General features: G+C 45.3%; 41 protein-coding genes and 2 pseudogenes (1 of these 43 cut by a window edge). 21 read left to right on the plus strand and 22 right to left on the minus strand.

From position 1 onward, the window contains the following. Together MiSe_RS00800 and MiSe_RS00805 are read left to right on the plus strand one after the other, a co-directional pair. On the plus strand, window positions 1-23 hold the end of the coding sequence (locus MiSe_RS00800; RefSeq protein ID WP_226572826.1) for a hypothetical protein. 166 nt of this gene lie to the left of the window's left edge; only the last 23 of its 189 coding nucleotides appear in the window; its start codon lies beyond the left edge, outside the window; it ends in the stop codon at window positions 21-23. A gap of 153 nt (window positions 24-176) precedes the next feature. Next, window positions 177-419: a DUF8620 family protein gene (locus tag MiSe_RS00805; protein ID WP_226572830.1), complete on the plus strand. Its 243-nt coding sequence runs from the start codon at window positions 177-179 to the stop codon at window positions 417-419. A gap of 145 nt (window positions 420-564) precedes the next feature. Here MiSe_RS00805 and tnpA read toward each other — a convergent pair whose 3' ends face one another. Further along, a complete protein-coding gene (tnpA, locus tag MiSe_RS00810) occupies window positions 565-972 on the minus strand; it encodes an IS200/IS605 family transposase (protein WP_226572832.1) in 408 nt (135 codons plus the stop codon). 53 nt (window positions 973-1,025) lie between these two features. Between tnpA and MiSe_RS00815 the strand changes: the two genes are divergently transcribed. After that, a complete protein-coding gene (locus tag MiSe_RS00815; protein ID WP_226572834.1) occupies window positions 1,026-2,282 on the plus strand; it encodes an RNA-guided endonuclease InsQ/TnpB family protein in 1,257 nt (418 codons plus the stop codon). A 70-nt stretch (window positions 2,283-2,352) separates the two neighbouring features. On the opposite strand, the gene thyD is transcribed toward MiSe_RS00815, so the two are convergent. The 6 genes from thyD to MiSe_RS00845 form a co-directional block, all read right to left on the minus strand. Beyond that, on the minus strand, window positions 2,353-3,279 hold the full coding sequence (gene thyD / locus MiSe_RS00820; RefSeq protein ID WP_226572836.1) for a thylakoid membrane protein ThyD: 927 nt from the start codon (window positions 3,277-3,279) through the stop codon (window positions 2,353-2,355). A 153-nt stretch (window positions 3,280-3,432) separates the two neighbouring features. Continuing rightward, complete coding sequence (gene psb28, locus MiSe_RS00825) at window positions 3,433-3,816, minus strand: photosystem II reaction center protein Psb28 (RefSeq protein ID WP_226572844.1); 384 nt, start codon at window positions 3,814-3,816, stop codon at window positions 3,433-3,435. Between the two features lie 91 nt (window positions 3,817-3,907). After that, window positions 3,908-4,144, minus strand: a complete 237-nt coding sequence (locus MiSe_RS00830; RefSeq protein ID WP_226572846.1) for a hypothetical protein — start codon at window positions 4,142-4,144, stop codon at window positions 3,908-3,910. Continuing rightward, complete coding sequence (locus MiSe_RS00835; protein ID WP_226572848.1) at window positions 4,137-6,731, minus strand: CHASE2 domain-containing protein; 2,595 nt, start codon at window positions 6,729-6,731, stop codon at window positions 4,137-4,139. The genes MiSe_RS00830 and MiSe_RS00835 overlap by 8 nt, the downstream gene beginning before the upstream one ends. Window positions 6,732-6,797: 66 nt before the next feature. After that, entirely contained in the window at window positions 6,798-6,941 is a 144-nt protein-coding gene (locus MiSe_RS00840) for a hypothetical protein (RefSeq protein ID WP_226572850.1), read from the minus strand. A gap of 27 nt (window positions 6,942-6,968) precedes the next feature. Further along, window positions 6,969-7,739 carry a DUF928 domain-containing protein gene (locus MiSe_RS00845; RefSeq protein WP_226572852.1) on the minus strand — a complete coding sequence of 257 codons (771 nt, stop codon included), beginning with the start codon at window positions 7,737-7,739 and terminating at the stop codon, window positions 6,969-6,971. Between the two features lie 278 nt (window positions 7,740-8,017). On the opposite strand from MiSe_RS00845, the gene MiSe_RS00850 reads away from it, so the two are divergent. Further along, window positions 8,018-8,269, plus strand: a complete 252-nt coding sequence (locus MiSe_RS00850) for a hypothetical protein (protein ID WP_226572854.1) — start codon at window positions 8,018-8,020, stop codon at window positions 8,267-8,269. On the opposite strand, the gene MiSe_RS00855 is transcribed toward MiSe_RS00850, so the two are convergent. From MiSe_RS00855 to MiSe_RS00865, 3 genes are all read right to left on the minus strand, one after another. Further along, entirely contained in the window at window positions 8,249-10,894 is a 2,646-nt protein-coding gene (locus MiSe_RS00855) for a CHAT domain-containing protein (RefSeq protein WP_226572856.1), read from the minus strand. The two genes, MiSe_RS00850 and MiSe_RS00855, sit on opposite strands and share 21 nt — an antisense overlap. Before the next feature lie 70 nt (window positions 10,895-10,964). After that, window positions 10,965-11,876, minus strand: a complete 912-nt coding sequence (locus tag MiSe_RS00860) for an RRXRR domain-containing protein (protein WP_226572858.1) — start codon at window positions 11,874-11,876, stop codon at window positions 10,965-10,967. 443 nt (window positions 11,877-12,319) lie between these two features. Then, on the minus strand, window positions 12,320-14,824 hold the full coding sequence (locus tag MiSe_RS00865; RefSeq protein WP_226572861.1) for a two-partner secretion domain-containing protein: 2,505 nt from the start codon (window positions 14,822-14,824) through the stop codon (window positions 12,320-12,322). A 301-nt stretch (window positions 14,825-15,125) separates the two neighbouring features. Between MiSe_RS00865 and dxs the strand changes: the two genes are divergently transcribed. From dxs to MiSe_RS00900, 7 genes are all read left to right on the plus strand, one after another. After that, on the plus strand, window positions 15,126-17,033 hold the full coding sequence (dxs, locus tag MiSe_RS00870) for a 1-deoxy-D-xylulose-5-phosphate synthase (RefSeq protein ID WP_226572862.1): 1,908 nt from the start codon (window positions 15,126-15,128) through the stop codon (window positions 17,031-17,033). 202 nt (window positions 17,034-17,235) lie between these two features. Further along, window positions 17,236-17,802: an AAA family ATPase gene (locus MiSe_RS00875; protein WP_226572864.1), complete on the plus strand. Its 567-nt coding sequence runs from the start codon at window positions 17,236-17,238 to the stop codon at window positions 17,800-17,802. 66 nt (window positions 17,803-17,868) lie between these two features. Next, entirely contained in the window at window positions 17,869-18,309 is a 441-nt protein-coding gene (locus MiSe_RS00880) for an AAA family ATPase (protein ID WP_226572865.1), read from the plus strand. A gap of 63 nt (window positions 18,310-18,372) precedes the next feature. Then, complete coding sequence (locus MiSe_RS00885) at window positions 18,373-18,522, plus strand: hypothetical protein (protein WP_226572867.1); 150 nt, start codon at window positions 18,373-18,375, stop codon at window positions 18,520-18,522. A 6-nt stretch (window positions 18,523-18,528) separates the two neighbouring features. Continuing rightward, the gene (locus MiSe_RS00890) at window positions 18,529-19,266 is read left to right on the plus strand and encodes a hypothetical protein (RefSeq protein ID WP_226572869.1); all 738 of its coding nucleotides are present in this window, start codon (window positions 18,529-18,531) and stop codon (window positions 19,264-19,266) included. Window positions 19,267-19,374: 108 nt separating this feature from the next. Then, window positions 19,375-20,433, plus strand: a complete 1,059-nt coding sequence (gene mtnA, locus MiSe_RS00895; protein ID WP_226572875.1) for an S-methyl-5-thioribose-1-phosphate isomerase — start codon at window positions 19,375-19,377, stop codon at window positions 20,431-20,433. A gap of 214 nt (window positions 20,434-20,647) precedes the next feature. Beyond that, window positions 20,648-21,802 (plus strand): retropepsin-like aspartic protease, encoded by a 1,155-nt coding sequence (locus tag MiSe_RS00900; RefSeq protein ID WP_226572877.1) that lies wholly within the window; start codon window positions 20,648-20,650, stop codon window positions 21,800-21,802. A gap of 26 nt (window positions 21,803-21,828) precedes the next feature. On the opposite strand, the gene MiSe_RS00905 is transcribed toward MiSe_RS00900, so the two are convergent. Together MiSe_RS00905 and MiSe_RS00910 are read right to left on the minus strand one after the other, a co-directional pair. Continuing rightward, window positions 21,829-22,113 carry a TOBE domain-containing protein gene (locus tag MiSe_RS00905; RefSeq protein ID WP_226572879.1) on the minus strand — a complete coding sequence of 95 codons (285 nt, stop codon included), beginning with the start codon at window positions 22,111-22,113 and terminating at the stop codon, window positions 21,829-21,831. Window positions 22,114-22,162: 49 nt separating this feature from the next. Next, entirely contained in the window at window positions 22,163-22,735 is a 573-nt protein-coding gene (locus tag MiSe_RS00910; protein WP_444980445.1) for an HD domain-containing protein, read from the minus strand. Window positions 22,736-22,834: 99 nt separating this feature from the next. On the opposite strand from MiSe_RS00910, the gene MiSe_RS00915 reads away from it, so the two are divergent. From MiSe_RS00915 to MiSe_RS51885, 4 genes and pseudogenes are all read left to right on the plus strand, one after another. Then, the gene (locus tag MiSe_RS00915) at window positions 22,835-23,674 is read left to right on the plus strand and encodes a dual specificity protein phosphatase family protein (protein WP_226572883.1); all 840 of its coding nucleotides are present in this window, start codon (window positions 22,835-22,837) and stop codon (window positions 23,672-23,674) included. A 457-nt stretch (window positions 23,675-24,131) separates the two neighbouring features. Further along, window positions 24,132-25,229, plus strand: coding sequence for a PspA/IM30 family protein (locus MiSe_RS00920; protein WP_226572885.1), 1,098 nt, complete (start codon window positions 24,132-24,134; stop codon window positions 25,227-25,229). 86 nt (window positions 25,230-25,315) lie between these two features. Continuing rightward, window positions 25,316-25,780 (plus strand): annotated as a pseudogene (locus MiSe_RS53580) (calcium-binding protein); the annotation flags it as partial. Between the two features lie 219 nt (window positions 25,781-25,999). Further along, the gene (locus MiSe_RS51885; RefSeq protein ID WP_444980446.1) at window positions 26,000-27,289 is read left to right on the plus strand and encodes a PQQ-dependent sugar dehydrogenase; all 1,290 of its coding nucleotides are present in this window, start codon (window positions 26,000-26,002) and stop codon (window positions 27,287-27,289) included. Between the two features lie 267 nt (window positions 27,290-27,556). Here the strand turns inward: MiSe_RS51885 and MiSe_RS53585 are convergent. From MiSe_RS53585 to MiSe_RS00950, 4 genes and pseudogenes are all read right to left on the minus strand, one after another. Next, window positions 27,557-29,669 (minus strand): annotated as a pseudogene (locus MiSe_RS53585) (AAA family ATPase). Window positions 29,670-30,172: 503 nt separating this feature from the next. Further along, window positions 30,173-30,412: a hypothetical protein gene (locus MiSe_RS00940; protein WP_226572887.1), complete on the minus strand. Its 240-nt coding sequence runs from the start codon at window positions 30,410-30,412 to the stop codon at window positions 30,173-30,175. Between the two features lie 18 nt (window positions 30,413-30,430). Next, window positions 30,431-31,219: an AAA family ATPase gene (locus MiSe_RS52505; RefSeq protein ID WP_373872734.1), complete on the minus strand. Its 789-nt coding sequence runs from the start codon at window positions 31,217-31,219 to the stop codon at window positions 30,431-30,433. Between the two features lie 7 nt (window positions 31,220-31,226). Beyond that, window positions 31,227-31,415 (minus strand): helix-turn-helix domain-containing protein, encoded by a 189-nt coding sequence (locus MiSe_RS00950; protein ID WP_226572891.1) that lies wholly within the window; start codon window positions 31,413-31,415, stop codon window positions 31,227-31,229. Window positions 31,416-31,455: 40 nt separating this feature from the next. Between MiSe_RS00950 and MiSe_RS00955 the strand changes: the two genes are divergently transcribed. The 4 genes from MiSe_RS00955 (at window position 31,456) to MiSe_RS00970 (ending at window position 32,858) form a co-directional block, all read left to right on the plus strand. Continuing rightward, window positions 31,456-31,656: a hypothetical protein gene (locus tag MiSe_RS00955; protein ID WP_226572892.1), complete on the plus strand. Its 201-nt coding sequence runs from the start codon at window positions 31,456-31,458 to the stop codon at window positions 31,654-31,656. A gap of 164 nt (window positions 31,657-31,820) precedes the next feature. Continuing rightward, window positions 31,821-32,126 carry a hypothetical protein gene (locus MiSe_RS00960; protein ID WP_226572894.1) on the plus strand — a complete coding sequence of 102 codons (306 nt, stop codon included), beginning with the start codon at window positions 31,821-31,823 and terminating at the stop codon, window positions 32,124-32,126. Further along, entirely contained in the window at window positions 32,127-32,558 is a 432-nt protein-coding gene (locus tag MiSe_RS51905; protein WP_307731099.1) for a hypothetical protein, read from the plus strand. Window positions 32,559-32,645: 87 nt separating this feature from the next. After that, the gene (locus MiSe_RS00970) at window positions 32,646-32,858 is read left to right on the plus strand and encodes a helix-turn-helix domain-containing protein (protein WP_226572898.1); all 213 of its coding nucleotides are present in this window, start codon (window positions 32,646-32,648) and stop codon (window positions 32,856-32,858) included. 29 nt (window positions 32,859-32,887) lie between these two features. On the opposite strand, the gene MiSe_RS00975 is transcribed toward MiSe_RS00970, so the two are convergent. The 3 genes from MiSe_RS00975 to MiSe_RS00985 form a co-directional block, all read right to left on the minus strand. Next, window positions 32,888-33,061, minus strand: a complete 174-nt coding sequence (locus tag MiSe_RS00975; RefSeq protein ID WP_226572900.1) for a hypothetical protein — start codon at window positions 33,059-33,061, stop codon at window positions 32,888-32,890. Between the two features lie 139 nt (window positions 33,062-33,200). Further along, entirely contained in the window at window positions 33,201-33,638 is a 438-nt protein-coding gene (locus MiSe_RS00980) for a tellurite resistance TerB family protein (RefSeq protein ID WP_226572904.1), read from the minus strand. A gap of 51 nt (window positions 33,639-33,689) precedes the next feature. After that, a complete protein-coding gene (locus tag MiSe_RS00985; protein ID WP_226572906.1) occupies window positions 33,690-34,613 on the minus strand; it encodes a histone deacetylase family protein in 924 nt (307 codons plus the stop codon). A 205-nt stretch (window positions 34,614-34,818) separates the two neighbouring features. On the opposite strand from MiSe_RS00985, the gene gyrA reads away from it, so the two are divergent. Beyond that, complete coding sequence (gene gyrA / locus MiSe_RS00990) at window positions 34,819-37,368, plus strand: DNA gyrase subunit A (protein ID WP_226572908.1); 2,550 nt, start codon at window positions 34,819-34,821, stop codon at window positions 37,366-37,368. A 50-nt stretch (window positions 37,369-37,418) separates the two neighbouring features. On the opposite strand, the gene MiSe_RS00995 is transcribed toward gyrA, so the two are convergent. Next, the gene (locus MiSe_RS00995) at window positions 37,419-39,281 is read right to left on the minus strand and encodes a putative glycosyltransferase family protein (protein ID WP_226572910.1); all 1,863 of its coding nucleotides are present in this window, start codon (window positions 39,279-39,281) and stop codon (window positions 37,419-37,421) included. 287 nt (window positions 39,282-39,568) lie between these two features. Between MiSe_RS00995 and lnt the strand changes: the two genes are divergently transcribed. Further along, complete coding sequence (gene lnt / locus MiSe_RS01000; protein ID WP_226572911.1) at window positions 39,569-41,185, plus strand: apolipoprotein N-acyltransferase; 1,617 nt, start codon at window positions 39,569-39,571, stop codon at window positions 41,183-41,185. Window positions 41,186-41,355: 170 nt separating this feature from the next. Here lnt and tsaB read toward each other — a convergent pair whose 3' ends face one another. Both tsaB and MiSe_RS01010 read right to left on the minus strand, forming a co-directional pair. Then, window positions 41,356-42,063, minus strand: a complete 708-nt coding sequence (tsaB, locus tag MiSe_RS01005) for a tRNA (adenosine(37)-N6)-threonylcarbamoyltransferase complex dimerization subunit type 1 TsaB (RefSeq protein WP_226572913.1) — start codon at window positions 42,061-42,063, stop codon at window positions 41,356-41,358. 307 nt (window positions 42,064-42,370) lie between these two features. Continuing rightward, a complete protein-coding gene (locus tag MiSe_RS01010) occupies window positions 42,371-42,583 on the minus strand; it encodes a formylglycine-generating enzyme family protein (protein WP_307731102.1) in 213 nt (70 codons plus the stop codon). Window positions 42,584-42,694: the final 111 nt, after the last annotated feature.

The raw sequence follows: 42,694 nt of genomic DNA on the forward strand, positions 1-42,694 counted from the left end.
TTTCTGGTATTGCCCTCGATTAATCCAACTTCATAGATTGTATCATACTTAATCGACCAGGCTGTCCTGATTTCAGGTACAGCCAGATTTGTTTAGATTGACTTTAAATCTGAAATCTGCAATCAAAAATCTGCCATTACCCATTACCAATTACCAATTCCCAATTACCAATCACTATGAAAGATAAAATCCTTGGCTGGTTAAACTCGTTTTTGGTGTTCGATACGTTCCTGGTTTTACTTAGTTTTGCATGGCTAGCGATCGCTGTCGCTGGTAAAGCAGCTAACATTCCTTTGGGACTCGATCTGTGGTACAAACTCTGGGAACCCGTATTTACCCCAGCTATCGGTATTTTAATGGCTGGAGCGATGACGAGCGGCCTAATTAGTTGGATCTCGAAACGACTCAATCGGGTATAGCGCGGGTGTGCAGGTGTGCAGAGGGGCAAAAGGGGCAAAAGGGGCAAAAGGGGAATTTGAACAAAACGCGGCAGTCCCCACCTTCTTACAAGGTGGGGAAGGTGTGCTGTAAAAACAGGGGGTTCGATACCCCCTGTTTTTACAATCACTCTTGCGGGGAATCCTGAGATTTGATATAAGCTTTAACTTTTTCAATAGGCGCACCTCCTGTAGAGGCAACATAGTAGGAACTAGACCACAAAACAGCATTTCTATAAAACTTGTTTAAATGCTCTCCAAATTCATTCCTGATAATTCGAATAGATGCACTTTTGAGGCTGCCTGTAAATGCCGAAATGTTGTTGTCCGGGTGAAAGTCAACCAGCAAGTGTACGTGGTCTGACTCACCATTGAACTCAACTAAGCGACACTTAGTTTTAAGGCAAACGTGAGCAAATATTTCTCGCATACGGTCTAACATTTGAGCCGTTAGCACTTTGCGTCTGTATTTGGTGACAAAGACAAAATGCAGGTGAACACTAAAAACAGAGTGAGATCCTTTTCTGACAGACATTGACAATACCTACATCTGATGCTAGGTTAAATATATCAAAGGAGGTGAGTTTTGTGGCTGTTAGACGAGTGACTTTTCGGTTGTATCCCAAGCCAGCAGCAGTTAAGAAGCTGTTGTGGGCAAGACGGATGCACGCATTACTTTATAATGCGGCGATTGCTAACCGTAAAACTCAATACGAGAAGTTTGGTCACTGTGTCGATTACTACGAACAACAAAACTCGCTTCCTGCTTTTAAGCAAGTCTGGCCTGAGTACAAAGAACTTGGTTCTCATACTTTGCAGGCAACTTTAAAACGGGTTGACTTAGCCTACCAATCCTTTTTTAAAGGACTCAGAGGCAAGCCTAAGTTTAAGTCAATTAGACACTATAGTGGATGGACATATCCTGATAAAGCTAGCTGGAAGGTTCACACAATTGGCAATCATGGTTGCTTGGAGTTAACCGACCTAAAATTATCTATTCAGATGAGGGGTAAAGCCAGAACTTGGGGGACGCCTACTACTTGCACGATTGTTTATCGCAATGGCATGTGGTACGCATCAATCACAGTTGATTGCATCCCAGTTAGGGAAACAGGTTCCGGCGCAGTTGGCTTGGATTTTGGCACGGCTCACGCTGTTGCGATGAGTGATGGAACGTTGGTAAAAAATCCCAGGTTTCTAGCCAAAAGTCAAGAAAAAGTCAGGCAAGCATCTAAGCAAAAACGTCGAAAAAGATCGCCCAATTTCAAGAAAAAAGTCAAGGGGTCAAAGCGATGGAGAAAGGCGACTAAACGGATATCTAAATTACAGCGTAAGGTAGCCAATCAAAGAGAAGATTGGACTCATAAAGTGGCGGCGCAAATTGTTAGCAGTAATAGCATGGTCGCTACTGAGGAACTCAATCTTAAGGGGATGACCCGCCAAGCGAAAAAGGGTAGCAAAAGTCAGGCTCAAAAAACTGGACTTAATCGTTCAATGCTGGATGTGGGCATCGGAAACCTAACTAAAGCCATTGAGTATAAATTACAAGAGGCTGGTGGTTTTTTGGTTAAGGTTCCAACGTCAAAAGTCAAGCCTTCTCAAACCTGTCCAAATTGCGGTCATCAACGCAAAAAAGAGTTATCCTTTCGCGTTCACATCTGCTCGGAATGCGGCGCAACTTATGACAGGGATGTCGCCGCAGCTAAAGTAATGCTGTCATGGGCGCTTGGAACGAACGCCCTCAATCGTGGATCTCAAACCTCTACCTCTGCTCCCCAGGCGACTGGAGGATGGCGGCAAGTTTGGGAGATGAAGCGACAGAAACCCACACCTCAACGTCAGTAGGTGTGGGTAGTTCATTCTACATTCTCGTGAAGCTCCCCATCTCCTTTTGCTCACCTGCTCAAGAGCTCCCTCACGCTTGGGTCAAAATCGATTGTAGAGCTTGTTTCAAATAGGGATATTGAAATTGAAACCCAGATGCTAACGTGCGTTTGGGTAAAACCTGCTGACCTTCCAAAACCACCTTGGCGCCGTCGCCCAACAGCAATTCTAAAGCGAAATCGGGTACAGGCAACCAAGAAGGACGATTGAGAACTTGTCCCAAAGTTTGGCAAAATTCTGTCATGCGGACGGGATTGGGCGCAGTACCGTTGAAAACGCCTTCCATTTCTTCGCGAGTCAAAGCTTGTAGAATTAGGTTGACTAAATCTTCCCGGTGAATCCAGGAAAACCACTGACGTCCGGTACCAATTGGGCCACCGGCAAATAGTTGAAATGGTGGTAGCATTTTTGCCAGCGCACCGCCCATCCCTAAAACAATCCCAGTTCGGATAATTACCAAACGGACGCCCGCATCTTTAACTTTTTGGGCTTCTGCTTCCCAAACTTGACACACTTGTGCTAGAAAATCGCTGCCAGGGGGACTTGTTTCTTCAAAGGTGGCAGTTTCGCTAGTGCCGTAATATCCAATAGCAGAGGCATTTACCAATACTGAAGGTTTGGGGTTAGCTTTTGCTATTGCTTCGACTAACCTCTGGGTGCCGAGCTTACGACTATCGATAATCGCCTGTTTTCGCTCTGGTGTCCAGCGACCCTCTGCGATTGATTCTCCTGCTAAATTGACTGCGCGATCGCAACCGGATAAACTTTGTTCCCAAGCACCGTATTCTGTTGGCGCATAGGTAACTATTTCCACATTGGGAAACGCACTGTTGGGAAAAACGCGCCTCGCTCGCTCCGAGTTGCGAGTTAAAATTAACACTTGATTTCCTTGGGCGTGCAGTCTTTGCACCAAGCGACTACCGACAAAACCCGTTGCACCCGTGACAGCTACTTTCATTTTCTCCTCTCTTGCCTACCCGTTACTACTAACTCAAGTTGCTATTTATCTCATGCATAGCAGCTAATCGCTAATGGGTCATGGCTAATGTCAGTAAAAATCCTATATTAGCAATTAGCAATTAGCAATTAGCAACACGCTTGTTTATAACTATCAACTTGCGTTACTAGGATTTTCGCCGTACTCCATACCATTCGCTTCAGCGTAGCGCTTCATAAACCGCATGAATCGTTCCCAATGGTCTTCCCTATCAAGTTCAAATTTGCATTCTACCCGCTCTAGTTCATCTCCTTCTGGTCCGCCGAAGATTAATTTTATCGAACTTGGCTCAACGCTTATGACTCCTTCAGTATCAATTAACCGCATTGAGTTAGAAGATCTTTTTGTAAAGCTGTTAAATTTTTCGGTGGCTTTCAATTGCTTGAATGTCATCATGACTGACCGAACTCCCGAAGAGCGATTCCGCCGCAGACTGACATCGCTTAGTTCTTCTGGAATTCCTTCAAAAAATTCTATCTTAGGGATTGGGGAGGTCATGTTATAAAAAAATGAAACTTAAATTCTCATTATAAGGCATTGGGTGCGTTTGAGCGCGAATTCTGTTCTACGTCCCCGTTTTTATAGCGGTTTATTCAACAAGGGGGTAGGGACTAAGGCTAAAGTAAGTTTTGTCCCATCCGGGAAACTTTTTTGAATGCCGTGTCCCTACATTGCCATTTTTTTTCGCATCAACAAGGGGGTAGGGACTAAGGCTAAAGTAAGTTTTGTCCCATCCGGGAAACTTTTTTGAATGCCGTGTCCCTACAATGTTGTGTTGCACCCAATTGAAAACCTCTGGAACTGGGTAATTTTCGCTTTCATCCATTGGTTTTCAAGGCTTCTACGGTTTCTTGTTGCTGACAGCGTTCCAGGTAAATTTTTGCCACTTTATCCCCGGGGTTAAGGTGTAGGCAATGGGAAAATAGTTGTGCTGCTTCTGATAAATTTCCTGAATTATAGAGGACGATTGCTTGTTTAAATACTGCCGCGTTGAAAAGTTTACCTTCTTTGACTTCCGGCAAATCGGCATCAAAGACTTCATAAACAATTACTTGTTCGGATTTTCCTTTAACTTTTACTCGATCGATCCGGCGGATGGCATAATCGGCAGGATTATTTAAGGCTAAAAAAGTTTTCTCAGAAATTAACAGCGCCACGCCATAATTTTTAGTTAAGCCTTCAAGCCGAGAAGCTAAATTAACGGCATCGCTAATTGCTGTACCATCCATGCGCGAGTGTCCCCCGACTGTACCCAGCATCATCGAACCTGTATTGATGCCAATGCCAATTTTGATGTGAGGACGACCCAGTCTGCCCCTGTTTGTGTTAAATTCGGCTAGTCTTTGCAGCATGGCAATTCCCGCTTTGACGGCATCATCTGCGCTGCCGCTAAAGAGTGCCATAATCGCATCGCCGATGTATTTATCTATAAACCCATTATTTTCCAGAATCGCCGGTTCCATGCGACTGAGATAGGCATTAATAAATTTGAAGTTTTCTGCCGGGGTCATCGTTTCCGAGAGAGTTGTGAAGTCGCGAATATCGGAAAATAGCACCGACATGTCTTGCTGTACTTGGTCGCCTAATTGAACATCAATAATGCTTTCCTTGTTTAAAAGTTGGAGAAATTGTCGCGGGACAAAGCGCGAGTAGGCTACGTTGAGTTGAATTAGTTCGGTGGTTAATTTGATCCGGTCTGCTTCGGCTTTTTTGCGTTCGGTAATATCTCGAAAAACGATGATGGCATAGTTAACTTTGCCATCTCGATCGTAGATGGGAGTGCCCCAAACTTCTATGGGAATAATCTTATGTTCTTGGTGGATTTCTATATCTTCCACGGCAGAAATTTCGCCCCTCAATGCCCGTACTATTGGCAACTTCTCGACCGGGTATAGTTGATTGGTTCCGGCAATATAGGTTTGGTAAACTTCTGCTATTTGCTCTGCGGTGGCATCGGGTACGACTCCTTTGCCCAAAAGCTGCTGTGCGGCGTGGTTAAAGTAATAAAGTTTACCGCTGGCATCGGCGACGACTACTCCTACAGGCACCGCTTCTAGGAATTGAGCCAGCTTGCGTTCGCTTTCGCGAATTGCTTCTTCGGCTTTATGTTCTAAATCGGTAGCAAGGGCATCTGCGTGTTCGGTTGTCGTTTCCAGCAAAATTTCTAGGTCGGCTTTTTCCTGCTGTAATTCTAGGCTGTTATAACCGGCGATCGCTATCCCAGATCCGGTGAATGCTACCAACGGGGCAATAACCGGAAACCACCAGCTTGCCAGAAAAGCGACATAGCTGCCACCGACTAGCATCACCCCGCCAAGCAACAAGCTAATCAAAAAAACCGTAGCTTTGAGGGCAAGACTATCGGCAAACCGTTTGGTGTCGAGTACGATCCAACTAGCGCCAGCACCCGCAAACGACCAAAGCAAAATCCACAGCCATTCTATCGGTTCGTCCCAAACTCGGATAAAGGGACGCCCTTCAATCGCAGCACTTAAAATTTGGCTGGTGATGTTGGCATGAATGACAACACCGGGAGTTCGCTGAGGGCTGCCGTTCTCTTTGCTACTGTAGGGTGTAAAGAAAAGGTCGTTGAGGCTAGCCCCCGTGGCACCGATTAAAATAATCTGATCGCGTAAACTATTTGGCGGTATCCTGTTCTCCAGAACATCCTTCATCGATAGATGCTGAAAATTTTCTAGCTTTCCCCGATAGTTCAATAAAATTTGGTAACCACCCGTATTGGCACGTACGTAGCCGCCTTCATTTCCCATCAGCGGCATAAATACAGCTTTACCCAACCCCAAGTACTTCTTCTTGGCATCGAGCATTTTCAGCGTCATTCCCTCGGCTTCCAAATACATTAAAGCCAGGGTTGTTCCCAAACCTAATTTTGTTTGACCTTCCCCTGTTCTGATAGATATCAAACCCCGACGCACCTTGCCATCGGCATCCAATACTAAATCTGCCAATCCTACGCGATCGAGTTGCTTTAAAATCGGCGGTGGGGGAACCGCATTGCCTACTGCTTTCTCGACGCCGATTAAGTTGGGTGTATTCTTGAATAATTTAACTAATGCTTGATGACCCGGTTCTACGGGTAAATCTCGATACAAATCCAAGCCAATCGCTTTGGGGTTGTGCTTTCGCAAATTTTCGATTAATTTAGCTAAAACGGCATCGGGAACTGGCCATTGTCCGACATGGGTGATGTCTGACTCGTCAATGGTGACAATGGTAATGCGGGGATCGACGGGTTCCCGGGGACGCCAGCGAAAAAATTGATCGAAAGTCGCCCACTCCATGAGTTGGAATAATCCCAGGGAACTGGCAGTTATGACCAATCCTGCTACGCTGGGGGCAATTGTCAATATCCCCCGGTACTCCCAAATAGTTTGTCTGAGTTTTGACCACATCGATCTTGTATACCCAGCGATATGATGAGAATCTGGGTAGTCTGCCCCATTTTATTCGCTCCGAACTTAGGCAAAGAAACCGGGTTTGTCGGAAAAATCCTTGGGAAACGGAACGAGCGATCGCAGCAACAAACCCGGTTTCTTGTCGCTATCACCAAAAACCCGGTTTCTGCCAGAAACCGGGTTGCAAGGGCGGAGTTGGTAAATCAAGTTAGTTCCTAGCTCCTATGCCATTTTTTACAGTAACGGCTCTTTGGCGATCGCATCCAAACCCACCGATTTCAGCAGGTCTTGCCAATTAGCGACTAACGTGGTATCGTTTGGCTGCTCGCTTCTTGCTTGGGCTAGGGTTGCCAGTGTATCGAACCAAATGCCGTTTTTTCCATACAACTCTGCCCTTTCCAGCGGTTTCCCCTGGGCTATTTCGCTCTTGAGTTCTTGGTTTAGTTCAACTCGCCTTACTTCCCCGCGTACTCCCGGACTATCGGGTCTTAGTCCTTGGTCGCCCACCATAATAAACGCCCACTGATAAGTCTTGCCAACTTCTAGCGCCGGGGCGTTATCTGGCAGTTTGACGCTGACAATCCCCGTTTGACCGTTGATGGGGATTTTGGCCTGATAAACAGCATTGTCGCTGTCATCTCTCAGGCTAAAAAATAGCTCTTTTGCCGCGCTGTCGGCAACGTATACAAAGAACGTCGGACGTTCCGTTGTGGTTAACCCGTCTTTCGTTGCTGGCATCAACGGTACGATACATCCGCCGCTATTTGTCACCGCTTGCAAGCATCCACCGTTCCGGGATGCTCCCCCTGCGGTGTCGTCCGGTTTTCCGTCTCCGGGGGGTTCGAAGGTGATGCGAGCGATCGTACTAATCCGTTGGGTTTGGGCGCTGTTCGGCGACGCAGTTTGAGCTTGTACTTTTGTTAACAAGCTTGGTGCGACAACGAGTTCTAAAAACAGGGCGGTGGACAGCAGCCCCAGAAATTGAATAGATTTTTGCTTAGCCATTCGCTTGTAACCTCTGAACTTTTGCTTTCTTTGTCTGACGAACTTACACCCTTTTGATTCTCCACCCGACTTACTTGCTTTGATGGTGGTATGGGATGGGATGTAAAAAAATTATAATCTTCATTATATCTTCATATAATTCCTTGCTCCTTCATCATATCTTCATCTTATCGTTCCCCCCTTCTCCGTTACAATTCCTAAATCTATATTAATACGGATACGTGAAAATTTCATGAATTATTTGTGACTTTTTACGATTTAATTTTTGCTTTGAGAATATGGCGTCTCCGATCGATTCAGTCCTTACAGTCAACACTTCACGCCAAGATCCTCTGTCTGGCTCGCTGCTGGGAACGCTGATTTTTCATGGCATCTTTCCTGATACAAACGTGAGAAAAGTCGGAAAAGTCGGAAAAGTCGGAAAAGTCGGAAAAGTAGGTGACGCCAAGAAATTGATTTCCCACATTTTCCGCTTCTGGCTCACCTTCATGGCATTTGAACCGACGCCTTCACAGCCAATTTCCCACTAAAACAAAGGGTGCCCAGTAAAACGGATGCTGGTACTTAGTTTGCTTGAGCAGGTTCAGCTGTGCGGTGCGAAGCGCTTCGGCTTTGCGGACTCCTTTGGATAGTTCCTGGTAAAATTCCGACATCAGTTGGGCGGTGGATTGGTCTTTCACCGACCACAGGGTTGCCAGGGTACTGCGGGCACCAGAGCGCACCGCCACGCCTGCCAATCCCAATGCAGCTCGCTTGTCGCCAGCGGCGGTTTGACAGGCACTGAGAACGAGCAATTCAATCGGATTGGCATTGCCTTGTTCTCTAAACCGCAATAAATCTTCAAATTCTTTGACTTTAATTTTTTCATCCCAAGTGAGAATAAAGGTTTGTTCTGGATTGGAACTAAACTGACCGTGAGTGGCTAGGTGAATTATAGGAAAAGAAGTCGCTTGGATTTGTTTTTGCAAATTTTTTTCCGTAAATTCCCGATCTAGGAAGGTTCTAGCGGGCAACTCAGCAGCAATTTGTTCGACTTCCAGTTTGACTCCTGGCAGTGCTGCAAAGCCTTGACGGGCTTCGGTGAGTCCGGCTGTTAAGACTTTGAGCTGTGCTTGAGCCAGCGCGCGCGCCTCCAACAACTGCAAACCCGGTGTCACTGCGATATTATATTTTTCTACTAGATAATACTGACCGTTGTGCAGCGCCGCCATCGGTAAATTACGCAGGGAACCATCTAAAATAAATACCAGTGTTTTTACCAGACTCCCAGCTAGTTCGGCTTCAATTGGTCGGATCAGCCAGTCATAAATTTTCTGGGAAACGCGCAAGCGATCGCGAGAAGAGAAAAATGGGTTGAGGGATTCTAGCAACTCATCGATGGCCTTTTCTACTTCGCTTTGGGGTAGTTCGCTCGTGTAGCGGCGCAAAGATTCTCCTGGTAGGGAGACGATAACTTCTAAGCGGTCTTTTAAAATAATTGGATAGAAGACGGCTGCGGTGGGATCGATTTGCTCAATTTGCTGCGGTTTGGCTCTCAAACAAGCTTCCCGGAAAAAATTCTCCAATTCGGCTAGTTGCAGCGCTTCCAGGAGTTGACGAGCTTGCTGGATGTTTTCTTGGGAGGGATTAAACTGCAATAGCAATCCGACTAACTCGCGGTAAACGGGTTCTACGCTATCGCGAAACGAGAATTGTACGTCGGAATTGACCGCTACTAAGTCGCTGCGGAGGGATTGGAAGGTTTTAACGGCTTCGGTGTAGGATGCGATCGCACGCTCCCAATCTCCCCGCTGTTTAAAAATCTGCCCTAGTTGCGCCTGAGTGCGCCCGACAATATCATCGGCTCTAATTTTTTGAGCAATTAGTAACGCTTGCTGCGTTAAGTTTTCCGCCTCTACCCACTGCTGGGAAAGTTCGTACAACTTTCCTAGCTCAATCAGTGCGTAAGATTCGGCTTTGGGATCGTTAAGCGAGATCGCCTGTTGCACTGCAACGGCTAAAATTTTGGCAATTTCTTGGGAATTGGGAGTTGGTAATTGATTGTCTTTCTCTAGTTCGATCAGGCTTTGGGCATAGTTTACTTGAGCGTAAACCGCATCTCTACTGGGAGATAGTTTGGCTAATTCCGCTTGTATATTAGGTAACGATGCTCTCGCTGTTGCTTGCTGTTTAGTTTGTACTAGCAGGCTTAATTGGTTGAGTAAGGCTTCCAGTTTAGCGATCGCGTTCTTTGCATTTTCTGCGGCTTTCTGGTATAATTCCAAGGCTAATTTAGGATCGGGTGAGATTCTAGCGGTATTGCCCAAGGCGAAATAGGCGGCACTTATATCGGCGGCAGAGTTAAGCTTAGATGCGATCGCCAAACTTTGCTGGAGAACTGCTTGACTGCGCTCCAAGTCTCCCGTAACTTGCAAAGCGATCCCCAAACTCCGCAATCCGGTAGCTTTTAGCAGCGAATCGGGTGAGGCAAGCAGCTTTTGATTGACTTGTTCTAAAATAGCCTGAGCGCGTCGGTACAGTCCCAAAATTTGCAGCGCTTGAGCTTGGTTAATTTGACTGCCGAGTATGCCAGTTTCATCTTTTGCTTGAGTATAAGCTTTTTCTGCTAATTGCCAGGTATTGAGGGCAGCTTCAGTTTGTCCGAGTGCGAGTTGGAGACTCGCTTGGGTATTGAGTGCTTGCGCCAAAATTAGGGTTGGGATTCCAGTTCTATCCCCCGATTGGATCAAGTTCAAACTTTTGGCAATTGTTTCACTTGCTTGTTCCCACTGTCCCAACTCTTGATAGACGTTAGATAGGTAAGTGAGGGTAACAGCGAGATGGAAGCGATCGCCTTGTGCTGCCAATTCTTTAACAGCTTGTTGCCAAACAGCTGCCGCATCAGAAAACCGTCCCGCCTCGTAAAGCGTTCTGCCTTGTTCTAAAACAGTTAAAGTATGATTCTGGATTTTGCTCGTTCCCAGGTTGCTGCCTGGGAAAGCATATTTTGGATTAAAAGAGTGAGTAGTAAGCGATTGGTTATATTTTTGACTATGACCCAATTTAAAATCAAAGCTGGCTGCGGGAAATACAGTTATAACAAAAAACAGGGTCAGCAAAGCTAACCAAACGCTGGAATGAAGGGATTTTAAAGGCGAAAAAATTTTTGTTATCACCTAGACCTCCGTGAGAGTGTGGAAGCCCTGTGTCAAAATACCAGGGAGGAAACACGACTGGGGGAATATGTTAAAAGCCATAGGAGTAGCCATCCTTTTGATCAATTGGTGTACAAAATCTGTGACTAACGCCAGCAACGCGACCTCTGGACGTGGCAATATCAAAGCTTCCAGTTTTACGACAGAGTAAACGTCCAACATACTCGCCTACTTTTTTTCCGGAAAGTACAACAGCTTTGACAATATCGCCAGTTCTGAAACCAAAATGAACCTGCTGGCGTTGGCGGTGACGAGTAGGAAAGCCGTAGCGGTCAGTGCCGCACATTTTGCGAGTTCCCCACCCAGTACACTTAATTCGCAATCGTTGCCGAGTTAGTAACTTTATGCTGTCAATGTTGGAGAGCTTGGGTAGTTCAAATCTTGTTCGGTTGTACTTAGTTTGTCCTCCCGTTCCTGTCCTTGTGGGCAAGATGCCTTCCCATGTATGGAACAATGCCCACCGAGTAGAGTTAACAGCAGTCGCATCCTTCAATGAGGCTGTTGCTTGACGTTTAATCTTCTCCAACCTAGCGCTGTCGGTTTTCCAGAACTCGTCAACCAACTTAGTTGCTTTTTTTAAGTTGCACTTTTCACAACTGAGGGGTTGACGATACCGAGTGTTACGGTTACGACGACTACGACGTAATGACCGCCTAGATGCCAAAGAGTCTTTTATTTGCCATCCTCGATGCTCTAACTCGGCCGCCCAGATAACTTTATTATCATCACGGATTGCCATTCCAGTAAATCTGCTACCAGCGTCTAGTTTGATGGTTAATGGCTTTGGTGTTGGGGTCAAAACTGCGTGTTTCGCAATGATTGTAAAAGGATACATTCTGAAAACAGCGGCTTTTTGTTTTGTCAACAATTCCCTCGCTCGTGCTGGAGGGACTGGGTTGAGAGGTTGAAAGTTTTGGTCAACAACGAATAGGTAATTTTGCATTGCTGCATCCTTTTTACAGGTAAAGTTTGCGCGCGCCTTTGTTTAGGGTCGGTACTATTCAAACGACACTGGTTTAAACCATAAGCCTGTTTAATCGTGAGGTTCTAGAATTCAGGACTAGCAAGCATCCGTCGATTGGGTCTTTAACTCTTGCCCTAAACGGATAGTCTGGTCAGCTAGGGCTATAAGGATTGCGCCTCTTGCCCCGTCTATGGGAGAGCGGGGTTGCTGACTTGCTCAATTACCGCTATTAGAGCTGTACCAAGAAGGGGAAGAGGTTTTTATGAGAACGAAATTGAGAACTTACGCAAACACCAAAGTTTCTCTGAAAAATCCTTGAGCAAGAAAACTAGAGATATAGTAAGAAACTTTGGTGATGGCAAGGTCTGGCGTAAGTCCTGATAAATTTACTTTCTTCCCTCTCCCTCTGCCTTGACGAGGCTTTATTTATCGGTACAATTAACTGTTCTATACCAGGAATCTTGAGGTGCATTCGCTACAAGTTCTACTTGACCATTTCGATTAATTACCCATCCCGTTGCCTCAATAATTGGTTGGTTATCAGTTGTCGGTTGTCCTGTCTGGGTTGTACTGGAACGACCGACAGAGGACACCGGACGAATATCCCGCCAAACAGCGCGACCTCTGAGAGTTTGAGAGGGGTCTGAAGGTAACCCGCCGCGTCCGGTAACTACAAAACGATTACCCCGATCTGCGGCACATCCAGCGACAATTTGATTGCTGGGGTCGACGAAATTTTCCGGCAGCTGGACTATGGTAGCAGCGGGATCGAGATTGGGGGTGTTGATTTGTATAGTGCCGCTTAAAGCAGGAGTTCCCCCAGTAGCGGTAATGTCGCTTTGGGGGGTGATTCGTTGCTGGACTTGAGCGCCGAAAATACCTTGGGCAGTAATATTCACATTTCCCCCAAGACTAGCTACAGAATTAGCGGTGATGTCGCTATTTTCTAAAGCAGCTAGGGCATCTGTATTGATAGTAATATTGCCGCCGTTTCCCTTTCCGCCTAAATCGCCAGCAGTAGCGGAGATAAAGCTGTGGCGGCGCATGACAAGCGAGCGCGAGCGCACGGTAAAATTCCCTCCTACACCCGTTTCTGATGTTCCCTCCAAACCCCCTTCATTGTCCATCAAAATGGCATTAGCCACGACTTCTAAATTTCCTGCATCCCCCGTTCCCTGAGCGCGAATGCTCACTCTTCCTTTATCTCGCAGAATTAACCGATCTGTATATATCCTCAAGTTTCCCCCATTACCCGTAGATCCCAGTTCCGTCACCGAAGTGATGGCGCTAAAACGCCGACCATTGGGGGTAGTTCCCACCAATTCCACCGACTCGCTGGCGTTAATAGTAATATCCCCACCCTCTCCTCCACCAAACGAACTCGCTGCTAAAGCTGCACCGCTGCCCAAAATTAACCGCCTGGTATTTACGCGCAATTCTCCCGCATCTCCAGTCCCTAAACCGCTAGTAAAAACAGCACCAAAAGCATTGGCAACGGGGGAAATTGCTGCTAGAGAAATCGGATTGCCGCTGTATACTTCCACCGACTCAGAAGCGTTAATAGTAATATCTCCACCGCGTCCATTGCCAAAACTGCTTGTTGTCAGAATTCCGTTATCTCGCGCTATAAGTCTTCTCGTATTAACTATCAAGTTTCCAGAATTTCTGGCGTTTCCCCCTGCCGTACCCGCAGCGATAAAAGCGGCGATCATTTCCACAGAATTGGCAGCATTGATTGTGACATCTCCCCCCTTGATATTTGCATTTTCCCCGGCATCACCAAAGGTGCTAGCGGCAATATAAGCGCCATTTTGCAGCCTAAAATTAGGGGTATTAACTGTAATAGCACCTGCAAAACCAGAGCCAAAGTTGAGGGTAAAAAAGCCGTTTATGAGGTCGGTGGGAGTGATGGTTCCAATCGCAAATCGCAAGACAGTTTCTTCATATCCGCCAGTGCCGATAATTTCTACTGACTCGGATGCATTAACTGTAATATTTTCTCCAACGAGGCCACCCAAGGTAAAAGATGACAGGCGCGCACCTTCGCTTAAACGCAAAGATCGCGCTTGGACTTGAATTGCACCGCCACCCGTCCCGCTGGTATCAACCCTTGCCCCACCTAACAGTTGAATATTCCCAAATTCGGTCGGTAATTGCCCATTTTCAATTGTCAGTTTGCCATTCTTATTAACTGACAAATCACCATTAATAACCGACCAAAGTTCAATCCGTCCCCCTGGGGTTGTTGGCACAATATTTCCATTAACAATGGCTAGGGGAATTCCGCCAGCCGTTAACCCCGAATACAACGGATTATTGCTGCCATAAATCGTTATATTCCCTCCCAACAGTGCTAAAGTTTGTCCAGTTTCTACGGCAAGATTAGACCCTTGCACTTGAATTGCAGCGTTTGGATTTGAGCCAAATTGCAAGCCAATGGGTACATTAATTGTTAGCAGAGGTGGGGCGGTGGGATTGGTCGCAGAAAAACTACTACCATCGGCAAATCTAATGCTGTTGGCGGTACTGCCGATAAACGAACCACCGATATTTAACCTGGCATTGGGGCCAAAAATAATGCCGTTGGGATTAAGCAGAAATAAATTAGCGGTTCCCTTAGCGCTAATTAATCCATCAATATTAGAAATGTTTCCCCCCGTGACGCGGCTAAAGATATTTTCGATCCCCGAACCATTGTTAAAAAATGCCGCACCGCCTGTAGGGACAGAAAATTCGCCAAAACTGTGAAACAAGCTTTTGCCAGTTTGAGTACCGCCTTCAATTTGAAAATTATTCCCGTTGGGGATAACAATCGTATTGTTGGGCAGCGTCCGATCCGGGACGATTTGTGCAAACGCAGAGCTAGTGGCACTTAGCCACAAGAGAGAAATTGTACCCAGTTTCCCAGCTCGACCAGAAAGTTTCATGGTGTTATTTTTTCCTTTGTTGCCGCTACATGCTCCTCATAGGATCTGTAAACGCACCGGAGATAAAATTTTTATTTATACCATATTTCTTTGGAATTGTCAAAGGAGGAGGGGAGCAAACGCTTTGGCTCAGCCCCCACGAAGAGCGCTTCGTGCGTAGGCTTGCAGGAGAATCACCCCCAGATAAATAAGAAATATTACTTAGCTTAAATATTAATAATATTTACTTACAAAGAAGTAACGAACAAATCCACTAAATTAATAAAGGTAAATAAAATCTCAATCAACAAGAGAGAATGCCATGCACTTGAGTGAAGTCACCCATCCCAACCAGTTGCACGGGCTGTCGATACATCAACTTAAGCAAATTGCCCGTCAGATGCGGGAAAAGCATTTACAAACCGTGGCGACGAGTGGCGGTCACCTCGGCCCGGGGTTGGGTGTGGTGGAACTAACACTAGCACTTTACCAGACTCTAGACCTAGACCGGGATAAAGTCATCTGGGACGTGGGACACCAAGCGTATCCCCATAAAATGATTACCGGGCGTTACCATCGCTTCCACACCCTGCGGCAAAAAGATGGTATTGCCGGGTACCTCAAGCGGTGCGAAAGCAAATTCGACCACTTCGGTGCCGGACATGCTTCCACCAGTATTTCCGCCGCGTTAGGTATGGCCTTGGCGCGGGACGCCAAAGGGGATAACTATAAAACTGTCGCCGTGATTGGGGACGGTGCTTTAACCGGCGGTATGGCGCTAGAAGCGATTAACCACGCGGGACACTTGCCCAAAACCAACCTCCTAGTGGTGCTAAACGACAACGAAATGTCGATTTCGCCCAACGTGGGCGCAATTCCCCGCTATTTAAACAAAATGCGCCTCAGCGACCCGGTGCAGTTTATCACCGATAATTTAGAAGAGCAGTTCAAGCACCTGCCCTTCGTCGGCGAATCGTTATCCCCCGAATTGGCGCGGGTAAAAGAAGGGATGAAGCGCCTAGCAGTGCCAAAAGTCGGGGCGGTATTTGAAGAACTCGGCTTTACCTACATCGGTCCGGTAGACGGGCATAATTTAGAAGAATTAATTGCCACATTCCAACAAGCCCATAAAATTATCGGGCCAGTTTTGGTACATGTCGCAACCACCAAAGGCAAGGGTTACGAAATTGCGGAAAAAGACCAAGTTGGGTACCACGCCCAATCGCCGTTTAATTTAACAACTGGAAAAGCGATTCCTTCTAGCAAACCCAAACCTCCCGCCTACGCCAAAGTCTTTGCCCACACTTTAGTTAAACTTGCCGAAAATAACCCCAAAATTATCGGCATCACCGCCGCAATGGCAACGGGAACGGGTTTAGACAAACTGCAAGCCAAACTACCCAAACAATACATCGACGTAGGCATTGCCGAACAACATGCCGTTACCCTCGCCGCTGGGTTAGCCTGCGAAGGAATGCGCCCGGTTGTCGCAATTTATTCTACTTTCCTGCAACGCGCCTACGACCAAATTATTCACGATATCTGCATTCAAAATTTACCCGTTTTCTTCTGTATGGACAGGGCGGGAATTGTCGGTGCAGATGGCCCAACGCACCAAGGAATGTACGATATTGCCTATCTCCGTTGCATTCCGAATATGGTGTTAATGGCACCCAAAGATGAAGCCGAATTGCAACAAATGCTCGTCACAGGGGTTAATTATACTGCTGGCCCGATTGCCATGCGGTATCCGCGCGGCAACGGTTACGGCGTCCCCTTGATGGAAGAAGGATGGGAAGGATTACCGATTGGGAGGGCCGAAATTCTGCGCCAAGGCGATGATGTACTGTTGTTGGGTTACGGGACAATGGTATATCCGGCAATGCAAGTTGCCGAAATTCTCAGCGAACATGGAATTGAAGCAACGGTAATAAATGCCCGATTTGCTAAACCTTTAGATACTGAATTAATTGCGCCGTTAGCGAAGAAAATTGGACGAGTTGTCACCTTAGAAGAAGGTTGCGTCATCGGCGGTTTTGGTTCAGCCGTTGCTGAATCTTTGCTGGATAATGATGTAGTCGTGCCAGTGAAGCGGATTGGCATCCCCGATATTTTAGTCGATCATGCCGAACCGAACGAATCGAAGGCAGATTTGGGCTTAATGCCTGCACAAATTGCCGACCAAATTCGCACGGCTTTCTTTAAGCAACAACTAACAACTGTTAGCTAGCTTCTCTCATTTTCTCGTTTTTCTCGTTTTCTCGTTTCCAGGTTCTACCTGGAAATGTCTTACGGCGGCTCTGCCGCCTTAGAATAGAGGCAGAGCCTCTAGTAAGGCGTTCCAAGGTAGAACCTTGGAACGAGAAACGAGAATAACCTATTAAAATATTTGTGTACGCAGATGATTGTAAAAATTTTTAAGAGAGGTTTTTATGTTTAAGGATATCACTTTAAGAAATTTTAGAACGCACAAAACAACAACTATAGAACTTCATCCAGTAACGTTATTTATTGGCAATAACAATTCTGGCAAAACTAACTTTTTGGCAGGAATACAACACTTTTCTGGATTGGTAAGGTGGGGGCGTCCTGGACATCGCGATCGCACGGTAAAAGCAACAAGAGATTTATATCCACATCAGAACAAGTTTGCTAACAATCAGCCCAGAGGATTTAAGATTAGTTGTAAAAATGTATTGGGAGAAATTATATATGAAATGGAAGTGTATGAAAATAAGGATTTTGTTGGGAAAGCCGGCTGTAAAGAGAAAATAAATATCAACTTATTTGAAGCTGGGAAACCTGTAGAAATTAGTAGTGGTTATGAAAAAGCTACTGATGCGATCGCTCTCAGAGGTGATATTCAAAATAACGAAACCTTACCCGAATCTAAAAAAAGATTGTGTAGCGCTTTTTTCCGAGATTTAGCCTACACATTTGATTATCACTTTCAGCCATCTTTTCTTAAAGGTTTAGTTCAAAACGAACAAATTCAATAAATTGATGAAGCTACTGATAGCGAGACAGAATTATCTAGTACAGATCGCGTTAAAATTCCGGCTATTTTGGGTCATAAAGGGCGTAATTTTCCAAAAAATATTTCTTATTTAACTCAAACAGAAGACGAAAGCGAAAAGAAAACATTTGCCCGATTTACGGCTTTGATGCGACGGTTTAATCCCAACTTTTACGGAACTCAATATGATTTAGAACGTTCTAAGCTGACATGGTTATTTGACCTGGGACGGAAAGCAACAGACCGCCCGCTTGATGGATTTCCACCTAATGTTTTATCAGATGGATTTTTGAAAGCAGGAGCGATTAGTTTGCTAGTATCTTTACGGGAATTACCTGCTCTAATTGTTTTAGAAGAAATAGAAAACAGTATAAATACTGGTAACATTCAAGAACTGATGAATTGGATATGGCAAACAACATCTCCCGACAAAGAAGGATATGCACCTCAATTTATTATCACTTCTCATAGCCCTTCTGTTTTGCGGTAATTCAGCGATCATCTAGACTATGTTTACAACTTTAGATTCGATAAACGGACCGGACAAAGTAATGTGAGGAATTTAAATGATGCCCTTGATGTACTTGTGGGAGTGGGAACGGTAGAAGGTGAAATTATAGAAGATGAAAAAACGGGTAAACGGTTGGTAAAAATTCCTAAATATCAGCTAGCAGAACTTTGGTATTCCGGAGCAATTGGGTAGAATTTAATGGGACATAGAAATATAGCTGTTATTGGAGATGGCGCTACAGATATAGCAATTTTTTTGAAAATTATTGCCGAGGTAATTTTATCATCAGATAGTCTAACTACAGTCGAATTAAACAGGCAAAGCAACCTGCACGACTGTGTGGAACGTTACTGGACGGTGGTAAAGAAGAAAAAAGAAAAAGAGTATTACCTACCTAGCGAACATGCGACGCAACTACAAAAAGATGTGACAAATATTTTGATGGGTGCTTTTGATGATTTTGAAAATAGAGGAACAAGTATTATTTCTAATCAAGATATCTTGTTGGTAACAACTGACGCCGAAATTGTGCTGTCTAAACCAAACGATTACTTCCAGGAATGGGCGTTCAGTATTTCCAAAATATTTATGGGTGCTATCGACAAATTTTACAATATCAAAACAATAGAAGGATATTATGGTGAATATTTACCGCTCATAATCCCAATCGTTACATTTCCCTGTAATGAAATTTTTGTAGCGGCTGCGAAAAATATATCAAATCCCTATGGAAAAAAGCCAAGTGAGTTAAAAATTTTACTATATGGGACTGACGATCTGGCAACGCTCAGGGAAGAAGAACTTCAAGAAAAAGCACTAGATTTTATAACGCCTGACAGTATTCAGCGGATTTTTAGTTGCCTACCGGAGTCCAGAATATTCATTCAAATGTTATCTTTTGGGAAAGTTACCCTAGAGCAAAATTATGAAACCTAGCTGTTGTGTCTTCCCCAGTGGCGAGGGCATCGCATCCGCTATCATCTTGGTGAATCTTGGCAAAAATATACGAAACTAATATACTGACGACCAAAAAGAGCAACAGATATGCAACCCGCCAACAACGTTTACCCCGTTATTTGGGAAGAAGACCGCGTTTTCCTCATCGACCAAACTCGCTTGCCCAACGAGTACGCAATGGTAGAAATTAAATGTTATGAAGATATGGCGCAGGCGATCAAAAATATGATAGTTCGAGGTGCGCCGGCAATTGGAGTCGCTGCCGCTTACGGGATGTACCTGGGGGCGCGGGAGATTGAGACAGAAGATCGGGAAGAGTTTATCGCAGAATTGGAAAAAGTTGGCGAGGTGTTGGGGGCGACACGCCCGACGGCGGTAAATTTATTTTGGGCGATCGGGCAAATGCTGAAAACCGCCCGCCAAACTCTAGGATCGGTAAGCTACATCAAAAGCGTTTTACTCACCAAAGCGCAAAAAATCAACGCCGATGATATCCAAATTTGTCGGATGATAGGCGATCGCGGTCTAGATGTTCTACCCAAAAACCCCCAACAGCTAACAATCTTAACCCACTGCAACGCCGGAGCCTTAGCTACAGGCGGATACGGCACCGCTTTAGGCGTCGTGCGTTCTGCATGGCGCGAAGGTCGTCTAGCAAAAGTATACGCCGACGAAACCCGCCCCCGCTTGCAAGGCGCTAAACTCACCGCTTGGGAATGCGTACAAGAACGCATCCCCGTTACGGTTATTTCCGATAACATGGCGGCGCATTGCATGAAACAAGGTTTAATTCACGCCGTAGTCGTAGGCGCAGATAGAATTGCCGCTAACGGCGATACCGCCAATAAAATAGGCACGTACAGTTTGGCAATTGTCGCCAACGCGCATAAAATTCCTTTCTTCGTCGCTGCACCCCTTTCTACAATTGATTTTGAATTACCCGACGGCAGCGAAATTCCCATCGAAGAACGAGATCCATCTGAAATTTATCAGGTAGGCGAGGTAAACTTAACCCCATTTGGGGCAGAATTTTATAACCCCGCCTTTGATGTCACCCCAGCCGACTTAATTACAGCTATCATTACCGAACATGGGGCGGTTACACCAAGTCAGCTAATACAGTTTCAAACCAGACAAGCTGGATAAGAAAAAGCGAGAGGGAGGAGAAAAAGTGTTGTTTGATAGAGACAATATAGCGGATTGCAGGCGCATGAGGTACACCTTCGTTTGTGTAGCGGCAGCATTAATGCTGCCGCTACACAAACTAAGCCTTTTGGCTTTCCCTCACTCGCTTGCAATCTGCTGTAAACGCCGCTTCAAACCTCTGCTTTTTGCTGCAATTTTTATTGCAGGTATTGTTTTGACCCTTGTTGGGTCTAGTTTATTTCAACCTGCGGTTAGCATACCTGCAATCCTCTCTCAAACACCTGCAACCCAGAACAGAAATTCAACCGCACCAGAAAACCTCGGTCAACAACTGTTTCAACAAGTAGTCGAATGCGTCAAAGGTAAAATTACCAATCCCAACGAACTCAACGAGGTGGCTTTGCAAGCAGCTTCCACCCAGTGTATGTTTGACTTGGTGCTGCTCAATCCCAATGGTACCGTCCGAGATGATGCCAGCGATCGCCTCACCGCCTTTGTCCAATTCAGCGGCGTTAGTTTCCCTCAACCCGTCGCTAAAGGTCAAGCAAACATTCCACTAAAATTGCTACCAGATAGCCAACTTTTTACCCTTCCCGTCCAAATTGGCAGACAAACCAAAACCTTTTTATTAGATACAGGCGCTTCTGGTTCAATTATCGATAGTCAAATCGCCAAACAATTAGAACTAGAAAGTACCCCCGTTCCCACCGAACTGTTCAAATATACCGTAGTGGGAAATAACTGCTCCAACGTACAAGTTAACTTACATCCTTTACCCGTTCTCACAGTAGCAGGCGCGGAGGTTGAAGGAATTCTTGGCATGGGACTGCCCCAAACCTCTATTCCAGGCAATTTATCTGGAGTTTTAGGGCTTGATTTTTTAAGCAATTATGATATAATAATAAATCCTAAAAAGCAGGAACTCAAACTTTTACCCGCTTCGCCTCCAGTACAAAATGCAATTCCCTTAGTCGGAAAATTAGGCAGTATCATCGCTCAAGTTAGGGTGAACGGAAGGGGGCCATTTTCATTCCTTTTAGATACGGGCGCATCTACAGTTGTAGTCTCAAAAAGATTAGTTCAACAATTGGGAATTGACGCAACTAAAGCAGAAGAAATCGACATAGTAGGATTTTGCGGCAACGAAAAAGGAAAGAAAATAAAATTAGAAAAAGTCAGCTTACAACAATACGAATCAACTCAAATCGATACCGTAATCCTGGAAAACAATAATCTTTTTAACTTACTGGGAATCGACGGCATTATCGGTCAAAACTTCCTGAATAAGTATCAGCAACATTGGCGATTTGGTAAACGGAATCCCCTGGGATATGCCGAAACAGGGAGTTTAGTATTAACGCGGCAATAGAGAAATCGGTTTTCTAAACTTGAAATTTATTTCAACGGATAAAGCGTATCCCCTGTAACAGGATCGAACACAAACAACCGATCGAGATCGAATTGGATCGAAATGCGATCGCCCACCTTCCCCCTCCAACTTCCCCCCACCTGAACATTCATCTGTACATCCACCCCATCTAACCCAACGCGAAGCAAAACCTCCCTTCCCAAAGGTTCCAAAACCTTAACAGAAGCTTCTAACTCTCCCTCCTCTTCTTCTTCGCGCTCTTCGCGTCTTCGCGGTTCAATTACTCTTATATCTTCCGGACGAATACCCAAATCAAAACCTTTTGCTAATTGCTAATTGCTAATTGGTGATTTTTGGCGATTACCCATTACCCATTACCAGATTTTCTAATTCTGAAACCACTTGCTCTAACTCGTCAATAATCGGCATTGAACTTGCTCCGCGAAATGCCTCAACTAGGGCGCGATAATACCACAGCGTGCCATCTTTTCCACCTTTGAAGCGTTCCCAAACCGATTCGCCCAATATTTTATAGTCTCTTAAAATTGAGCGCGCATTATGCAATTTATCCGCTGCGGAGACTAACAGCACCGAGGGGGAAGCGGTGGGGATGTCGGCGATGTATGCTTCTTTGCGTTGTCGCCAGGGAGGTTTGGGCGTAGTATCGGCGTCGGTGCAACCATCTACAATTGCGGTGACGGTATCGCCGAAGCGACGGCGAATTTCTTCTCGCGTGGGGTCTCCGCCTTGATCTTCTACTGCGTCGTGGAGCAGGGCAGCGATTGCTTCTTCTTCATTTGCCCCATATTCCAAGGCAATGCTGGCAACCCCTAACAAATGTGCAACGTAGGGAACCCCGCTACCCTTGCGGACTTGGTTTGCGTGTAGCTTAGTTGCATAAGTTAGAGCTTCTGTAAACCGTTCTGAAAGAATCATTTTTTATATTTGGTAATTGTAGTGTTTTTTAGTTTTGCCTTCGCTCAGATAGTATAATATAAAAATCCCTAATCCCTCATATGTAGATTCAAAAAGATGTCTGGCGATAGTGAATTTCCCTTTGTCCACATCAAAGATGTTAATCCTTCGCTCAATTCTGATATTACTATCTATATGTTGGAAAATTTTGGGGCTACTATTAAATTAGCTAGCAAATATCCAACCCAAAAATTGAGAGTACAAATCTGGACAAATGCTTTAACCAAGCTAAACAGCGAAGGAAATTGGCATAGCATAGACTTTGACTACTCATCCAGAGAAGCAGAATATACGTTCATCTTTCAAGGTGGTTTCATGCCTACGAGTGAAGGTTTTTATCAATTTACTTATAGAATCGGGCTTGAGGATGACGATCGTTGGCAATGGGTAGGAGAGTTTAAACAGAATGGATATCTTAAAGTTGAACCTCCATCTCCCTTGATGAAATTGACGCAAGGCCCAAGTTACGTTGAGTTTTTACCGCAGGTTTATGTGGGAAACTTTATAGCCGCTTCCCAAGCTCAGCAACTTGGAATAGATGCTGTCCTCAACTTGGCTACGGAATTTAATTTAACTTTTCCATCTGATTGTAAAATTGTATCTAAAAAACTGGGAGTTTTAGATGGATCGCAACATCCTATCGGTGATGAAGTATTATTAGAAGCTGTTAACTGGATAGATGAACAAGTTAAGCATGGAAAAAAGAAGGTGTTAATCAATTGTAGAGCAGGTATTGGCAGGAGTGGCTCTGCGAGCATTGCCTATTGTTTCTACAAGCATCCTGATTGGAGTTACCAACAAACTCTAGATTACATTTGGAGCAAAAAGGCAGACATTTACTCTCATAAACATCTGCAAGAAAGTTTGGATCGCCTCTTTCCCAGGGGGAAAAAATAGCATAAAGTTTGTTAAATAACGTAAGTTGCTAATTGCTAATTGCTAATTGCTAATATAGGATTTTTACTGACCTTAGCCATTAGCCATTAGCCATTAGCCCCGCTTCGAGAGATAACTACCAACTTGAGTTAAATAGGTATGCTTCAGGCGGGTCGTATTAAGAATTTTTTGCCATATTTCCTGGCGTGGCGAATTTAGCGCGAAAAACGTTGAGAAGGTACTATCGCTCGCTTATTGTCATGCAGAACAGGTGGAACAGCGCGATACGCTTGCCTAAGGTCCTACCAGACTTTGCCAACAGTCGTTTGGACTCTGCGATCGCATCCCCAGTCTGGATATTAACCTTTTGCGCGACAGACTGTCCCAGCAGCAAGAGGCGGGATCTGACCAAAATGGGTGCGAAACCAACCCGGATATTTTTTTCACAACATAAAAAACTAAAATTATCCCAAATCATATGGAACTCGATTTACAACATTCGATGGAAGAAAACTCCTTGCCAGATTTAATCGTGCCAGGAACTGTAGCGGCGGGTGTTACCGACCAGTGTGGCGAGGCACTAGATATTTCGTTAAAGTCGCCCCTACTGGCGGAATTGATAGATCTCTACACCTACGATCAATTAGAAACAGCGTTTGCAGCTTGTTTGCAAAAGTTGGAAACCCTGACGGGTTACCAACAACCAACTGACGAGCAAATTCAACAATTAGAATCGAGTCTTGCTCAAATGCAGTCAGAATTGGTGCAGATGCGTCAGGCAATGGCTAAGGCTTTTACTGCTCAAAAGCATACCGAAAAACAGTATAACTTTGCTCAATCGATAGCTAATAACTGGGAAACGCGCGCTCAAATTGCCTTGCAAAAAGGCCATGAAAATTTAGCTAAAGAAGCTTTATACCGGCAGAAAGCGAACGCCAGTATTGCGGCTTCGCTGAGATTTAGTTTGGATTGGCAATTGCTTTTGTTAGATACGCTTAAACAAAACATCATTGAATTGGAAGTCAAACTTTCACAAATGAAAATCAAAAAAAAATTACTCGCGGCACTAATAAATGCCAAAGGTATTCAGCAAATTGAATCAGCATTGAAAGCGAGGTGGCAACAATTGGAAATCCTGACAAATTTCGACCTACCGAATTACGCACAAATTCAACGTTTGGAGTGGCTGATATCGCAAATGCAGTCAGATTTAGTTTATATCCGTGCCTGCACTACTCAAGCTACTACTGCTGAAAATAATACTCGAAAACAATTTTACTTAGCTCAATCTTTAGCCAACAACTGGCAACGACGCGCTCGGATATCCGCGCAAAATCGCGATGAAGCTCAAGTAAAAGAATGGTCTATCCGGCAAAAAGCCGATGCCGATAGTGCTGCTTGTCTAAAAATTATTTTGGATTTGCAAACTGCTCAAGTAGATCTACTCAAATATAACTTAAGTGCCCTGGAAATTACAATTTCTCAAGTGAAAACTGAGAAAGAGTTGCTCAAGGTATCTGCCTCGCTGCAAAATTCGATCGCTCGCGCCGACAATGGTAGCAATACTTCGCTGTAGGTAGTTCACGTGGGTTTGGCGCAATTTGTGTACCAATGGTTCACAAAATGGTAAAATAATTGGTAACTTGGAGCGAGGAAATAGCCATGAATGGCGCAAGTCCCGATGGTTTTTACGACCTTACTACCAACGCCGATAATTTTCAGTTAACGGTAGGATTTCTGGCTGGACTGCCATTGGGATTGCGTGGGTTGGAGGGAAGCGATCGCATCGTCGGATCTGCTGCGCCTGAAATTATCTACGGCAATCAAGGTAACGATACCTTAATGGGTGGAGCGGGAAACGATGCGCTATTTGGCGGTAAGAACGAAGATATCTTAATCGGAAACCAAGGTAGGGATCTTTTATTTGGCGACGATGGTGCGGATACTGTTTTCGGCGGTCAAGATGACGACTACCTTTCTGGTAACCAAGGCAACGATGTCCTTTCTGGAGATAAAGGAAACGACTCGTTGCGGGGTGGGAAAGGCGATGACTTGCTGACAGGTTTAGAGGGAAATGATATTTTAATCGGCGACTTTGGTAGGGATACTTTAATCGGCGGTGCTGGGGAAGATACCCTAGTATTGCGAACCGATACAGCTGTAAATGATGCCGCTAGTGCGGATATTATCCGCGAGTTTAATAATGGGTTGGATCGAATTGGACTGACTGGAGGATTAACCGCAGCGGATATTGCTTTAGAACCAGGTTCTCTCGGTCCCGGTATGGGAGATACGCTGATTAAAATTAGGGCATCGGGTGCAATTTTGGCTTGGGTTGAAGGAGTATTGCCAAATCAAATAGGAAGCGATCGCTTCATCTCTGTTGATACCTTACTCACCACCGAAGGCGATGCGGTTAACAACCTGCTATCTGCCATCCCTCTAGATAGCAGCATTGTGCGAACCGAAACCCTATCTTCCACCCCAATTAATATTTCTCTTGATTCATTACCCCCACCTTTCCAAACTCCCAGCGTTGCCAAACCCGCGCAAGTAATTCCGATTCCAGAAAACCCCGTTTTGCAAGTGCCAGCAGGTTTTCAAGTTAACGTTTTTGCCGCCGGATTAGACAAACCTCGCTGGTTAGCAACAACCCCCACTGGCGATGTATTAGTAACCGAAACGCCAGAAAATCGCATTCGCTTGCTGCGGGATACCAACGGGGATGGCGTCGCCGATATTCGGACTACTTTCGCCGCTCCAGAAAATGGGTTAAATTTACCGTTTGGCATGGCATTCGCAGGCGGCTATTTCTATCTTGGCAATACGAATGCTGTGGTGCGGTTTCCCTACAGCAACGGACAATTACAAATAACAGGAACGGGGGAAAAAATTGCCGACCTACCCAGCGGCGGACACTGGACGCGCAACCTCGCCGTTTCTCCAGATGGACAGAAATTATATGTCTCAATTGGGTCTTTATCTAATGTCGATCCAGAACCGGCACCGCGCGCTTCTGTAATTGTGATGAACCTGGACGGGTCGAATCGCCAAACTTTTGCTTCGGGGTTAAGAAACCCCACGGGAATCGATTTTAATCCGATTAGCGGGAAACTTTATACAGTCGTCAACGAACGGGATGGGTTAGGCGATGACTTGGTTCCAGACTTCCTCACAGGTTTAAGTTCGGGTGATTTTTATGGTTGGCCTTATACTTATCTTGCACCCAATAAACTCGATCCCCGTCGCACAGTTAACGGACAAAGCGAACGTCCGGATTTAGCAGCAACTACCAAAACGCCGGATGTATTGTTCCAAGCGCATTCAGCACCTTTGGGACTGCAATTTTATGACGGTCAAACTTTCCCGCAACAATATCGTAACGGTGCGTTTGTTGCGTTTCGAGGTTCTTGGAATCGGGATCGAGGAACGGGGTATAAAATTGCCTTTGCACCTTTTAGTGCCGATGGTCGTCCGTTAGGTAATTACCAAGATTTTCTGACGGGTTTTCTAGTAAATCCATCTGTCCCGACTACTTGGGCAAGACCTACAGGTTTGCAAACTTTATCTGATGGGAGTCTGCTATTAACCGATGATACTAATAACCGGATTTATCGGATTCAATATCGGGGTTGATTGGGGCGGATTTGATACCAAATTCTTTTTAAATAAACCGCGAAGACGCGTTAGCGTTCGCGCAGCGGCGCGGATGCGCAAGAGCGATTCAAGGGTAGCGAATTAGGACGCAAAGAAGAAGAGGAAGAAGATAAGGGGGGATCTGTAGCATTAAGGCAGAAAAATGATATTAGACCTCTCGATACAATAAACTCAATGGCAGGCAGGATGCCTACCCCACAAGAGTTATGGGAGAGGTGTTTTGTCAGTGAATGGGGATTGGCATTTTCATCTTTGCTCTACCCAGCGGCGAAACAGTTCTACAATGATGTGAATTCGCCCATCTGTTTCTCGCACCACATCGTGGCGCTGGAGATTTTTGATTGTGGCTTGCAAATTTTGGCAATTTGTGGTAAGGGAACCGGCGATCGCATCGAGAGTTAGACCTTGGGGATGGGGAGCGATCGCGCGTAGTATAGTCTGTTGTAGAGCAGCACCCCGCGCCGCCTGACCCCAAACGCCATCAAAGTAGTAGCGTCCGCGCTGGAAGAATTCGGGGTGATTGACGACAGCTGCCACATCTTCGACAGTGAAAACATGGTTGCGGGGGCGTCCTTGCTCAAAAACTTGGTCGTTGTAGCGGCGAACTAATTGGAAACCAACTAACTGAACTAGATAGGGTTGTCCAGCAGTTAAATCGTAAATTAGATCTAATGATTCGGGGGTGTAATCGAGGAGAAAGTCTGGATCTGGATTGGCTAAGATTTGACGAGTAGCTGCAGGATTTTGGCAACCGACGGGGATAGGGATAACGCTGGCGAAAAAGGGTTGAAAGTAATCTTGTCATTTCTTCTAAAGTATGCAAACCCGCGAAAGCAAAGGCGATTTTAGTACTCATTTGCACCAGTCCTCTGAGAAATCCCATAAAGTCTGGAGAGATTTTTCCGGTTTCGATTAGTTCTGCGATTTTCTCGAATTCGTCTAAGGCGATAATTAACCGACATTCTAGCTGTGTTTCGACCTGTTTTAAATAGCGTTCAAAAGTACGGTAGGGAAGGTTTAGCAAATTCTCATCGGGTGGGGGTGGCAGATTTACAGCAACAGAAATTTCATCGCTAATTGCCATTAACACTTCACCGACGCCTTGGGGGGTATCTCCTAAAAGCAGTAAGTTGACATAAGCGACTTTTACTCCTGCACCTAAACGGTTAGTAATGTTGAGCAGGATGGAAGTTTTGCCCATGCGTCGGTGTCCGTAGATTACTACAGATTGCAGCTGATGACTCATTATCCAGAGTTCTTCTAGCTGTCTGATTATGTCTTCTCGCCCGACAAAGAGATTGCCTACAACTGGGTCGCCTATGACCTAGGGATTAATAACAGGTTTGGTGATAGAAACTTCACCAACTTCACCAGCTACTTGCAACAGCGCATTTTGCCAAGTTTTAGCAATGTCTTCTATTAACTCTCGTTCTGCTTGCGGTAAAAAGTTGGCTGTATCTAAAATACTTTTTAGTTCGCCTTGGGCGCGGTTGAGAGCGAAGGAACGAGTAGAACGAGACGCGCTGCGCTGAACAAGTTGGATATCTTCAACAACTCGACATAAAGATGTAATAGCTTTCCAGGTAATTGGACGGAGAAGGGGTTCTTTTGGGAAAGCAGGCAATTGAATAGCAGCAACAGTCGCTAATTCTTTCGCAGCGTGAAAGGTTGCTAAAGTTTGGGCGAGGATGAACATTTCCTCACCGTATAGAAGAGAACGCACTACTGCAAAAGCTTCCATTGCTTTCGCTGGTTCTTTTTCATGCAGATACCAGAAACCAGCAGCAGTAGCACGGGCAGGAGTATCTAAGCGAATATCTGTTTTAAAACGAGCTTGAAGTTGTTCTTTCCAGCGACGAGGCAAGAAAAAGAACACAGGGGGGGAGAAGAAACCTTTTACAAACTTTGATTTGAGCGTTTCATTCAAAGAAGCAGAGGCAAAACGTACTAACTGCCAATCAAAAGCGCCCGACATTACGCCCGACATTACGCCCCACATCACGCCCCACATCACGCCCAACGCCACGCCCAACGCCACGCGAAACCAATTAATCGGAACCTGTATTTCCTGAAGAATTACACCCACAGCCACAGGTGTAAATACTGTCAACACTAACCCTTGAAAAAGCAACTGACGCTGGACTGCATTTTGACGCAGTAATTCCCATCCCTTGTCCCAATTCATTTCCCGTTCAGGTATATATCCACCCCCAAATCTGTCCACATACCACCGCAAAGCTTGGGGAAAGAAAAAGACCCAATACAACAATCGCAGGTAATCTAGCGGGTTCCATAATGACAGGGGTCGCTTCAGTTTTGGTGCTAAATCTAAGCGGGGAACCGGGCGGTGTTGGCTCATTTGATATCATGTTCCATTTTCACTCAGCTGCAAATCCCGCGAGGAAATAAACCCGCCCGCAAACTTATAGCGGTTTGCAAAGGTTTTGAAATACACTTATAACCATTTTCAGTCGAATCAATTGGAGGTAGGGAACAGCAATAATTTTTGTCGCTAAGGCCAAGGTTTTTCGCCTGCCGTGCCCGTACAATGTGGCGTTGCACCCATTTGGAAACCACTGTAATTTTTGGCTGCAAACGATCTCAGTCAGGCGCATAACCCGCCCGGAAATAAATTTCCCAGGCGAGTAGCCCAACCCCATAACCCGCCCGGAAATAAATTTCCCAGGCGAGTAGCCCAACCGCATAACCCGCCCGGAAATAAATTTCCCAGGCGAGTAGCCCAACCCCATAACCCGCCCGGAAATAAATTTCCCAGGCGAGTAGCCCAACCCCATAACCCGCCCGGAAATAAATTTCCGGGCTAATAGCTTAAGTCCATTGAAATGGACTAAAAATTCGTATTCAGTCCACAAAGCGTGGACTTTCGCTATTAGCCAGGGATTTTAATCCCTGGCGGTTGTCGTTATTAGCCAAAGATTTTAATCCCTCGCGGTTGTCATTATTAGCCAAAGATTTTAATCCCTCGCGGTTGTCGCTATTAGCCAAACATTTTAATCCCTCGCGGTTGTCGCTATTAGCCAAACATTTTAATCCCTGGCGGGTGGAAACGACAGATAAAGATGCTGCAAAATGCGATTTCATTGCCCACCTTTCAAATAACTATAATTTATAACACAACTGCATCAGTCGTCGGGGATGACCACCGCTTTCCTGCACTAGCTGGTTGATTTCTTCATCACTAAAACACACGGAAGTGTTAGCCAAACAAGCTGTAATAAAAGTGCGGATAGTGGTTTCGTTCCAAGGTTTTATCTCCTCCTCCAGACAAATGCCCGCAAGTGGAGATGTCTTGCCTTCATTTTGACTATCTTTAAACAGTTCGTCGAGGGGTTCGCTGGCAGCTAAAATTAATTTCAGCGGCGCATCGCTGCCTTCTGCTAAACCGCGCAGACGATCTCTGATTTGGCGCGTAAATCCGTTCCAGGTCAGTTTCCCCACATTGTCTAAAGCTAGCAGGATTCGATGGTATTTCAAAGCGCGGTTGAGCCTATTGCCTTGAGATTCGGCAATACCGATCTCGTGGCATAAAGTGCTGTAGAAGTCATCCGCATCATCAACTAAATTCAGGTCGAGAAAAACAGGCTGGCGCGGTGGGTAAAGGCGAGTTTCCGTCTGTTGGCAAATTGCCCATAGTAGGGAGGATTTGCCGATTCCTTCCTCGCCGATGAGGGCTACGCTACTCCCGCTGTTGAGGATTTCAAATATTCGGTCAATTTCTTGCTTGCGATCGCAGAACTGTTTCGGATCTTTTACGATTCCCCTTAGAGGAATGAAGGGATTGAGCGGTGGATTTTCGTAATTCGGCGGATTGGCGGGATTGTTCGCCGCTGCAAGTGGTGGGGGAGAAGGTATGATTTGGGCTGATGGCTGTTGATAGCGGTATTCAATTGGGAATTTAAAATTTTAATTTTGCACCTATTTCTCTGATGTATACCTCTGAATGAGAATTTTTAGCGCTAATTTCTGAATAATCCTGACCTGACCAACAACCCAGAAATATTTTTGTTTCTAATTCATTTAAAATTTCCTTGGTCTGTTGCTCGAAAAGAGAATTAATGAATTTTAATGCTTCTTCTGAGTTCATTGGTGGTCATGAAATTGGCAGAATAAATTTTACTGAGATCTTGCACCACTCGCCAATCGAGGCAGAGCCTCGTTCGCCAATCGAGGCAGAGCCTCGTTGGTATCGTTCCCAGGCAAGAGCCTGGGAACGAGATGGAACGAGATGGAATGCTTTAATAGTCCTCTTTCAGAGGACTTTAGCTATTAGCCAGGGGTTTAAACCCCTGGCGGGTGATGCACCCAGGGCGAGGTCTGAATCTTAGAAATTATCTTTGTATAATACTTTACCCTACAAACCAACATTATCCTACTTTCACCTACAAAAATTTCAGCATTTAAGGTTCCTACAAAAGCCAACCCACAGTACCTAACTCCCAAGTCACGATCGTTCTATCAACAAAACACACCGAGACGAGGAGTTAAGATCGTGATGAACCAATCTGCGAAAATTTACCAAGCTTCCGCCCAGCAATTGCCAGCAGATCGGTTACTTCGCTGCGAAATAGCGGCAGCAAAACCACAACAATTTATTTGTACAACCGAAGCTGTAACATCTGCCCAGCTTCCACTGTTAGATCCAAATGCATTATTGGAAGTGGGAGGTAGTACAGCGGCAATTATCTTATCGATTGCTTTTCTGATTCTGGCTTTGGCTGAATATAATCAGGTTTTTGTACCCGTGATGCTGCAAAAGGTAGAAGAAAAGCAAAGACTAAATAACCCACTGGAATAATTGGATGACAAGTCGCGGGCGGTGGGCGAAATTGTCGCCTTCATGCTTCCCGCGATCGCACAAACAAAAAAAGCCCCATTATCGGGGCAATTTCTTTTACAATTGGGTGACAAATTGAATTCAACTGTTAGCAGTTACCTTGGCACTATCGCTCGCGGGGTCAAAGATAATAGTGAAAGGGACATTTGGACACATCTGCCGAATTATCCGCAGATGATCTTCTGCATCGTTGCGGCGACGGAAGCGACATACAACTATCCGTTGCAAATTGGGCAGATGGCGAATAATACACCAAGGCGTCAATTGCTCTCTGTAACTCATGCACCCCTCCCTGTCGTTGAAAAACAAGGGAAAACGGGTGCAGCCGTCGAGAATGACTGCGGTGTTGGTATCATTGAATATGCCTCCAATTGTTTGGTGGATAACTGGTAATCGCCCTTCAGTTTCTGAGGCCGCAGGGCGATTACTTTTAGGACATTTATATTAAATGACTAATATCAGTCATATGTCAATGAGTATATGGGCTTAGTGCGTTTGCGGATTCGCGAGTTCGCTGAAGAGAGAGGTTGGACACTAAAAGAAGTTTCTGAGCGTTCAGGTGTTGTCTACAGCACTCTCAGAACCTATGCTCGTTCTCCTGGATTAGCAACTGTTGATGTGACAGCGCTACAAAAGCTGGCTCGCACGTTTGATGTGATGATAGAAGATTTAATAGAAGTAGTGGAAGAGTAAGCGATCGCACAGCTAATACCGTTTTCCCTTCAATCTGTCACAGATGCCCCTAAATCCCCCTCTCGGGGGAGTTTAACTTCTTCGGTTCCCCCCTCAAAAAGTGGGAGTTTAACTTCTTCGGTTCCCCCCTCAAAAAGTGGGAGTTTAACTTCTTCGGTTCCCCCCTCAAAAAGTGGGAGTTTAACTTCTTCGGTTCCCCCCAATGCATCGGGGGGTTAGGGGGGATCGGATCTGTGGTATCAAGAAGGGAAAATGATATAAATGATTAAAATTGCTGGTAGGGGCACGGCAAGAGAAAACCTTCGAGTTTTGGACAAAGTCTATTGATGCCGTGCCCCTACATTAAACAACCATCAAATCGGCGAGAATTTCCTGCGCTACTGTATTATCAATTCCCAAAGCTTGCTGAAGATTCGATATAAAATCTTCCTCCGCTTCAGGAATACTCCCATCGACTAAAACAACTTCAACTGCTGCTTCAAAAGCCGTTTCTACCCAATCTTCTGAAATCGATTCTACTGCCAAATTAAACAAAGCCTCGATGCCGTCGGTGTCGTAAATATCGGTGAATTTATCCACCATTGCTTGCATTTCTTCATCTGAATAATTCTCATACAGTTCTAGATTCGACAGAATATCGTTGAAGACTTCTATTTCCTCATCTGTGACTTCACCGTTGGCAAAGGTAGCAGCAAATACAATCGCTGCCACCGCTTCTTCTGGACTGAGAACTTTTTCGCTGTCGGTTTCAGTCTGCAATACTTCGTCACTGTTTCCCATGATGCTTTTCTACTCAACAGCGGTCTAATTTGCTGTATAATAAGATACAAATTACTGCTCGTTCAAACAGCGTTCGATGGTGGCTACGACGGACTGGGCGAGGGCGCGCAAATCGTAGCCGCCTTCTAAGCCAAACAGTATACGACGAGTTAACTGCAAGCAATAATCTGTAAACAGCCCGTAATCTTCGGGTTGCAGATTGATACTTGCTAGGGGATCGGCAGCATTGGCGTCGTACCCGGCGCTGACAATTAACAAATCGGGGCGAAATTTGGCTAAAAACGGCATTATTTGCGATTCAAATGCCTGTTGATACTCTGCAACTGCGCTGCCCGGTTTGATGGGAATATTTAACACGTTATCGTGCGCCCCTCGTTCCTGGGCGCCGCCGGTACCCGGATAGCAAGGAGATTGGTGCAGGGAACAGTAGGCAATTTGGGGATGATTTTCCACGATATCTTGAGTGCCGTTGCCGTGATGCACGTCCCAGTCTAAGATGGCAACGCGGGAGATGCCTGGTTGTTCTAGGGCGTAGTAAGCGGCGATCGCTGCATTAGAAAACAAACAAAATCCCATCCCTCGGACACTTTCAGCATGGTGTCCGGGCGGGCGCGCCAGCACAAACGCGGGGTTACCAGTAGCGACAACGCGATCGATTCCATCCAACCAAGCACTCACCGCCAACAAAGCGATCGCGTAACTGCGGGCAGAAATCGGCGTATCCCCATCCAAGTATCCGCCGCCAGAGGTAGCGATCGCTTCCACCAGTTCGACGTAGTTGGGCGAGTGAATTTTTTGCACCAGGGGTAGAGGCGATCGCGTCTCTACTGGCGTCGGTAACTCCCAGGATAATTTTTCCGCCCAAGGCACGGTTTTTAATGCCTCTACAATCGCCGTCAGACGTTCCGGTCGTTCTGGGTGAAAACGACCGGTATCGTGATACAGAAATTCATCCGAGTAAATAACTGGCACCATAGCTAATGGCTAATTGCTAATTGCTCATTGTAGCGATTACCCATTACTCTCGTTCCCAAGGCTCTGGCTGGGAATGCCATTACCAATGCCCAAATGTGATAGAATTTTAATGATATTTGCAATTTCTTTAAAGTCAAAGTCGCAAAATTAGCATCATCTTGAATTTTAGCGGCTTAAATCTCGCGATTTTGGAGTTTTTCACAGTATGACCACTTCCCAGGAGCGGATTATCCCCACAGATTTGGGGAATGAAATGTCCCGGTCTTACTTAGAGTACGCGATGAGCGTAATCGTAGGACGGGCACTACCAGATGCTAGGGATGGTCTAAAACCAGTGCATCGGCGCATACTTTACGCGATGCACGAATTAGGTTTAACTTCAGACCGCCCTTACAGGAAATGCGCCCGCGTGGTGGGGGAAGTGTTGGGGAAATATCACCCCCACGGGGATACGGCGGTGTACGATGCTTTGGTGCGGATGGCACAAGATTTTTCCATGCGATCGCCCCTAATTGACGGTCACGGTAACTTCGGTTCGGTGGATAACGACCCCCCCGCCGCAATGCGCTACACCGAGTGCCGTCTCAGCGCCCTGACAGGCGAGGCGTTGTTGCGGGATATTGAGTCGGAAACGGTTGATTTTGCCGATAATTTCGACGCTTCCCAGCAAGAACCCATAGTTTTACCCGCCCGCGTTCCCCAATTATTGCTCAACGGTTCCTCTGGTATCGCCGTGGGCATGGCAACCAACATCCCACCCCATAATTTGGGAGAATTAATTGACGGCTTGGTGGCACTGATCCACAATCCAGAAATTACCGATATCCAGCTAATGCGCTATATCCCCGGCCCAGATTTTCCTACAGGTGGAAAAATATTGGGAACCTCGGCAATCAAAGAAGCATACACCGGGGGACGCGGTTCGATTACAATGCGCGGCGTAGCGCAAATTGAGACAATCGAACACCGCGGGCGACCAGATCGGGAAGCAATCATCATCACCGAATTGCCTTACCAGACAAACAAGGCAGCGCTGATTGAAAGAATCGCCGAAATGGTGAACGATAAGAAACTCGAAGGCATCGCCGATATCCGGGATGAAAGCGATCGCGACGGAATGCGCGTCGTCATCGAACTCAAGCGCGACGCCTACCCCAAAGTAGTGCTAAATAACCTGTATAAACAAACACCAATACAAGCAAACTTTGGCGCGAACATGCTGGCGTTGGTGAACGGCGAACCCCAGCTAGTGTCGCTAAAACAATTCCTGAGCGTCTTCCTGGATTTTCGCATAGAGACGGTAACAAAGAGAACGCAGTACGAACTGCGGAAAGCCGAAGAACGGGATCATCTATTGCAAGGGTTATTAATCGCCCTGGTGAACTTAGATGAAATAGTCCACCTAATTCGCAACGCCGCCGACACGCCGACGGCGCGGCAAGAATTGATGGATAGATATGGACTTTCGGAAGTGCAAGCAGATGCAATATTGCAAATGCAACTGCGGCGTTTAACTGCATTAGAAGCAGAAAAAATTCGGCAAGAACACGAACAATTGCAAGCGCAGATAGCGGATTTGCAAGATATATTAGCGCGGCGCGATCGCATCCTAGAAATCATCGAAACCGAAGCGCAAGAACTGAAAACCAGATTTGCCACCCCCCGCCGCACCGAAATCGAACACGCCGAAGGAGAAATCGACGATACCGACTTAATTGCCAACGAAAAAGCCTTAATCTTAGTAACAGAACAAGGGTACATCAAGCGGATGCCCGTTAACACCTTCGAGGCGCAAAGTCGCGCTACGCGGGGTAAAGCGGCAACCAAAATGAAAGAAGACGATGGAGTAGAACATTTCCTCACTTGTTGCGACCACGATACCGTATTGTTATTTAGCGAAAAAGGCGTTGTTTACTGCCTGAGAGCATATCACATACCAGTCGGATCGCGAGTCAGTCGGGGAACCCCGATCGTGCAAATGCTGCCGATCCCCAGAGAAGAAAAAATCACATCCATCGTCGCGGTGAGCGAATTTACCAGCGAAGAATATTTGGTCATGCTAACCAAACGCGGTTACATCAAAAAGACCGAATTATCGGCATTTAGCAACATTCGCGCCAACGGATTAATAGCTATTTCCTTAGAAGAAGGCGACCAACTGCGGTGGGTACGTCGTGCGAGAGTAGAAGATAGCATCATCATCGGATCGCGTCAGGGCATGGCAATACATTTTAAAGCGGAACACGAACAATTGCGCCCGCTGGGACGTGCAACAAGAGGCGTCAAAGCAATGTCCCTGCGCGAAGGCGACGAACTGATTGGGATGGATATTCTGCCGAGTTCAATAGTAGCTAATTTAACTCCAGAAACAGAAGAAACAGAAATTAGCGAAGAAGAAACCGAACTGAGCAACACAGATAATAGCTTGTGCGTGCTAGTGATTACAATGGGAGGATTTGGTAAGCGAGTACCCGTGACGCAATTCCGGTTACAAAATCGGGCAGGAATGGGATTAGTTGCGATTAAATTCCGCAAGCAAAATGATAAATTAGCCGCCTTGCGAGTTGTCAACGACGATGATGAATTGATGATCGTCACCAATCGGGGCATAATCATTCGTCAAGTCGTGAATGCCATCTCCATGCAATCCCGGATGGCAACGGGAGTGCGAGTGCAACGCTTAGATGAAGACGATGCGATCGCAGCAGTCGCCCTAGTTCCTCCCACCAACGGCGACGAGGAAGAAAGCGAGTAAAAGTTCAGAGCAAATCTGCTCAGAATGTAGAGATGCAAAGTTTTGTGTCTCTACATATTCTTTTCGCTAATGTTCAGGTTAAAAGTATCAACCTGTTTTCTAAGATAAACGCTGAGTAGCAGTAGCAATGTAACCCAACTAATTAGCGTACCTGTCCGTTCTGTAGCAGTACCTCTATACCAAATCCTGATGTCATAAGTTCCTGGTGATAATCTCAACTGCATACGCCCATCTGTAGCAGCAAAGAGCAATGTTTCTTGACTCTGCGTGACCAGAGGAGGGGTAATCTGAATTCCCCAACCTGGATAGTAAAACGTCCTGATGTTCAGGACTACTGCTGTGGTAGCATTGAGCTTAAGCAGGCGTTGACCCTGATGCCAGTCTTGAATCGAAAATTTTCCATCTCCCTCAACAAACTCAACCAATTGATAGGGCTGTGGTGGTATTCTCGGAGAGTGTTTTCGAGGAGAAAGCCAATTCTTCGTTTGTACTGTAATGGGTAAATAATCCATCACATCACTTTGGAAAAACTGCAAGTCACGGTCAAGGTAGACAAATGTTCTACGACCTAACTCGAAGTAGTGGTAATCTCCCACTTTTCTATTTTTGATATTCTGTAAGGTTTCAGGCGGAATTGCTGCTCTATTGGTGACCAGATATTCGATTGCTTGTAGATTGGTCTGCTTAAAATCGATCAGATAAAGTTTGGCACTTTTGTATGTGAAGAACAAAACTGCGGTGCAAATAACAATTAGAGCAAATTGCTTCCTAGCTAGTGAAAACTTTTCTCTCAAACCTTCGAGGGTGTAGCTAAAAATATATGGTGTCAGAGAAGAAGTAAGCATCAAAAAACGCCAGGGAAACTGGATCTTCTTAAAAGTCGATATTTTTTCATACATGAATAGCGATACATCTGTCATCATAAAAACAGCAAATGCCACCATTATTATTTGCTGGTTGAGCAAAATATGCTTGGGATTTTTTGATCGCCAATGTCTTGTAAATAAGACAGCAATAATCAGAATTGCTAAATTCAGAAAAAATGTTCTAGAAAGGCTCTTTTCCCAATCTAGTTGCACCAGACTGAGACGAAAATTTAAGATCCCATTTAGAAAAAATTTATCAGTAATATTTTCTCTACCCGCTCCTTTTATCAGAGCGGCATCAACAAGAACGGGCAAAACAAAAAAAGCATCCAGAGCTATGGCTAAAAACAGTGGCGACAACAAAGACATCAAAGCTTGTTGCCATTTAATCTGACCCAAAGCGATTAAAATGATAACAGATAGCAAAAAAGATGATACAAAAATCACAGATGAAGGAAGATGGGCTAAAAATAGAGCCGCAAACCCCAAGGTTAGCAGTATTAAATGTTTGATATTGAAATTTATTACCACCTGATAAATGCCGAGAGTTAGCCAAGGAACTAGAGCTATGGCAAGGCTTTCAGGAAAAGCTCCGCGTTTGAATATATCAATTATTAGATAAGGGTTGAATATTCCTAAAAATATTGAGATACAGCTATATAAAGAGTTTTTATGAAATAATACTCTCGATAATTTTATGACTCCAATAGCATTTAAGACTAAGACAAGAATGATACCACCTTTGATTTGTTGACTTGGTGATAGGTGCAAAATAGCAAAAGGAAGAGAGAGCAATCTAAATAGGGGTGGATAAAACACAAATGATGGCGTTCCTAGTCCGCCAAAAGCTTCTTCAAACCACTTTGGATAAAGCCAACCCTCAAGTATTTGTTGATTCCAGTAATACCCCCAGATCAAATGCCAAAATCCATCGTGATTTGATATTACGTTATAGTTTAGAACAGCGATCGCCACTCCCAAAGTAACGATCGCTGCGATCGCAACATCTAAATAGTGAGTCAAGTTGAATCGAGGATTTATACTCATATTGCTACATTCCCTTAAACGAGCTGAATTGGTTCCTAAAATGCATCAAACCAGCAGGATTTTACCAGTATAAAACACGACTAACGATCGCGTCACCCTAATGAATACCAAAATTCCCTTAAGCGATCGCCACATCATTACGGTTGGAAATTTGATAATTATCTGCTATAATATATGCCTTACTAAACTCGTCTGTAACGGCTGCCATAGTTTTGCTAATTTTGGTAAAAATATTAAATAAACTTAATAAATAGAGTTGAACAGGCATCAAATTAATCAAGTAACGAATGGTATTGCGCTTGTGGATTGCCCTACTGGGCGGTATTTTGATGGGAATCACCCCTGCACCTGTAGGGGCATGGCCTTTAGCGTGGATTGCTTTAGCACCGCTGTGGGTGCAAATAATTAAAGCAGAAACCAAAAGAGAAAACTTGACACAAACAAAATATTCTAATTTTAATATGAAATTTTTAATTTTGAATGCTTTAGCGTGGGGAATAGGGTATCACGGCTTAGCCTTATCGTGGGTATTGGGACTGCACCCATTAACCTGGATGGGAATACCTTGGGTTGTGAGTGTAGCGATCGCACTACTCGCCCTAACATTATTCACCATCTGGGGAGCAACATTGGTAGTAACCTGGGCAATAACAACCAAAGCACTTTTCAACCTAATCCAAAACCCCCCCATTCGCATTTTAATTGGAACAACCATCTGGTGCGTTCTCGAATCAATTTGGAGTGCAGGACCATTATGGTGGACATCATTATCGTATACCCAAAGCCCCCACAACCTAGCCATATTACACCTCGGACAAATCTCAGGCCCAAACACAATTACAGCGGCAATAGTAGCAGTAAACGGCCTCCTAGCCCAAGCCTGGATCAACCGCCCAAAACAAACAGACCCTCCCAACTCTTCCTTCGCGTCCTTCGCGTCTCTGCGGTTCATTCATAAAGGTTATTTAGCCACTAGCGCCGGACTATTAATTAGTTTACACCTAATCGGATTTAGCCTATACAACCAACCCTTAAACGACCAACCTAGTACCGCAATAAAAATAGGAATTATTCAAGGAAACGTTCCCAACAGAATCAAATTCACCCCAGAAGGTCGTCGTAGCTCTTTAACAGGTTACACCAACGGTTATATAACCTTAGCCAAACAAGGAGTAGAAGCAATTTTAACCCCAGAAGGAGCATTATCATCGATTTGGACAGATCCACCTGCCACAAAAAACCCCCTTTACCAAGCAATTTTAGATAAAGGTATAGTTGCATGGATAGGCGCACATCGCCCCAGAGAAAGCAGTTACACAAACAGCTTATTTACCGTCACCGGAACAGGAGAAATCTTTAGCCGCTACGACAAAGTAAACCTAGTACCATTTGGCGAATACATCCCATTCGAGCAACTTTTAGGAGGATTCATCAACAGCATTTCAGCCATTGGTACTAGCCAAATAGCAGGAGAACCAACCCAATTATTTGATACCCCATTTGGTCGCGCAATTGTTGGCATTTGTTTTGACTCTGCATTTTCCAGACATTTCCAACGCCAAGCAGCAGCGGGGGGAGAATTTATCATCACTGCATCTAATAACGACCCATATAGCGCCGCGATGCAATTCCAACATCACGCACAGGATACCATGCGGGCAATTGAAACAAATCGATGGGCGGCGAGGGCAACAAATACAGGATATTCTGGGATTGTAGACCCGCATGGCAGAACTTTATGGATATCCGGACACAACACTTATGAAGTTCGCGCAGACACAATTTATCGCCGTCAAACCCAAACTTTATACCTGCGTTGGGGAGATTGGTTAACGTTGGTTTTATTAGGATTAGTTGCTGTAAGTATTTCCTGGGTAATAGGTAATAGGAAATGGAAAAAATAATTACCGGCAGCATGTCAATAATGCAAATCTACGCCGACACCCTGAAGGGTGCGGCTACAAAAACTAAGCCCGCCAGAGCGGGCTAAAGCTTTTAAAGCCTGCTAGAGCATGCAAAGTCTCGTGTAGCGACACCCTTTAGGGTGTCGGCTACTCCCATAATTACCAATTACCTACATTTCAACAGGGTGCTGACCGTAAAAAGGTATCGCTTCTGACCAATGAGGACGCAACCCTTTTTGCCAATCCAAATAAGCTAATTCTAATAATTCTAACACAGATGCACCCTGGTTGTTTTCAGCTTTAATCAATTGATAAGAATTAGGCCAAGTTTCCAAAGTTTTTTGCCAAACATCTGGCTTCATTACCTTGTCTGGCAATAGCTGAATTAAACCAGAATTATCTGAGGCAAATTGATAAATTGCTGTAAATATTTCACCGCGATGGGCGTTCAACTGTACTGCAATATCTTCTTGAACCTGGGGAGGCATAGCCTCCCTACTCTCGTTCCCAGGCTCCAGCCTGGGAACGAGATCAGAGAGGCTCTGCCTCAGTTGACGACTGGTGGAAGATCTCAGCCAAGCTACAGCCGCCAAAGTAGAAATAGCAAATAAAGGAATTTCCAACTGTTGCGCGAGAGTGCGAGCCGTTACAACGCCGATGCGCGTACCCGTGAAGCTTCCGGGGCCTTTTGCTACGGCGATAAATGCCAAATCTGCCCATGTTTGGGGTCGGATAAATTCGGCTAAATATTGATGCAAATGGGTGGAGAGTTCCCGACCTAAATCTTTGACTAAACAGCGGGAATCACCGGCAAAATTGCTGATGGCTAGACCTAATTCGGAACTGGTTGTATGAAGTGCAAGGCTGTATTTAGTCATGAGCGCGCTAGTCAAAATTTAACTTTGGGCTGGTAGTAGGCAATGTCAACGCCTACTAAAAAGGGTTCAACTCGCCCTTATTAACACGAAAAAACCGGATTTCTGGATTAGCAAATATTAGCACCTTGAGAGTGATTTATGAAAAAAAATTCGCTCCGCCGAAGGCGGAAGAAAGAAAAGAGAAAAGAAAAAAGAGTAAAGGGCAAAAGGGCAAAAGGGTAGAGAAGAAGAGTCCTCGCAAAAGAAACCAGAAACCCAGAAACCGAAATGGCGGAAACTAAGAAGCCGAAGACCAAGTCCCCGGAAACTAAGCAACCGCAACGCGAAAACCGCAATTCCTGACCCTAAGGCCCAGCGCGTCCCAGTTGCGGCTGGCACTGCGGCAAAAGACCGCATCGACGTACCACGAACCTCCACGCCGCACTCGGTTTTCAGATCCACCAGTTTCCCAGGAACTTCCGTCACAGGGTGCGCCGTTATAGTTATTGTGCCAGCGATCGCTACACCAGTTAGAGTCGATAGGAGCGTTACCACTCTTACCTCTCCTTCAAAACCGGACGTGAGACTTTCACCTCATCCGGCTCCTCAATAATTCCACCCTTGTCATGGGTGCGATTCAAAACAGGTTATC

Origin of the sequence: Microseira wollei NIES-4236 (assembly GCF_020521235.1) — a bacterium.
Lineage (GTDB): Bacteria > Cyanobacteriota > Cyanobacteriia > Cyanobacteriales > Aerosakkonemataceae > Microseira > Microseira wollei.

Excerpts from the sequence above, each read along its gene's own strand:
- MiSe_RS00805 (WP_226572830.1), top strand. The coding sequence starts at position 177 with ATGAAAGATAAAATCCTTGGCTGGTTAAACTCGTTTTTGGTGTTCGAT.
- tnpA (WP_226572832.1), bottom strand. The coding sequence starts at position 972 with ATGTCTGTCAGAAAAGGATCTCACTCTGTTTTTAGTGTTCACCTGCAT.
- thyD (WP_226572836.1), bottom strand. The coding sequence starts at position 3,279 with ATGAAAGTAGCTGTCACGGGTGCAACGGGTTTTGTCGGTAGTCGCTTG.
- psb28 (WP_226572844.1), bottom strand. The coding sequence starts at position 3,816 with ATGACCTCCCCAATCCCTAAGATAGAATTTTTTGAAGGAATTCCAGAA.
- MiSe_RS00830 (WP_226572846.1), bottom strand. The coding sequence starts at position 4,144 with ATGGATGAAAGCGAAAATTACCCAGTTCCAGAGGTTTTCAATTGGGTG.
- MiSe_RS00835 (WP_226572848.1), bottom strand. The coding sequence starts at position 6,731 with ATGTGGTCAAAACTCAGACAAACTATTTGGGAGTACCGGGGGATATTG.
- MiSe_RS00845 (WP_226572852.1), bottom strand. The coding sequence starts at position 7,739 with ATGGCTAAGCAAAAATCTATTCAATTTCTGGGGCTGCTGTCCACCGCC.
- MiSe_RS00850 (WP_226572854.1), top strand. The coding sequence starts at position 8,018 with ATGGCGTCTCCGATCGATTCAGTCCTTACAGTCAACACTTCACGCCAA.
- MiSe_RS00860 (WP_226572858.1), bottom strand. The coding sequence starts at position 11,876 with ATGCAAAATTACCTATTCGTTGTTGACCAAAACTTTCAACCTCTCAAC.
- MiSe_RS00865 (WP_226572861.1), bottom strand. The coding sequence starts at position 14,824 with ATGAAACTTTCTGGTCGAGCTGGGAAACTGGGTACAATTTCTCTCTTG.
- dxs (WP_226572862.1), top strand. The coding sequence starts at position 15,126 with ATGCACTTGAGTGAAGTCACCCATCCCAACCAGTTGCACGGGCTGTCG.
- MiSe_RS00875 (WP_226572864.1), top strand. The coding sequence starts at position 17,236 with ATGTTTAAGGATATCACTTTAAGAAATTTTAGAACGCACAAAACAACA.
- MiSe_RS00890 (WP_226572869.1), top strand. The coding sequence starts at position 18,529 with ATGGGACATAGAAATATAGCTGTTATTGGAGATGGCGCTACAGATATA.
- mtnA (WP_226572875.1), top strand. The coding sequence starts at position 19,375 with ATGCAACCCGCCAACAACGTTTACCCCGTTATTTGGGAAGAAGACCGC.
- MiSe_RS00915 (WP_226572883.1), top strand. The coding sequence starts at position 22,835 with ATGTCTGGCGATAGTGAATTTCCCTTTGTCCACATCAAAGATGTTAAT.
- MiSe_RS00920 (WP_226572885.1), top strand. The coding sequence starts at position 24,132 with ATGGAACTCGATTTACAACATTCGATGGAAGAAAACTCCTTGCCAGAT.
- MiSe_RS00940 (WP_226572887.1), bottom strand. The coding sequence starts at position 30,412 with ATGAAATCGCATTTTGCAGCATCTTTATCTGTCGTTTCCACCCGCCAG.
- MiSe_RS00950 (WP_226572891.1), bottom strand. The coding sequence starts at position 31,415 with ATGAACTCAGAAGAAGCATTAAAATTCATTAATTCTCTTTTCGAGCAA.
- MiSe_RS00970 (WP_226572898.1), top strand. The coding sequence starts at position 32,646 with ATGGGCTTAGTGCGTTTGCGGATTCGCGAGTTCGCTGAAGAGAGAGGT.
- MiSe_RS00980 (WP_226572904.1), bottom strand. The coding sequence starts at position 33,638 with ATGGGAAACAGTGACGAAGTATTGCAGACTGAAACCGACAGCGAAAAA.
- MiSe_RS00985 (WP_226572906.1), bottom strand. The coding sequence starts at position 34,613 with ATGGTGCCAGTTATTTACTCGGATGAATTTCTGTATCACGATACCGGT.
- gyrA (WP_226572908.1), top strand. The coding sequence starts at position 34,819 with ATGACCACTTCCCAGGAGCGGATTATCCCCACAGATTTGGGGAATGAA.
- MiSe_RS00995 (WP_226572910.1), bottom strand. The coding sequence starts at position 39,281 with ATGAGTATAAATCCTCGATTCAACTTGACTCACTATTTAGATGTTGCG.
- lnt (WP_226572911.1), top strand. The coding sequence starts at position 39,569 with ATGGTATTGCGCTTGTGGATTGCCCTACTGGGCGGTATTTTGATGGGA.
- tsaB (WP_226572913.1), bottom strand. The coding sequence starts at position 42,063 with ATGACTAAATACAGCCTTGCACTTCATACAACCAGTTCCGAATTAGGT.